The sequence below is a fragment of the Niveispirillum sp. genome, assembly GCF_052437035.1.
GTDB lineage: Bacteria > Pseudomonadota > Alphaproteobacteria > Azospirillales > Azospirillaceae > Niveispirillum.
The window spans coordinates 1-57,671 of the sequence record NZ_JBQVOH010000011.1; the positions used below are offsets into that span (position 1 = coordinate 1).

Annotated in this window: 38 protein-coding genes (1 of these 38 running past the window's edge); 14 read left to right on the forward strand and 24 right to left on the reverse strand. The window is 65.7% G+C overall.

Annotated features, from left to right (window positions below):
• Positions 1 to 181 precede the first annotated feature (181 nt).
• Positions 182 to 1,078, reverse strand: coding sequence for an aromatic amino acid exporter YddG (gene yddG, locus ACT6Q8_RS21370; RefSeq protein WP_444734436.1), 897 nt, complete (start codon positions 1,076 to 1,078; stop codon positions 182 to 184).
• Positions 1,075 to 1,545: an Lrp/AsnC family transcriptional regulator gene (locus ACT6Q8_RS21375; RefSeq protein WP_054170449.1), complete on the reverse strand. Its 471-nt coding sequence runs from the start codon at positions 1,543 to 1,545 to the stop codon at positions 1,075 to 1,077. The genes yddG and ACT6Q8_RS21375 overlap by 4 nt, the downstream gene beginning before the upstream one ends.
• A gap of 65 nt (positions 1,546 to 1,610) precedes the next feature.
• On the opposite strand from ACT6Q8_RS21375, the gene ACT6Q8_RS21380 reads away from it, so the two are divergent.
• Positions 1,611 to 2,225: a LysE family transporter gene (locus tag ACT6Q8_RS21380; protein WP_054170453.1), complete on the forward strand. Its 615-nt coding sequence runs from the start codon at positions 1,611 to 1,613 to the stop codon at positions 2,223 to 2,225.
• Position 2,226: 1 nt separating this feature from the next.
• Here the strand turns inward: ACT6Q8_RS21380 and ACT6Q8_RS21385 are convergent, their stop codons facing one another.
• From ACT6Q8_RS21385 to ACT6Q8_RS21395, 3 genes are all read right to left on the reverse strand, one after another.
• A complete protein-coding gene (locus ACT6Q8_RS21385; protein ID WP_444734437.1) occupies positions 2,227 to 5,592 on the reverse strand; it encodes a DEAD/DEAH box helicase in 3,366 nt (1,121 codons plus the stop codon).
• A 68-nt stretch (positions 5,593 to 5,660) separates the two neighbouring features.
• Positions 5,661 to 7,241: an MBL fold metallo-hydrolase gene (locus ACT6Q8_RS21390; RefSeq protein ID WP_444734438.1), complete on the reverse strand. Its 1,581-nt coding sequence runs from the start codon at positions 7,239 to 7,241 to the stop codon at positions 5,661 to 5,663.
• Complete coding sequence (locus ACT6Q8_RS21395) at positions 7,241 to 8,749, reverse strand: thymidine phosphorylase family protein (protein ID WP_444734439.1); 1,509 nt, start codon at positions 8,747 to 8,749, stop codon at positions 7,241 to 7,243. The genes ACT6Q8_RS21390 and ACT6Q8_RS21395 overlap by 1 nt, the downstream gene beginning before the upstream one ends.
• A 330-nt stretch (positions 8,750 to 9,079) precedes the next feature.
• On the opposite strand from ACT6Q8_RS21395, the gene ACT6Q8_RS21400 reads away from it, so the two are divergent.
• Positions 9,080 to 12,172, forward strand: coding sequence for a ligand-binding sensor domain-containing diguanylate cyclase (locus ACT6Q8_RS21400; RefSeq protein WP_054170446.1), 3,093 nt, complete (start codon positions 9,080 to 9,082; stop codon positions 12,170 to 12,172).
• A gap of 340 nt (positions 12,173 to 12,512) precedes the next feature.
• Here the strand turns inward: ACT6Q8_RS21400 and ACT6Q8_RS21405 are convergent, their stop codons facing one another.
• Positions 12,513 to 14,891, reverse strand: coding sequence for a YbcC family protein (locus ACT6Q8_RS21405; protein ID WP_444734440.1), 2,379 nt, complete (start codon positions 14,889 to 14,891; stop codon positions 12,513 to 12,515).
• Positions 14,892 to 14,906: 15 nt separating this feature from the next.
• Positions 14,907 to 16,424 carry a proton-conducting transporter transmembrane domain-containing protein gene (locus ACT6Q8_RS21410; protein WP_444734441.1) on the reverse strand — a complete coding sequence of 506 codons (1,518 nt, stop codon included), beginning with the start codon at positions 16,422 to 16,424 and terminating at the stop codon, positions 14,907 to 14,909.
• Positions 16,425 to 16,531: 107 nt separating this feature from the next.
• On the opposite strand from ACT6Q8_RS21410, the gene ACT6Q8_RS21415 reads away from it, so the two are divergent.
• On the forward strand, positions 16,532 to 17,410 hold the full coding sequence (locus tag ACT6Q8_RS21415) for a LysR family transcriptional regulator (protein ID WP_444734442.1): 879 nt from the start codon (positions 16,532 to 16,534) through the stop codon (positions 17,408 to 17,410).
• On the opposite strand, the gene ACT6Q8_RS21420 is transcribed toward ACT6Q8_RS21415, so the two are convergent.
• Genes ACT6Q8_RS21420 through ACT6Q8_RS21435 form a run of 4 tightly spaced genes read right to left on the reverse strand, consistent with a single transcriptional unit; the run spans position 17,407 to position 21,138 of the window.
• The gene (locus ACT6Q8_RS21420) at positions 17,407 to 18,552 is read right to left on the reverse strand and encodes an ABC transporter permease (RefSeq protein WP_444734443.1); all 1,146 of its coding nucleotides are present in this window, start codon (positions 18,550 to 18,552) and stop codon (positions 17,407 to 17,409) included. The two genes, ACT6Q8_RS21415 and ACT6Q8_RS21420, sit on opposite strands and share 4 nt — an antisense overlap.
• Positions 18,549 to 19,520, reverse strand: a complete 972-nt coding sequence (locus tag ACT6Q8_RS21425) for an ABC transporter ATP-binding protein (RefSeq protein ID WP_444734444.1) — start codon at positions 19,518 to 19,520, stop codon at positions 18,549 to 18,551. Before ACT6Q8_RS21425 ends, ACT6Q8_RS21420 begins: the two co-directional genes overlap by 4 nt.
• The gene (locus ACT6Q8_RS21430; RefSeq protein ID WP_444734445.1) at positions 19,517 to 20,467 is read right to left on the reverse strand and encodes an HlyD family secretion protein; all 951 of its coding nucleotides are present in this window, start codon (positions 20,465 to 20,467) and stop codon (positions 19,517 to 19,519) included. The genes ACT6Q8_RS21425 and ACT6Q8_RS21430 overlap by 4 nt, the downstream gene beginning before the upstream one ends.
• Complete coding sequence (locus tag ACT6Q8_RS21435) at positions 20,464 to 21,138, reverse strand: TetR/AcrR family transcriptional regulator (protein ID WP_054170439.1); 675 nt, start codon at positions 21,136 to 21,138, stop codon at positions 20,464 to 20,466. Before ACT6Q8_RS21435 ends, ACT6Q8_RS21430 begins: the two co-directional genes overlap by 4 nt.
• A gap of 280 nt (positions 21,139 to 21,418) precedes the next feature.
• Here ACT6Q8_RS21435 and ACT6Q8_RS21440 point away from each other — a divergent pair, with 280 nt between their 5' ends.
• The 3 genes from ACT6Q8_RS21440 (at position 21,419) to ACT6Q8_RS21450 (ending at position 26,317) form a co-directional block, all read left to right on the forward strand.
• The gene (locus tag ACT6Q8_RS21440) at positions 21,419 to 22,774 is read left to right on the forward strand and encodes a globin-coupled sensor protein (protein ID WP_054170438.1); all 1,356 of its coding nucleotides are present in this window, start codon (positions 21,419 to 21,421) and stop codon (positions 22,772 to 22,774) included.
• 137 nt (positions 22,775 to 22,911) lie between these two features.
• Entirely contained in the window at positions 22,912 to 23,874 is a 963-nt protein-coding gene (locus ACT6Q8_RS21445) for an ABC transporter substrate-binding protein (protein ID WP_444734446.1), read from the forward strand.
• Between the two features lie 10 nt (positions 23,875 to 23,884).
• Complete coding sequence (locus tag ACT6Q8_RS21450; RefSeq protein WP_444734447.1) at positions 23,885 to 26,317, forward strand: EAL domain-containing protein; 2,433 nt, start codon at positions 23,885 to 23,887, stop codon at positions 26,315 to 26,317.
• Positions 26,318 to 26,324: 7 nt separating this feature from the next.
• On the opposite strand, the gene ACT6Q8_RS21455 is transcribed toward ACT6Q8_RS21450, so the two are convergent.
• The 9 genes from ACT6Q8_RS21455 to ACT6Q8_RS21495 all read right to left on the reverse strand — a co-directional run bounded on the left by ACT6Q8_RS21455 (position 26,325) and on the right by ACT6Q8_RS21495 (position 40,826).
• Positions 26,325 to 27,374: a LacI family DNA-binding transcriptional regulator gene (locus ACT6Q8_RS21455; protein WP_054170435.1), complete on the reverse strand. Its 1,050-nt coding sequence runs from the start codon at positions 27,372 to 27,374 to the stop codon at positions 26,325 to 26,327.
• A 226-nt stretch (positions 27,375 to 27,600) separates the two neighbouring features.
• Complete coding sequence (locus tag ACT6Q8_RS21460; RefSeq protein WP_054170434.1) at positions 27,601 to 29,010, reverse strand: sugar porter family MFS transporter; 1,410 nt, start codon at positions 29,008 to 29,010, stop codon at positions 27,601 to 27,603.
• Between the two features lie 230 nt (positions 29,011 to 29,240).
• Positions 29,241 to 31,028, reverse strand: a complete 1,788-nt coding sequence (locus tag ACT6Q8_RS21465) for an IlvD/Edd family dehydratase (RefSeq protein WP_444734448.1) — start codon at positions 31,026 to 31,028, stop codon at positions 29,241 to 29,243.
• The gene (locus ACT6Q8_RS21470; protein WP_054170432.1) at positions 31,025 to 31,906 is read right to left on the reverse strand and encodes an SMP-30/gluconolactonase/LRE family protein; all 882 of its coding nucleotides are present in this window, start codon (positions 31,904 to 31,906) and stop codon (positions 31,025 to 31,027) included. The genes ACT6Q8_RS21465 and ACT6Q8_RS21470 overlap by 4 nt, the downstream gene beginning before the upstream one ends.
• Positions 31,903 to 32,664, reverse strand: coding sequence for an SDR family NAD(P)-dependent oxidoreductase (locus ACT6Q8_RS21475; RefSeq protein WP_444734449.1), 762 nt, complete (start codon positions 32,662 to 32,664; stop codon positions 31,903 to 31,905). Before ACT6Q8_RS21475 ends, ACT6Q8_RS21470 begins: the two co-directional genes overlap by 4 nt.
• Positions 32,665 to 32,737: 73 nt before the next feature.
• Positions 32,738 to 33,916, reverse strand: a complete 1,179-nt coding sequence (locus ACT6Q8_RS21480) for a fumarylacetoacetate hydrolase family protein (protein WP_444734450.1) — start codon at positions 33,914 to 33,916, stop codon at positions 32,738 to 32,740.
• Between the two features lie 177 nt (positions 33,917 to 34,093).
• A complete protein-coding gene (locus ACT6Q8_RS21485) occupies positions 34,094 to 36,496 on the reverse strand; it encodes a glycoside hydrolase family 3 N-terminal domain-containing protein (protein WP_444734451.1) in 2,403 nt (800 codons plus the stop codon).
• A gap of 263 nt (positions 36,497 to 36,759) precedes the next feature.
• On the reverse strand, positions 36,760 to 38,706 hold the full coding sequence (locus ACT6Q8_RS21490) for a sialate O-acetylesterase (RefSeq protein ID WP_444734452.1): 1,947 nt from the start codon (positions 38,704 to 38,706) through the stop codon (positions 36,760 to 36,762).
• Positions 38,703 to 40,826 (reverse strand): alpha-glucuronidase family glycosyl hydrolase, encoded by a 2,124-nt coding sequence (locus ACT6Q8_RS21495; RefSeq protein ID WP_444734453.1) that lies wholly within the window; start codon positions 40,824 to 40,826, stop codon positions 38,703 to 38,705. Before ACT6Q8_RS21495 ends, ACT6Q8_RS21490 begins: the two co-directional genes overlap by 4 nt.
• Before the next feature lie 503 nt (positions 40,827 to 41,329).
• Here ACT6Q8_RS21495 and ACT6Q8_RS21500 point away from each other — a divergent pair.
• The 5 genes from ACT6Q8_RS21500 (at position 41,330) to ACT6Q8_RS21520 (ending at position 49,380) form a co-directional block, all read left to right on the forward strand.
• Positions 41,330 to 42,055 carry a GntR family transcriptional regulator gene (locus ACT6Q8_RS21500; protein ID WP_444734454.1) on the forward strand — a complete coding sequence of 242 codons (726 nt, stop codon included), beginning with the start codon at positions 41,330 to 41,332 and terminating at the stop codon, positions 42,053 to 42,055.
• A gap of 25 nt (positions 42,056 to 42,080) precedes the next feature.
• On the forward strand, positions 42,081 to 43,289 hold the full coding sequence (gene manD / locus ACT6Q8_RS21505) for a D-mannonate dehydratase ManD (protein WP_054170040.1): 1,209 nt from the start codon (positions 42,081 to 42,083) through the stop codon (positions 43,287 to 43,289).
• A gap of 146 nt (positions 43,290 to 43,435) precedes the next feature.
• Positions 43,436 to 44,707: an MFS transporter gene (locus ACT6Q8_RS21510; RefSeq protein ID WP_444734455.1), complete on the forward strand. Its 1,272-nt coding sequence runs from the start codon at positions 43,436 to 43,438 to the stop codon at positions 44,705 to 44,707.
• A gap of 122 nt (positions 44,708 to 44,829) precedes the next feature.
• Complete coding sequence (locus ACT6Q8_RS21515; protein ID WP_444734456.1) at positions 44,830 to 47,916, forward strand: TonB-dependent receptor; 3,087 nt, start codon at positions 44,830 to 44,832, stop codon at positions 47,914 to 47,916.
• A gap of 330 nt (positions 47,917 to 48,246) precedes the next feature.
• Positions 48,247 to 49,380 (forward strand): endo-1,4-beta-xylanase, encoded by a 1,134-nt coding sequence (locus ACT6Q8_RS21520; protein WP_444734457.1) that lies wholly within the window; start codon positions 48,247 to 48,249, stop codon positions 49,378 to 49,380.
• A gap of 3 nt (positions 49,381 to 49,383) precedes the next feature.
• On the opposite strand, the gene ACT6Q8_RS21525 is transcribed toward ACT6Q8_RS21520, so the two are convergent.
• The gene (locus tag ACT6Q8_RS21525; RefSeq protein WP_444734458.1) at positions 49,384 to 50,277 is read right to left on the reverse strand and encodes a LysR family transcriptional regulator; all 894 of its coding nucleotides are present in this window, start codon (positions 50,275 to 50,277) and stop codon (positions 49,384 to 49,386) included.
• A gap of 169 nt (positions 50,278 to 50,446) precedes the next feature.
• Here ACT6Q8_RS21525 and ACT6Q8_RS21530 point away from each other — a divergent pair, with 169 nt between their 5' ends.
• The 3 genes from ACT6Q8_RS21530 (at position 50,447) to ACT6Q8_RS21540 (ending at position 53,812) form a co-directional block, all read left to right on the forward strand.
• Entirely contained in the window at positions 50,447 to 51,634 is a 1,188-nt protein-coding gene (locus tag ACT6Q8_RS21530) for an acyl-CoA dehydrogenase (RefSeq protein WP_444734459.1), read from the forward strand.
• Positions 51,635 to 51,741: 107 nt separating this feature from the next.
• Positions 51,742 to 52,944, forward strand: coding sequence for a CaiB/BaiF CoA transferase family protein (locus ACT6Q8_RS21535; protein WP_444734460.1), 1,203 nt, complete (start codon positions 51,742 to 51,744; stop codon positions 52,942 to 52,944).
• An 85-nt stretch (positions 52,945 to 53,029) separates the two neighbouring features.
• Positions 53,030 to 53,812: a hypothetical protein gene (locus ACT6Q8_RS21540; RefSeq protein WP_054170033.1), complete on the forward strand. Its 783-nt coding sequence runs from the start codon at positions 53,030 to 53,032 to the stop codon at positions 53,810 to 53,812.
• A gap of 8 nt (positions 53,813 to 53,820) precedes the next feature.
• Here the strand turns inward: ACT6Q8_RS21540 and ACT6Q8_RS21545 are convergent, their stop codons facing one another.
• The 3 genes from ACT6Q8_RS21545 to ACT6Q8_RS21555 form a co-directional block, all read right to left on the reverse strand.
• Positions 53,821 to 54,810, reverse strand: a complete 990-nt coding sequence (locus tag ACT6Q8_RS21545) for an asparaginase (RefSeq protein ID WP_444734461.1) — start codon at positions 54,808 to 54,810, stop codon at positions 53,821 to 53,823.
• An 88-nt stretch (positions 54,811 to 54,898) separates the two neighbouring features.
• Positions 54,899 to 55,831, reverse strand: coding sequence for a diguanylate cyclase domain-containing protein (locus tag ACT6Q8_RS21550; RefSeq protein WP_444734462.1), 933 nt, complete (start codon positions 55,829 to 55,831; stop codon positions 54,899 to 54,901).
• Between the two features lie 8 nt (positions 55,832 to 55,839).
• Positions 55,840 to 57,671, reverse strand: the 3' portion of a protein-coding gene (locus tag ACT6Q8_RS21555) for a PAS domain S-box protein (RefSeq protein WP_156344849.1). The gene runs 688 nt beyond the window's last position; only the last 1,832 of its 2,520 coding nucleotides appear in the window; its start codon lies beyond the right edge, outside the window; the stop codon is at positions 55,840 to 55,842.

Here is a 57,671-nt window from a genome sequence, read left to right on the forward strand (position 1 = left end):
GGGGGGGGGATATTGTGTTCGTGGTTCCCTCACCCTCCCAAGCCTTCAGGCTTGGGCCCCTCCCTCTCCCACGTTCGCGGGCGAGGGGTGAAATTTAAGCCCCTCGCCCGCTTGGCGGGAGAGGGAGGGGCCCGAACGCGTCAGCGTTTGGGAGGGTGAGGGAGCAACACCCCCCGCAAACTCACTTCCCCAACCCCCGGCTGGCCACCACTGCCCCACCGACGATCAGCAGGCAGGCCCCCACCACGGGCCAGGTAAACCCCGCCCGTCCCGCCGCGATCAGCAGGCCGGTCGACAGCAACGGCGTGGTGTAGGACAGCGCCCCCAGGGTCTGGATATCCCCGCGCTTCACCCCGTGATCCCAGACGAAGAAGGCCAGTCCAACGGGGCCGATGCCCATGGCGGCAATGATGGACCAGCCCCAGACGCCTTGCGGCCACACCGTCTGCTCAAACAGCAGATGGCAGGGCACGGCCAGCAGCGCTGTGGCCAGACAGAAGAAGGCCACGATCTCCGTCGGGACCGACCCGAACCGCCGCGACAGCACCGAATAGCCGGCCCAGGTCACGGACGCGGCCAGTGCGGCCAGATATCCGGGCAGATAATCCGCCTCGATCGCCACACCCTTGCCGCCCGTGACCAGCAGCAGGGTCCCCGCCAGCCCTGCTGCCGTTCCCGCCAGCTGCGCCCGGCCCAGCTTTTCCCCCGGTAGCAGGCCGGCAAACAGCACGATCAGCAACGGCCACAGATAATTGATCAGGTTGGCTTCCGCCGCCGGTGCCGTCTGCAGGGCCAGGAAATACAGGAAATGGTAGCCGAACAGCCCCCCGATCCCCAGCAGCCAGACCGGCAGCGGTTGCCGCACCACGGCCAGCAGGGGCCGGCCCGTCGCCGCGATGATGCCAAGGCTGACCAGCCCGCCCAGGCCGAAGGACAGGGCGACCAGCAGGAAGGGCGGCACCGGCCCTGCCAGGGCCGTCAGCAGGGCAAGCGTCGACCACATCAGGATGGCGGTGCCCCCCACCAGGGTGGCGCGGCGGATGGCACCGGGCGTGGCGGCGGCGGCAACATTACTCATGCAAACGGCTCCAGCACGCGGGACGCTATCTTGGTGGTCAGGACCATGGTGGAATGGGTGGCACCAAACCCGGAAATGGTGGTCAGCAGCCGGTCCAGATGCTGCACATCGGTGGCCGCCACCTTCAGCAGATAGCTTTCCTCCCCCGCCACCTCATGGCATTCCAGAACCTCGCGCTGTTCGGCGGCGAACCGTTCCAGGTCGCCGTCGCGGCCAGGGTGGGTGCGCAGACGGATGAAGGCGGTCAGTTTCAGGCCCAGGGCGGCGCGGTTGACCTCGGCCCGGTAGCCCTGTATCAGGCCCATGGCTTCCATCCGGCGCACGCGCTCGGCGACGGCGGGGGGTGTCAGCCCGACCTGTCGGGCCAGATCGGCGAAGGAAAGCCGCGCATCGCGCTGCAATTCACGCAGCAGATGCAGGCCGATATCGTCAAGCAGGTCGAGGGGGGAGGGGGCGCGGTCGGGCATGATGACGCCATCCTAAACGGATGTCGGCGCCCGCGCCAACGGGTTCACGCTGGAAGGTACTGGATTTGCTGGACGATATCGGGATTTTCTGGCGCGGTGTGGTGCTGGGCGTGATCATCGCCGCACCGGTGGGCCCCATCGGCCTGCTCTGTATCCGCCGCTCGCTGGAACGCGGGCTGGCCACGGGTCTGGCCACCGGCCTGGGCGCGGCCCTGGCCGACGCGTTTTTCAGCGGCATCGCCGCCTTCGGCATCACCGCCATTTTGAATGTGATCACCCAGAATATGCCATTGCTGCAGGTGGTGGGTGGCCTGTTCCTGCTGGTCGTCGCGGGTCACAGTCTGACACGTGAACCCAAGCCCCTGGCCGCTGAACCCGTGGCCGGCAATCTGCCGGCGGCGGTCTTCTCCGGCCTGTTCCTGACCGCCACCAACCCCGTCACCATTTTGGGGATGAGCACGCTGGTCGTGGGCTTCAGCAATACCAGGGGACCGGTGGAGGATGGCACGCTGGTGGCGGGTATCTTCGTTGGTTCCCTGCTGTGGTGGATGTTCCTGTGCGGCGGCGTCACCCTGCTGCGCAGCCGCGTCACGGGCCGGACCGTCCACTGGATCAATATCGGCACCGGCCTGATCCTGGGCGCGCTGGGGCTTTATACGCTGGGCAGTGCGCTGCTGTAGCTCACCCCTTTGCCAGCTCCGTGATCGGTGCGAACAGCCGTTCGATATCATCCTCGGTCAGCGCCCCCGGACTGTCGCCGCCGCCATCGTGCAATGCTTCGGCAAGCTGGCGTTTGCGGGCTTGCAGGTCCAGCATGCGGTCTTCGACCGTGCCATCGGCGACCAGGCGATAGACGAAGACGGGCTTGTCCTGGCCGATGCGGTGGGCGCGGTCAGTGGCCTGGTCCTCCACGGCGGGGTTCCACCAGGGATCGTAATGGATCACGGTATCCGCCGCTGTCAGGGTCAGGCCCGTACCGCCGGCCTTCAGGCTGATCAGGAAGACATCCGCCTCGCCCGCCTGGAACCGGTCCACGGGCGTGGTGCGGTCCTTGGTGTCGCCGGTCAGGCTTACATGGCGCAGGCCTGCTGCGTCCAGATCGGCGCGGATCAGGTCCAGCATGGAGGTGAATTGCGAGAATAGCAGGATGCGCCGCCCCTCCTGCACCAGTTCGGGCAGCATCTGCATCAGATGCGCACGCTTGGCGCTGGACACCGCCTTGGTCAGTGCCGTGGCGGGCAGCAGGGCGGGATCACAGCAGGCCTGACGCAGGCGCAGCAGCGCTTCCAGGATCAGGATATGTGAGCGGCCCAGGCCCATATCGGCAATGGCCTTGCGCACCTTGGCATCCATGGCCAGACGCAGCGTCTCATACAGGTCGCGCTGATCATCGGGCAGGGTGATGCGCTCAACGATCTCCGTTTTGGGTGGCAGGTCGGCCGCCACCTCCGCCTTGTTCCGGCGCAGGATGAAGGGGCGCAACCGGCCCGTCAGAAGCTGCTGACGCTCCCCGTCGCCGCGCTTCTCGATGGGGCTGCGGAACAGGCGGGTGAAGCTGCGGCTGTCGGACAGCAGGCCCGGCATGGCAAAATCCATCTGCGTCCACAACTCGCCCAGATGGTTTTCCAGCGGCGTGCCCGTGACGCACAGCCGGTGTTCGGCGGGCAGGTCGCGGACCAGCGCCGCCAGCTTGCCCGCCTGGTTCTTCACCATTTGCGCCTCGTCCAGGATCAGGACGGACCAGGGTTTCTGCTTCAGGAGATCATGGTCGCGGTGCAGCAGCGGGTAGGAGGTGACGACGATATCCGCCTTCTGCGCCGCCGCCCAGCCATCGGCCCGGTCCGGCCCGTGATGCAGATGTACCGTCAGGCCCGGTGCGTGCCGCGCCGCCTCACGCGGCCAGTTGGGCGCCACACTGGTCGGCGCCACCACCAGGGCGGGGCGCAGCAGCCTTCCCTGTTGTTTCAGGGCCAGGATGAAGGCGATGACCTGCAACGTCTTGCCCAGGCCCATATCGTCGGCCAGGATGCCGCCGGCCCCCGCCTCTGCCAGGGCCAGCAGCCAGCCCAGCCCCTGGCGCTGATAGGGGCGCAGCGTGGTGGACAGGCCCGCCGGCTCCGCCACCTCCGCCGCCGGTTCCAAAAGCCGGCGCAGCTTGTCCCGTTGTCCGGGGCGCAGCAGGTCGGGCATGCCGCGCATGCCGTCCAGCAGGGCCGCCCGCCCCAGGTCGATCCGCACGCGCCCGGCCCCGTCCAGCCCGCCCGCCCCCTCGAACAGGTCCAGCAGCACCTTTGTCAGCGGTGCGACCCGCGCCACCGGCAGGGCCACATGCCCGCCGCCGGGCAGTGGGGCATAGAGCATGGCGTCAGGATCTGCGGCCAGCAGCGCTTGCGGATCGCCATTCTTGCCCAACCGTTTCAGCACGGCCAGCAGCAGCGGCAGCAACGGCACGCGCCGCCCATCGATACGGATGCCCAGATCCAGGTCGAACCAGCCGCCGCCCGCCGCCTCCACCGCCCCTTCCCATTCCTCGATCCGGGTCAGGTGCCAGCGGAAATCCGGGCTGATCTCCACCTGCCAGCCATCGGCGCGCAGGCCCGGCACCACCCGGTCCAGGAAGGTCAGCCACGCCGCCTCGGGCGGGCCATGCAGGGTGAAGGCGGTGCCTGGCGGCACGGGTGGGGCCTTCTTGCCCCCGAACGATCCCGACAGGGCATAGGCGGGCAGCAGGTTGGCATCGGCCAGCCGCTGCCGCGCCAGCCGTTCCACATCGCGGCGGCGCTGGCGGATGGTGACCTTGGCCCCATGCACCTGCCGGAACTCGTCCGGCCCGCTCTGGTCGGTCACGATGGTGCCGCCATAATCGAAGGTCAGATAGGCCCGGTCTGTCGGTTCCATCACGGGTTGCCAGCGGCTGGCCTGCACCGTGGGCTGATGGGTGGCCAGGACCAGACGGACCAGGGGCGGGCTGTCATCACCCGCCACAGTGGCGGTCGATTGCGGCAGGGCTACCGCACCACCGGCCAGGGCGGTCGGCGGCAACAGGGCCGGCAATTGCCGCGCCACCTTCGTGGCGGCCATGGGGTCCAGCGGCGGCGCGCGCAGCAATTGCAGCATGAGGGGTCGTGCAGCGGGAAGCTCCAGCGGACCCAGCAGCCATTGATCGGTGTCCAGATACCAGAGCGCCGCCGCCGCAGGACCCAGCGCCTCACCCCCACCCTTTGGCCGTGTCACGGGCACCTGCCGCCCATGTGCGTCCAGCGCCCAGTCGATGCTGGCGGCCCGTGTCGGCCCCAGTCGCAGGGGTGGGGTGTCGAACGACAGGAAATGCAGCCGCTCCGTCGCCAGGAAACGTGGCAGCAGTTCGGCCAGCAATCCATCATCATCCGGCAGGTTGTTATCAACCCCCATGACGGTGCCGAACATATGGGCCAGCCGCCTGTCCTCCTCCGTCGCACCCGCCGCCGTGGGTGATTGCAGCCCGAAGAAGGCCAGCGTGCGGCCCTTGCCCGGCACGCCCTTCTGCGTCAGGCGCGACAGATGCGGCGTCAGGGTGGGCGGTTGCTGTCCATCCCTGGAGAGGGCCAGCAGATAGCGGACATGGTCGGACTTTGCCGCCGTCCCGGACGCTTTCGGCCCGTCGCGCAGCCCGATCAGGCTGGATATCCAGGCATCCAGATTGCGTTGATCGGTCGGCGGGATGGCGGGCTTTAGCGAAAGCGACGGCTGTCCCGCCGCTGCCTTGTGCCCCTGCTGGTCGCGCACGGCGTAAAGGACGGCGGCGACATGCTTGCAGTCATGGCCGACGGGGCAGGTGCAATCGCTTTCCAGCCTGTACCCAAAACGATTCCGGCTGAAGGTGATACAGACATCGTAGGGGTCCGCCTCCGATCCCTGCACCTGCCCGTAGATGGACTCCAGCTCGGGTTCCAGCTCCACCCCGCTCACGCGGCCATTGCGGAAATAGGCCGCCCCCCGCTGTACGTACTGGTCATCGAGTTGTTCGATACCGACCGCCGCCAGCTCGATCAGGTCCTTTTCCCGCATGCCGCCCGTGGTCCCCGCCCTTTATCCTTGGCGCACCATGGACCAGCCGGGGCAGGGGATGCAACCTGTTACCCCATGCCTAGGGCCGCCCGTACCTTGGCCAGAAGGGCTGCGCGGGCGGCGTCATCCTTCTCGCCCCGCACCTTTTCCGACAGGGCCAGCATGGTGGCGGCGTAATCATTGTGCCAGTCCTTGGCCACGGTGACGGCGCGCGGGGCCGTTGTGGCCTTCACCTCCCGCGCGCCCAGGCCCGTCAGGGTCCATTGGCTGTCCAGGGCGGGGATATGGATCTTGCCCCCGTCGATCCCCGCCTCCGTCAGCCCACCTTTCATTGTCTGGCGCTCCTGCTCCTCCCCATGCACGACAAAGATACCGCCCGATACCGGCAGCCGGTCCAGCGTCCAGCGCAGCAGGTGGGAACGGTCGGCATGGCCGGAATAGGTGTCCAGCGTGCGGATCTGTGCGCGGACCTCCACCTCCTCCCCATGGATACGCACGCGTTTGACCCCTTCCTGCAACAGACGGCCCATGGTGGCCGGTGCCTGATATCCCACCAGCAGCACCGTGGCCGATTGCCGCCAGAGATTGTTCTTCAGGTGGTGGCGGATGCGCCCGGCCTCGCACATGCCGCTTGCGGCGATGATGATGGCATCGCCATTGACGCGGTTCAGGCGCTTGCTGGCCTCCGCATCCTCTGTCAGGTGCAGGTTGCGGCGGGTGAAGGGTGGGGGTGTGCCGGCCTGGTTGATGCCGGGCAGATGGCGGTCGAAGACCTGGGTGACATGGATGGCCAGCGGACTGTCCAGGAAGACATTGACGGGCGGTAGCGCCCCCTCATCGAACAGCCGGTCCAGGTCATAGAGCAGTTCCTGCGTGCGCTCCACGGCAAAGGCCGGGATCAGGACCGGCCCGCCCCGCGCCAACGCCGCCTTCAACTCTGCCCCCAGCACCGCACGCCGTTCATCCGCCGTCACCAGGGGCCGGTCCCGCCCGCCATATGTCGATTCCACCACCAGCCAGTCTGGCCGTTGCGGCCCGTGCGGATCGGGGTGGAACGGCTTGTCACCGGGACCCAGATCACCGGAGAACAGGATGCGCAGGGGGCCATCCTCGCCGGGCAGTTCCAGCTCGATCGAGGATGATCCCAAGATATGGCCCGCATCCCAGAACCGGGCACGCACACCCGGTTCGATATCGATCCAGACATCGCGGTCCACGGGATGGATGCGGGACAGCACGCGTTGCGCGTCGGCCTGGGTATAAATCGGTTCCACCTCCTTACCCCCGCGCTGCCGGTTTCGGCGGTTCAGGCGGCGCACCTCGCTTTCCTGAATAAAGCCGCTGTCGGGCAGCATGAAGGTCAGAAGGTCGGCGGTGCCATGGGTGGTGATGATCCGTCCGCCAAACCCATGCCGGTACAGTTTGGGGATCAGGCCGCTATGGTCGATATGGGCATGGGTCAGCAGCAGGACCGACGGCTCCGTCACATCAAACGGAAAGTCGCGGTAATTCAGTTCCTGGACACTCTTGGACCCCTGGAACATGCCGCAATCGACCAGCAGCGCCCCGCCGGCATGGCGGACCAGGAAGCAGGAGCCGGTGACACCGCCGGCGGCCCCGTGAAAGGTGATGGTGGGGTTCATGCTCATCAGATGCAGTCCTTCCCGTTACCGTTGATGGCGTATCCCGACGCTTCCGCCGCCAGACCGCAGGCAAAGCGGAACTCCACCTCGCGCTCGGCATGGATACGGTAGAGCGGTTCGCCCGCCTGTACCCCATCGCCCACCTTCTTCAGAAGGTCGATACCGGCACCGGGATCAAAGGGTGCGCCGGCCAGCCGCGCAATGCGGGCGATGCGGTAGCAATCGATGCTGATCACCCGCCCGTCATGATCGGCCACAACCTCCCGCGACAGGGTGCCCAGCCGGGCGACACGCGGCGGCTTGCCTTGCAGTTCCATGATCCGGTGCATCTGGCGCAGCGCCGCCCCGCTGTCCAACAACTCCTGCGCCCGCGCCATCCCGGCACCGCCGCGCAAGGTCGGGTCGAATTCCAGGATACGGCCCGCCAGTGCCAGGGAACGTTCGCGCAGGTCGGGCGGCGCGTCCGGCTGGTTTTCCAGCACGGCCATGACGTCGCGCGCCTCCAGCACGGGGCCGATGCCCCGGCCCACGGGCTGCGACCCGTCACTGATGGTGACACGCAGGGTCAGGCCGATGGCGTCGCCCACATATTCGAACAGCTTGCGCAGACGCGCCGCATCCTCGGCACTGCGCACCTTGGCGCTGGGTCCGACGGGCATGTCGATGACCAGATGCGTGGACCCCGCCGCCTTCTTCTTGGACAGGATGGAGGCGACCATCTGTTCGCGCGTGTCGAGGTTCAATGGCCGTTCGACGGAGATCAGGACGTCATCGGCGGGCGACAATTTCACATGCCCGCCCCAGACCAGACAGCCCTTGGCCTCTGCCACGATCTCCCGCATGCGGTCCAGATCGACCTCGACATTGGCCAGCACCTCCATCGTATCGGCGGTACCGGCGGGCGACGTGATGGCGCGCGATGATGTCTTGGGCATGGGCAGGCCATGGGCCGCCACGATGGGCACCACGATCATGGAGGTGCGGTTGCCCGGAATGCCGCCGATACAATGCTTGTCCACCACCAGCGGCGCGTCTGGCCAGTGCAGCGCTTCGCCCGCCGCCGCCATGGCGCGGGTCAGGGCCAGCGTCTCTGCCGTCGTCATGAAGGACCCGCAGGCCACCAGAAAGGCCGCGACCTCCACCTTGGCGTATCGGTGATGGGCGATATCGTCGATGATGGCGCGAAAACAGGCCTCGTCCAGTTCGCGCCCCGCGATCTTGGCATGCAGGGCGTCGCGGCTTTTCGGCGGGTGGGGATGGTCCAGGCGGGTTTCGCTGCCGTCAAGCTGTCCGAAACGGTCGAACGTTTCCTCCGACAGGCCCAGACAGTCCGGCGGCAGGATGGCCGGATCATCGACAATATCCAGCGTCGCCACCAGCCGTTTGGCCCCGGCCAGCACCTCCACCTTGCCCTGCCCCTCGAACGCAGCGGCGCGATAGGTGGGGCAGGCCCGCGACAGGAAGGCCACATTCTCACGGCCCGTCGAAATGCCGATCCGTTTCAACCGCAGCATGGGTTTCCTCGATACCGGGCCCGTTTGCCGGGTCCGCGTTGTTTGCCTGGAAAACCATGATAGGGCCGCACCAAACCGACACCATGACATGGATCAAGAAACAGGCCCCTGCCGGGGACAACCGTTAGGAGGCGCCGGCGGGTGTGGCGACTGATTGTTATTCTGCATCCGAAACATTTGCGCCGCCCTGAATGACGGCGCGAACCATTATTGCAGATACGGCATTCAACCTGTCCTTGAGAACTACCCCGGCAGTTGTGATACGATCATATGTCATGTGATCTCGGGAGGCATGGACGCGTGCGGAACAGCCGTCGCGGCAGGGGGCCGATGGCCGGTTTGACTTCCCTTTTCCTGGTGGCGGGCCACCGGGCGGGGTTGCTTCTGCTTGCGCTGATCTTCGTGGTAACTGCCGTTCCTGCCGGGGCCGGTGGTCCATCCGTCACTCTGATGGACCGGGCGGAGGTGGGGTTCGAGTCGCTGTCCAACATCAACGGCCTCTCGAACAACACGGTTATGACCCTGGCCCAGGATGCCACGGGCTTTATCTGGATCGGCACGCTTGGCGGCTTGAACCGGTTCGACGGCTATACGGTTCGCACCTTCGAACATGATCCCCACGATCCCGGCTCCCTGCCCAACGGTTTTGTGCGCGCCCTGCATCCGGCGCGCGATGGCGGCATGTGGTTGGGCACGCACACGGCTGGTGTCGCCTATTATGACCCGCGCTTTGACCGGTTCACGACCCTGGGGGCCGGTCCCGACGGGTTGGGCCATGTGCAGGTCTATGGTCTGGCCGATGATGGCGGTGACGGCATCTGGGTGGCCACATTGGCGGGCCTGGACCATGTCAGCCGCGATCTGAAGGTGATGGAGCGGGTGCGGGCCGGACCGGGTGGGTTTCCCGATGGGCACGTCTTTGCCGTCTTTCGCGACAGTATGGGCACCCTCTGGGCCGGCACGGAAACAGCGGTGGCCCGTCGTGCGGCAGGCGCATCGGAATGGCAGACCCTGGCTGGGGCCGATGCCGACAGCGCCTATGCCCTGTCCACAGGCACCTGGAGCTTTTTTGAAGATGCGCAGGGCCGCGTCTGGATCGGCAGCAATGGTGGCGGCATCGTCTCCGTCGGCAAGGGCGAGGCGACGGCCGTGTCGCATCCACGCCTGACGGGCCGCGACACCTCCCTGGGCCGCGCCACCGTCCGTGGCATTGTGGAGGAACGGCCCGGCGTGCTGTGGATCGCGCTGTTTGGCGGTGGGGTGGTCGAATATGACATCGGTCAGGACCGGCTGCGCCTGTTCCGGGCCGACCCCAATGTGCCGGGCGCCCTGAAAGGCAATTTCACGCGCGGTATCCTGAAGGATCGCGGCGGTGTCGTCTGGGTGGCCACCAATATGGGTCTGGCCTGGCATGACAGCGTGCCGTCGGGTGTCGCCAGCATCGCCCTGGGTCAATCGCGCGGCTTTTCGGGCCGCGACGCGTGGAGCCTGTGGACCGATCCGCAGGAAGGGTTGTGGATCGGGCTGGATGATGGCGGCCTGGACCGGCTGGACCTGTCCAACGGCCATATCGCCCCCTTCGGACGCAGCATTGGCGGCGGCGCGTTGGAGGGTACGCCCGTTTATGCCATCCGGGGCGACACGAAAGGCAGCATCTGGATCGGTTCCGCCGGTCTGTCCCGCCTGCGCCCCGGCATGGGGGAGCGTACACCCCTGGCCACCCCCATTCAGACGACCCAGGGCCGTGACGTCACCACCCTGCGCGTGACCGATACCGACCTGTGGATCGCTTCTTATTATGGTCTGGTGCGGCAATCGCTGGCCGATGGCACATCCACCCTCTACATCGCCGATCCGGGACAGCCGGGCAGCCTGTCCAATAATGAGGTCTGGGCCATCCTGCCGCGTCCAGACGGGCTTGTCTGGGTGGGTACGGCCAATGGCCTGAACCTGCTGGGTCCTGATGGGCGCTTCCGGCACTTCCACCGCGATGCCGACCGGCCCGACACCCTGCCGCATGATTATGTTTCCGCCCTGGTCTATGACCGGCAGGGGCGGTTATGGCTGGGCACGGTTGGTGGCGGGGTTGCCATGATGCGCGACGGTGCCGACCCGGACGGACAGCCCACCTTCCATACGGTGTCGCGCCAGCATGGCATGCCGTCCAATACCATCGCCAGCCTGACACTGGGGTCCGACGGGCGTATCTGGGCCTCCACCGACAATGGGCTGGCGGCCATTGATCCCGCTGATTTCAGCGTGTCGCGGGTTGAACGCGCGGTGGCGGGCAGCGTTTCCTCCTATCTGCCGGGGGCGGTGACGACATTGCCCGATGGCGGGCTGGTGTTTGGCGGTACCAATGGCATGACCCTGGTACAGCCCTCGCAGATCCGGCCCCATGCCTATCTGGATGCGCTGGCGGTGACGCGGGTTCTGGCCGGTGGGCAGGATGGGATTGCCAGTGCCTTGAACCTGCCGGGCGGTACCCGCACCATCCGGTTGCCGCCCGGCAACCGCCGCCTGACCGTGGAATTCGCCCTGCTGGATTATGCGGTCACGGCGGGCGTGAATTATGCCTATCGCCTGGATGGGTTCGATACGGATTGGGTGGAGGCGGGGAATGGCCGCCGTGCCGCCGCCTATACCAACCTGCCGCCGGGTCAATATACGCTGCGTCTGCGCGCCCTTGATCCTAATGGCACGGTGGTCGCCGAACGTGGTCTGATCGTGGCCGTTCCCCATATCTGGTATGAATGGGCCTGGGTCCGTTTCCTGGCCGTCGTTCTGGCCCTGTCGGCAGGGGCCGGCATCGTCATGATGATGGAACGCGCGCGCATCGATAAGCTGAGCATGGCCAAGCGCGAGCTGGAGGCCAAGGTGGTGGAGCGTACCGCCAGCCTGCGTGAGGCGAATGACCGGCTGGCCGAACTGGCGACGCGCGACCCGCTGACCGGCATCCATAACCGCCGCGCCTTCATGGACCGGCTGGATCAGGAATGGACGGCGGCCCTTCGCCATGGCCATCCATTCTGCGTCCTGATGATGGATCTGGACCATTTCAAGGAGGTGAACGACACCTACGGCCATCTGGTCGGCGACACCGTCCTGCGCGAGGTGGCGCGCCGTGCCGCCGAGGCGCTGCGCGAGGTGGATTTCCTGGCCCGCTATGGCGGGGAGGAATTCGTGGTCCTGACCTCCCACACCGAGGCGCCGCAGGCCCTGATCGCCGCCGACCGTATCCGTCAGGCCGTGGGCGGCTCACCCATCGCCCTGGAAGGCGTGTCGATCCGCGTCACCCTATCCATCGGTCTGGCCCAGGCCGAGCCGCAGCGCGAAACCCAGACCAGCCTGTTCAACCGCACCGACGCCGCGCTCTACGCCGCCAAGGCCGGCGGGCGCAACAAGGTGGTGGTGGCGGGGTAATATCAATGGTCATATTTATGACCGTTGATACGGCGGCGACTGCCGCCGCGCCGCACGTGCGGCGTAGCCAAGCCAGCGGATGCTGGCGCCGGCGATTGAGGGGCAGGAAAGATTGACCAAAGGTCAAGATTTCATGCCGCTTGCATAAGGCAAGCCCGCAACCATTCCTTTATCGTCGCGATTTTGATAGAGTGATCGTCTTCAACGCCCAACCCACGCCTGCCCCAATTCGCAGCCTTCGGCTGTCGAACGGGGAAAGGCGTGGATGGTGAAACACCCCCTTATTTTATGTTTCATCTGGTTGCATATGGCCGGAGGGGGCCGTATGTCCCCTCCGAATTCACGCCGCTCTGGCGACGCCGTTGCTGTCCCACCCCGCACCGGGGCGCCAGCGGGATTTCACACGGCCCTGGTCCAGCGTGAACAGTGACAGCCAGCCATTGTCGAACAGGGCCTTCACGCCGGGATGGCGGTCCAGGATGTCGGCAATGGCCTGCTCCGGCGCTTCCACCATCACCGACAGGCGCAGGGGGGCATGGGCCAGCCCCTCGCCATCATGCACCGCCTGCCAGGGCAGGCCGGCGCGCAGCCGCCCGCCATTGCCCTCCACCACGCCGATCCCGGACGTGACATTGTGGATCAGCTTGTCGCCGCCGCCAAACAGGGTCGGTGCGACGGCGGACCCGTAATACTGAAGGCTGATCCAACTGGCCACGACGACCGGGGCCGTCAGGATCAGTTCCAGCGTCCCGAAACCAGCATCATCCTGCCAGTCATAGGAATGCAGGAAGGCGCGGCCCTTCAGGTCGCTCTGCGCTGTGACGGCGCGGGGGGCGGCGATGAAGGCGGCACAGCCGGCCAGACCCCATTCGGGCCGCACCTCGGCCCAGTTGCGCGCACGGGCGGCCAGATTGGCCCCCGTGGCACCGGGCAGGCGGGCCGCCCGCTCGATCCGGTTCTGGCGGGCGGCGCGGTCCAGCATGTCGCGCGCCTTGGCGATATCCGCGTCATGGCTGCGGCGGGGTGCGTCATTATACAGGGTCACATTGTCGGTGACGGTATCATGCAGGCCCGCCAGGAACAGCGTATCGGCGGGCAGATCAATGCCATGGTCGGCCAGCCCGGCCCGCGCCTCGGCATCGTTCAGCAAGGCCGCCAGCAGCCGGGCTGAGACATCGCCCTTATGCCCGCCGCAGGCCCCGCAATGATAGGCACTTTCATGCGGGTTGTTGGTGACATTGGCGCCATGACCCAGCAGCAGCACCAGCCGCCCATGCCCCCTGGTCAGTGACATGGCCTTCAGGACGGTGGCCGCCGTCGCCACCTTATCCGCCGCCGACAGGCCCGGCGTCAGGACGGGGGCGGCATCGGGGCTATCGGTGCGGCCCAGACCCAGGGCATCGCGCAGCAGCTTGGCGCCATAGAAGGGGCCGGCGGCCTCCACAAACGCAAAGGACGAGACGGCGGCCTGCCGGAACCGGCCAAAGGCGCGCACGGCGCGTGCCGCGATGCGCTGCTTCGTGTCCTTATGCGGGGCGGTGCAGCTATGGGAATGGACGCGCGGCGACAGCAGGACCGGCAACCGCGCCTCGATAAGGTCGGATGCCGTGCACTTATGCGCCACGGGCAGGCCGAAAAAGCCGGCAAAGCCCAGGGTGGCGATGCCGGGGTCCAGGCTTTCCAGTGCGCGGCGGAACGGTTCGGAGCGTACATCGATGCAGAAGGCCGCCTGCAGCCGGGGTCGCGCGGCCTCCGCCCTGGGCTGGATGCCGGGCAGCAGGGCTGCCAGCCGCCGCTGATGCGCCCGCTCGGCGGCCTGCTGCAGGATGCTGTCGATCACCATGTCGGCATCGGGTTCCACGGGCCGGGCATGGTCGGCGACCACCGCCTCCCATTCCGCCTTCACCTCTGGCACATGGGCCAGCAGCGCCTCTTCCCAGATCAGGCGGACGGCCAGAAGGTCGGTTACGGTGCCGTCGCTATTGCCCGCCAATTCGGCCTGCCACAACAGCCAGCGCGCATGCTGGGCCCAGCCGCCCAGGTCAATCAGCAGCCGGTGGAACGCGGTTCCGGCGGCTGCGCCATCCAGGCCCAGATTGCTGGCGGCCCGAAGCAGGGCGCGTTCGGGCGTGTCCGGGCTGGCCGCGACATGCCGGCAGAAGCCGGACAGGCCCGCCAGTTCCGGCGTCAGGTCATGCGTCGCCCATTCCCGCCAGGCCGTGAAGGCCGTGGCACCGGGCGCCGGCGTCCACAGCGCCAGACCCCGATCGAAATAGCCGGCAGCCCACAGGCCGATACAGCGGGCGATGATGGCGGGCCAGTCGATGCCCGTGGCTCGCGCCGCCAGATCGGCCACCGTGGAGGCCGCAGACGGAACCGGCGCCGGCTGATAAAGGGCAACAGTCAGAGCCGCCAGACTGGCCGGCTTGGCCGGGTGGGCGCACTCCTCCAGGGCGGCCAGAAGATCGGCCTCAATGATCTCGCCTCTCTCCACCATATCGGCATAGGCGTCCCGTTCCTGGGTCACCCTCACGCCGCCGACGCGGGCCAGCCGGGCGCCAGCATGGGCCAGATCCTCCCCCGTCTGGCCCAGGAAGGGATTGACGGCGACAGTGGCATCCAGGGGGAAGGAAGGCGGGATGGCGCGCACCGCCCCATTGGCCGCCGCAAACAGCGCCTTAGCGGGCGCGGGGGAGATGTCGGGCAGGTTCTGGAACATGGCTCTTCTCCGGGGTCAGGCGCGGAACCCGCCGATCAGGCGGTCAAAGGCGGCATTGAGGTAGAAGCCATTGGCGACATGTACGCGCAGGCCAGCGGCGGCCGGGTGGTGGGCCCAGTGCGGGAACAGGGCCTGCGCCACCGCCACCACGCCGAAGGACAGTACCGTCAGGGCGATCAGCGCCCATTCCAGGGGGCCGGCGTCGGGCACGCCGGGCAGGGCACCATTGACCACCAGGATGGCCAGCGACTGGAACCCGAAATAGGCCAGTGTGGCGGCGGCCGATGCCGTCATGGTGCGCCGGGTCAGGGCGCGCGGGGCGGCATCGGCCAGCCCCTGCGCCACCAGATAGGCCACGCCGAACACTAGGATCGCGCCCAAAGCCAGGGCCTGCGGCGACTTCGGACCCCAGATCAGGGTGAAGCCAACAGCAACCACGGCATAAAGCGCCAACGCCAGCAGGAAGGCCCGCGCCACCGCCGCCAGGCCGGGCGTGGCGACGGCACCGGGCCGCCGGACAGCCTTCACCGCCGCCACCGCCCCACCCGACGACAGGAAGGCATGTGCTTTGTAAAGGGAGTGGGCCACGATATGCAGCAGGGCCAGCGGCCACAGGCCCAACCCGCATTGCAGCAGCATGAAGCCCATCTGCGCCACTGTGGACCAGGCCAGCGCCGTCTTCACCGCACTCTGCGTCAGCATGACCAGTGCACCGAACAGCGCGGTCAGGCCACCCAGCAGCACCAGGGCCGCCATAGATGCCGTGCTGCCCTGCACCACCCAGGCAAAGGTGATCAGCAAGAACCCGCCCGAATTGATGATGCCGGCATGCAGCAGGGCCGACACCGGCGTCGGCGCCTCCATCACCTCTGTCAGCCAGCCATGCAGCGGGAAGGCCGCCGTCTTCAGCAGGGCCGCCAGCACCAGAAAGCCGACGGCGACACCGGCCAGGGCCGGGGCGCTACCTGCCTTCGCTGCTGCATTGATGGCCGTGATGTCAGCGGTCCCGAACGCGGTCCACAGCAGGCTCGCCGCTACGACCAGGGCCACATCACCCGCCGCCCACACCCGCGTGAACTTCGTCGCCGCCCGCTGTGCCGGGGCGCGGTCGGGATAGAACAGGAGGAGTTGGCGCAGGACCAGACCGATGGCAATCATGCTGCCGGCCAGCAGCCAAAGGCTTCCCGCCTGCACCAGTAGCAGCACCAGTGCCAGGACCAGCAGCATCAAACCATGGAAACGCCCCTCGCGCTCGGCCCCGTCCAGGTACGTGCGGCTGTAGCGCAGGACGATCCAGCCGATGAAACCCACCAGCGGCGCCATCACCGCCCCGATCATCGACAGGCGCAGCGGCCCCTCGCTGACCGGGCCGTCCAGGGCGAATTGCACCGTGCCCCCAATGGTCAGGGCAAATGCCAGCAAGGAAGTGATCTCGGCCAGGGCGGGGATGGGTTTCGGGCGGCGGCCAGGGCGCAACAAGGCAGCAGCCGCCACGACCGCCAACGCAGCCGGGGCAAGGCTCGACAGGATCATCGACCTCTCCAGGGGGTATGTGAATTTCCCGATGGTGATAGCCGCTTCGTAACTTCCAGAAAATTACATCTTTTGACAGTTAACGTTCGATTTTATAGAAATACCTCATGGCTATCCTGAACCTTCATCACCTGCGCCTGTTCCGGGCGGTGGCGCGCGACGGCACCCTGACGGGGGCAGCGCGGCAGTTGAACCTGTCGCCATCGGCCCTGTCGACACAGCTGCGCACGCTGGAGGAACAGCTGGGTCATGACCTGTTCGAACGGCAGGGGCGGGGCCTGATCCTGACAGAGGCGGGGCGCATCGCGCTGGACCATGCCGAGGCGATTTTCCGCACGGCGGAGGATTTGAGCGCAACCCTGCGCAATGCCGCCGGCGGCCGCCGCGCCCTGCGCATCGGGGCGCTGGCCACGCTGTCCCGAAACTTCCAGATCGGGTTCCTGCGCCCGCTCCTGACCCGCCCGGATGTGGAGATTGTCCTGCGGTCGGGATCGCAGGGGGAGTTGCTGCGCGGTCTGGACGCGCTGGCGCTGGATGTGGTGCTGACCAACCTTGCCCCGCCGCGCGATGCCGCCAGCCCCTATCTGATCCATCCGCTGGATGAACAGCCGGTCAGCCTGATCGGCACGCCGGCCCGGCTGGGTCCGGGGCGGGTGGCGCTGGCCGATCTGTTGACCAGCCACCCGCTGATCCTGCCCACGCCGGAAACGGCATTGCGGGCCGCCTTTGACGGGCTGGTGGCGCGGCTGGGTGTGTCGGTGCGCATCGCGGCGGAGGTGGATGATATGGCCATGATCCGTCTGATGGTGCGTGAAGATGCCGGCATCGCCGTCATTCCCGCCATCGTTGTGCAGGATGAGCTGAGCAGCGGCCTGCTGCGCGAGGCGGCGACCCTGTCCGGCATGGCCGAAAGCTTCCTGGCCGTCACACTCGACCGCCGCTTCCCCAACCCGCTGCTGCGGGAACTGCTGGCGCAGCGACGTTAATCCAGCGTCTGCCGATACCGCTTCACCGCCAGCACCGATACCGCCAGCAGGAACACCAGCATGGGCCACAGGTCGGGCCAGACCTGGGGGAAGCCGCTGGCCTTCAGCATCACGCCGCGCACCACGCGCAGGAAATGCGTCAGGGGCAGTATCTCCCCGATCACCTGCGCCCAGGTGGGCATGCCCCGGAAGGGGAACATGAAGCCCGACATCAGGATCGATGGCAGGAAGAAGAAGAAACTCATCTGCATGGCCTGCAATTGATTGCGGGCGAGCGTGGAGAACAGGAAGCCAACAGCCAGATTGGCGGTGATGAAGATGATCATGCCGCAGATCAGGGCCAGCGGATTGCCCAGCATGGGCACCCCGAACAGCAGGCGCGCCGCCCCCATGATCACGATCACCTGCACCGCCCCAACCAGGATAAAGGGGGCCAGCTTGCCCAGCATCACCTCTGTCGGGCGCACGGGCATGGCCAGCAGGTTCTCCATGGTCCCGCGCTCCCGCTCCCGCGTCACGGCCAGGGCGGTCATGATGATCATGGTCATGGTCAGAATGGTGCCCATCAGGCCCGGCACGATATTATGCTGCGTCAACCCCTCCGGGTTGTAGCGGCGATGCACGCGCAGTTCCACCGGCCCCGGTGTGGGGGCCAGGGCCGCCAGCGGCCCCGTCAGGGTGCCAGCCATCACGCTGTCCAGGATGCGCTGAAGCGCACCGACGGCATTGCCCGTGGCGGCGGGGTCGGTGGCGTCGGCCATGACCAGCAGGGCCGGGCGCTCGCCGCGCATCAGGTCGGTGCCAAAGCCCGTAGGGATTTCCACCGCGAACTGCACCCTGCCCTGATCCAGCATCAGGTCCAGCTGTTCGGGGCTGTCGGCGGTCAGGGCCAGTTCGAAGTAGTTGCTGGTTTGCAGGGCGCTGACGATGGCGCGGCTGAACTCGCTATTGTCATGGCTCAGCACGGCGGTGGGCAGATGCTTGGGATCGGCATTGATAGCAAAGCCGAACAGCATCAGCTGGATCAAGGGAATGCCGACCATCATGGCGAAGGTCAGGCGGTCGCGCTTCATCTGGATAAATTCCTTGATGATGATCGCGACCAGCCGGGCGGGGGAGAAGCGGGGGGCGTGTGTGGTCATGCCGCACGCCCTCCCGCACCCGCCGGCTTCTGGAAATTGTCGGGCACCGATCCCATCAGATGGATGAAGGCATCCTCCAGCGTCGGATCACCGCGCCGCCAGTCGAGCCCCGCCTGACCCTGGAACCCCGCCACGCTGGCATCCAGGGTGGCAGCGTTCGGCCCGCTGACATGCAGGGTATTGCCGAATGGGGCGATCATGCTGACGCCCTTCTGTCCGCGCAGCGCCCGGTCCAGGGTGGCGATGCGGTCGGGCGGGCCGGAGACATGCCAAGTGGACAGGCCGGATCCGGCCACCACCTCCTCCACGGTGCCATCGGCCAGCAGGCGGCCATAGGCCAGATAGGCGATGCGGTGGCACCGCTCCGCTTCGTCCATGTAATGGGTGCTGACCAGGACGGTCATGCCATCGGCGGCCAGCGCATGAATCTCGTCCCAGAATTCGCGCCGCGCCTTGGGGTCCACGCCCGCCGTCGGTTCATCCAGCAGCAGCAGCGATGGTTCGTGCAGGATGCAGGCGGCCAGGGCCAGCCGCTGTTTCCAGCCACCTGACAGGGTGCCCGCCAACTGATCCCTGCGGTGCGACAGGCCCAGCCGGTCCAATGCTGCCCCCACCCGCCGGGGCCGGTCGGCCAGGGCGTAGAGGCGGGCCACGAATTCCAGATTCTCCTTGATGGTCAGGTCTTCATAGAGGCTGAATTTCTGGGTCATGTAGCCGACCCGCTGCTTGATGGCCCAGGCATCGCGGCGGATATCGAACCCCAGACATGTGCCTTCCCCGGCATCGGGCACTAGCAGGCCGCACAGCATGCGGATGGTGGTGGTCTTGCCGCTGCCATTGGGTCCCAGGAAGCCGTGGATGCGGCCCCTGCCCACGCGCAGATCGACATTATCGACCACCGCCCTGTCGCCAAACCGCTTGGTCAGGCCGCGCACATCAATGGCAATGGCGGGATCGCTTCCGGTCATGGCGCCGGCTCCGCCGAAACCGGCTGTCCGGGCGACAGGGCGGCGGGATCGGGGGTCAGCGCTGCCTCAACCCGATAGACCAGCTTGGCGCGGGTTTCACGGCTGTAGATGACGGGCGGGGTATATTCCGCCTCCGTGGCGATACGGGTGATGCGCGCCGACAGGCCGGGCTTGCAGCCATCGCAGCTGACGGAGAGCGTGCCGCCTGGCGTCAGGGCGGATCGTCGCTTTTCAGGCACGAACAGCACCAGCTTCACCTGGCCCGGTGGCAGCAGGCTGACCACGACACCGCCGGCGGGGGCCCATTCGCCGGGCCGGCGCACGATATCGTCGACCAAGGCGTCGGCAGGGCTGTCGATATGGCGCTGCGACAGACGCCATTCGGCTTGCGTCAGGGCGGCGCGCGCGGCGGCCACGGCGGCCTCTGCCGCTGCCACCTGATCGGGCCGGGCGGGCAGACGGGCCGTGGCAAGGGCGGCACTGGCCTGTTCCAGGCGGGCGGCGGCTTGGGTCGCCGTCGATTGCGCCTGCTCCAGCCGGGCCTTCGCCGCGACATTGTCGGCGGCCAGGGATTTCTGTCGTTCCAGGTCCTGACGCGCCAGTTTAAGGGCGGCATCGGCCTGCCGCCGCTGCGCCTCCAGGCCCGCAATCTCCTCCGCCCGCGCGCCCAGGCGCCGGTCGGCCAGGGCTGCTTCGACCTGGGCCAGCCCGGCCTTCGCCTCGGCCAACGCGGCCTGTGCGGCGGTATCGTCCAGGATGAACAGGGGCTGGCCCTTCCTGACCATCGTCCCCTCCGTCACCGGCACCGTGCCGATCCAGGCGGCCTCCGGTGCGGCGATGCGCAGGTAGTCACCCTCGACATAGCCCTGCAACGGTCCCGTGTCGGCGGAAGGGCCGCAGGCGGTGAGGGGAAGCAGGACGGCGAAGGCAAGCAGGCGGCGGATCATGGGGCACCTCCGGTGCGCAGTCCCGTGGCACCTCTGGTGCCGGTTGGGGCCTTGATGGCGTTCAAGAACAGGTCGGCATGGGTGGAGAGCACGCGGTCGATGGGCATCGGCGTCTCTTCCACAGGTGCAAAGGTGGTCTGCCACAGGGCGGTCAGCACTATGGGCCCCATGAACAGTCGTGCCATGATGTCCAGGTCTGGCAGGGGCCGGAACTCCCCCTTTTCCACCCCCTCGCGGAACAGGCCGGTCAGCAGCGCCTGGCCGCGCGCAATCACCTCCCGCTGGTAAAAGCGGGCCATGTCGGGGAAATTCCCGGCCTCCGCCAGCACCAGTTTCGGGATGGCCACCAGCTTGGGATCGGCCAGCACCTGGCCCAGCATGGACAGGATGGCCCGCAGCTTTGCCTCCGCCCCTAGGTCGGCCATGTTGGCGGACAGCTCAAGCGTGGAGATGCGGGGCAGCAGCGTTTCGCGCACCAGCGCCTCAAACACGGCTTCCTTGGAGGGGAAGTACAGATAGAAGGTGCCCTTCGCCACGCCGGCACGGCGTGCAATATCTTCCATCCGCGTGGCGGCGAACCCCTTTTCCACGAAGCAATCAAGTGCCGCGCCCAGCAATTCTGCGGGCCGTGCCTGTTTGCGCCGGGTGCGGGGCGGGGGGGAATCGTTCATTCACAAACCTAATTACTGACCGGTCAGTCAGTATTGTGAGCCAATCTGGCCCCGAGTCAACCCCGTCCGCTGGCTGGATATGGGTTTTGAACCTGCGGCATGCGGGCGCACGGATGTGATTGAATGCTATCGATAACGCCGAAAAATCACACTTGAATGTTCCGGTATGGCCCGTGTATGCCACAATTCGTTGACGCAATGATTTGCATTTAAAGTATTTACAGCGTCTTCTTAAGTTTCGCCTGGTGAACGAATAACACATCAACCAATGGGGCGCCCGATGCAGAACACGACCACCGAACGCGAGGAACGCCTGGCTTTTGTGGGTATCGATGCCGATGTGCGTGCCGCCCTGGCCGATGCCCGGCCCCGGATCGCGGCGGCACTGCCGGGTATCATCGACGCCTTCTATGCCGATCTGCGGCGCTGGCCGGAGATGATGAAGATGTTCCGCAATGACGGGGTCATGCGCCATGCGCGCGACCGGCAGCTGGAACATTGGCTGAACCTGTTCACGGGCCGCTTTGACGAGGCTTATTTCAGCAGCGTCAAGGCCATTGGGCGCGTGCATTCAGTGCTCGGGCTGGAGCCGCGCTGGTATCTGGGCGCCTATGCCACCACCCTGTCGCGCCTGTACAAGGCGCTGGTGACGGGGTCCAGCAGCCGCTGGCAGCCGGCACGGGCGGAGGCGAAGCTGGCCGAGACCATGCGCGCCATCAATCTGGCGGTCATGCTTGACATGGATATGGTCATCTCCGTCTATCTTGATGAGAACGCGGCCCGCCACGCCCGGCAGTTGGATGAAATCTCCGGCCGTCTGGATGCCCATGTCCGACACATGGTGGATGGGGTGGCGCAGGCCGCCACGCAGCTGGATGGCAGCGCCCGGCAGATGCGGCAATCGGTGGCGGAAACTACCGATCTCGCCCATTCCGCGCAGAAGGCCGCCGACCGCGCCACCGACAATGTCAGCACGGTCGCCTCGGCCTCCGAAGAACTGTCCGCCTCCATCGGGGAGATCGTTACCCAGGTCTCGCGGTCCACCAACGTGGCGCGCGAGGCGGTGGTGGAGGTCGGCAATGCCGATACCACCATCAGCGCCCTGGCCGAAGCGGCGGGCCGTATCAATCAGGTCGTGGACCTGATCGCCGACATCGCCGAACAGACCAACCTGCTGGCCCTCAATGCCACGATTGAGGCGGCGCGCGCCGGAGAGGCCGGCAAGGGCTTTGCCGTCGTCGCGGGCGAGGTCAAGCAGTTGGCCAGTCAGACGGCCCGTGCCACGGAAGATATCGCGCGGCAGGTGGCGGAGATGCAGGGCCGCATGGGCAAGGCGGTGGATGCCATCGCCACCATCGATCGTACCATCCGCGAAATGGACCAGATTTCCGGCGCCATCGCCGCTGCCATGGAACAGCAGGGTGCCGCCACCAAGGAAATCGCCCGCAATGTGCAGATGGCCGCCATGGCCACCGCCGAGGTGGGGGAGAATGTGTCCGGCGTATCGGGTGCCGCCGACGCCGTCAGCACGGCTGTGGGCGATGTCGGCCACGCATCGGCGGCCCTGTCGAAGGAAGCTGAGGGGCTGCGCCATGGCTTCGACAGTTTCATCGCGGAACTGCGCGCTGCAAAATAAGAGAAATCTGATATTCTAACCCCCTGTCAGAAACGGATAATATCCCATAGCCAGCGCGATGCCGCTTCTGGATTCTCACCTCCAGCTGTATAGTCGGACGCAGAAGCGGTTGCCGGATATGGCAACAGGAGGATCGGATGGAGCGGCAGGCCCGTACCGGCTATGGCGTGGCGGCTTTGCTGCTGCTGTCGGGCTGTGCCCTGCTGGCCGGTGGCATCTTCAAGGTTGTTCCGGAGCCGGAACGGCCCCTTCTGGTCGGCACCAACCTTTGGCTGGGCTATGAGCCGTTCCATCTGGCCCGCGCCGCCGGCCATCTGCCGGAGGATGTGACGCTGGTAGAGGCGCGGTCATCACCCGCCCTGATGGAGGCCGTATCCGCCGGCAGCCTGGATGGCGCCGCCCTGACCATGGATGAGGTGATGCGGCTGGAGGCGGCGGGGCGTCCCATGGCGGTGCTGGCTGTCCTGGATATCTCCCACGGGGCCGATGCCGTGCTGGCCCGCTCCCCCGATGTGACACGGGCCCCGCTGATCGGAAAGCGCATCGGCGTGGAAATGGAAGGCGTCGGTGCCTTTGTCCTGCACCGTTTTCTGGAACGGCAGGGTGTGCTGCCGTCTCAGGTGCAGGTGGTGCCTGTCGCGGCGGGCGACCATCAGGACGCCTTTGCCAAACATGATCTGGACTATCTGGTCAGTTATGAACCGCTGGTCGGGCGGCTGGAAGGGCAGGGGGCCGTGCGCGTGTTCGACAGCGCGGCCATGGCGCGCGAGGTTGTCGATGTGCTGGCCGTGCGCCGTGACCGTCTGCCGGGGCGCGACGATACGCTGCGCCGCCTGTTGTCCGCCTGGTACCATGGTGTGGGCCTGTTGAAGGAAGGCAGCCCGGATGCGTGGGACCGGGTGACGCGGCGTCAGGGCATCACCCCGGAACAACTGGCCCGCGTCCTGTCCGGTCTGGAATTCCCCAACAGTGCGGGCAGCAGGGATATGCTGGTTCCTGGCACGCCGGCCCTGGAACCGGTGCGGCGCTGGCTGCACGCGACGGGGGAGGTGGCGGGCCCTGTCGATCCCCTGCTCGACCCCTCCTATCTGCCGCGATAAGGGGGACGGGATGATACAGCCCACCTTGTTGCGCCTGATGCTGTTCCCGCCGCTGCTGGGCGTGGTCATGATCGGCTTCGCCGTCTGGCTGCTGGCCTATCCCGCCATGATCCATGATGTGGTGGAACGGGAATGGCAGGCCTTTGCCCAGGCCGGGGCCGCCGCTGCGTCGGAAATGTCCCATCATATCGATGGGCCGGACGGGTTCGATGTCGATGCCGTTGACCGCATCGCCCTGCGAACCCATGCCGATCATGTCTTCCTGGCCGGCAGGGCGGACCGTCTGGACTTTGCCAACGACATCCTGTTTCAGGGCACCACACTGTCCTCGCTGGATATCGTGCCGGCCCCGCTGCGCAAGGCGGTGGCGGAGCGGGCCTGCGGGCGCGGTCTGGTGGTGGGTGACGGGGAGAAATGGGTGGCCGGCTGCTGGCCCATCACGGATGGGGTGCGCCTGTCCGGCGCGTCCAGCCCCCTGGCCGGGCATCTGGTGCTGGTGCGGCGCATCGACTGGGTCATGGCGCAGGCCCGTTCCGACCTGCTGAACCAGAGCATGCGGCTGGGCGGTGTGCTGCTGGTGCTGGTCGGGCTGCTGCTGTTCTTGTCGGTGCGGCTGATCATCGTGCCGGTGGCCAGCATGGCCACCCGTCTGGCGCGTGTGGGGGATGAGGATGAACCGGTCCGCCTCGCCACATCCCGCACCGGCATCCGGGAGTTGCGTGATTTCACGTTGGTGCTGAACCATGCCCTGTCCGCCCTGCGCCGGCGGGAGCGGGAATTGCAGTCGATCCTGGACACGGCGGTCGATGGGATCATCACCATCGACGGATCGGGCACCATCCTGCAGGCCAACCGCGCCGTGGCACAGCTGTTCGGTCATCCGGTCGAGACGCTGGTGGGCCGCAACATCACCGTGCTGATGACGGATAATGACGTTGACCGGCACGACAATTATATCCGCTCCTACATGGATACCGGCCATGCCCGTGTCATCGGCAAGGGGCGGGAGGTGGTGGCAAAGCGGGCCGATGGCTCCACCTTCCTGGCCTGGCTGTCGGTGGGGCGGCTGGAACTGGCCAGCGGTCTGCATTTCACCGCCGTGATGCGCGACGTGACGGCAGAGCGGCAGGCGGAGATCGCCATGCACCGGCTGGCACATCGCGATCTGGATCTGGATATCCTGAACCGCCGTTCCTGGACCAACGAACTGTCAGGCCTGCTGGAACAGGGGGCGGCTGGCGAGGGGTTCTGGGTGTTGCTGGCCCATGTCCGCAATCTTGACGATCTGGTGGTGACCTTCGGTCCGCAGGTGGAAACGTCCGTGATGGGCGCCATCAACCGCCGCATCCTGGAACTGCTCAGCCATTGCGAATTATCGGCGCGCCTGACCCGGACCCAGCTGGCCTATGCCGTGGCGGCATCAGGGGGAGAGGCCGATCCCTATCTGACGGCGGCCCTGTCGGCGGCCTTCCGCGACGGGGTGGATCTGGGCGGCCTTTCCATGCTGCCCGACGTGCATTTCGTCGTCCTGCCCCGTGCCCAGGCCTATGAAAACCGCGAAGCCCTGCTGCTGGCCCAGGATGCGGGCGCCAGCTGGGCGGCGCAGACGGCGGATCAGCGCGCCAGCCCCGTCGTCACCTATGATGATCAGGTGGCAGGCGCCATCCGCGAACGCACCGCCGTGGCCGCCGACCTGCCCGCCGCCATGGCCGCCGGCCTGCTCTATCCCGTGTTCCAGCCGCAGGTGCGCCTGCGCGATGGCAGCGTGCGCGGGGTGGAGACGCTGGTGCGCTGGCGCCGCGCGGATGGCAAGCCGGGACCCGGCCCCGCCTTGTTTATTCCGGTTGCCGAACGGATCGGGCTGGTGGGGGATATCGACCGGCTGGTGGCCAAGCGGACCCTGGAACATCTGTCGTCGGGCCGGTTGGGCCTGCCGCGCGATGCCGTGATCTCCATCAACGCATCGGTCAAGGAACTGGCTGATCCCATATGGCTGGACGGGTTGATGGACATCGTGCATCAGGCCGGTGTGTTCCCAGGCCGGCTGGAGATTGAGGTTACCGAAACGGCGGTGATGGAGAATCTGGACCGGACGGCGGGCGTGCTGGCCCGCCTGCGTGCGGCGGGGGTGAAGGTGGCGATCGATGATTTCGGCGCCGGCTACGCCTCGCTCTCCTACCTGAAGCATCTGCCCGCCGACCTGATCAAGATCGATCAGGGCTTCATCCGCGATCTGGCCGACAGCCGCCGGTCGCGCCACATCGTGGGCTCCGTCATCACGCTGGCCCATGATCTGGGCATGGAGGTGGTGGCCGAAGGCGTGGAGAATGCGGAGACGGCGGCGATATTGACCGAACTTGGCTGCGACATCGGCCAGGGCTGGCATTTCGGTCGCCCGATGGAGGCCGAGGCGCTGGCGGGGTTTGTGGCGGGACGGGTTTGATCCGGTTTTATTCGACCGGGATCGTGCTTTCCCGCTTCACCAGCTTGTAAGCCAGCAGCTTCTGTTCCGGCCCGTCGCCACTGCGGCCCGGCTGCCATTTGTTGCGCATGGCATTGGCCAGGGCGGCCACGGCGGCCTTGCCCATGGCGGCGATGGGCTGGCGGATGGTGGTCAGCGGCGGCCAGACGGTGGTGGCGATCAGCGTATCGTCGAAACCGGCCACCGACAGATCGTTCGGCACATCCAGATGCAGCCGGTGCGCGACAGAGATGGTCGCGGCGGCCATGTCATCATTGGCCGCGAAGATGGCGGTCGGTCGCGGGTCGGCGGCCAGCAGCTTTTCCGCCGCCTCCAGGCCCGATGCGTAATCATACTGGCCCTGTTCGACCAGGATGTCGGCGGGTTTCAGCCCCGCCTCGGTGCAGGCATCCATGAAACCATGATAGCGCATGTCCGACGCCGACTGGTTCTTGTTGCCTTTGATATAGCCGATGCGGGTATGGCCAAGACCGATCAGATGCTCCGTCATCTGCTTGGAGGCCGCGTAATTGTCGATGCGGATGGTGGGCAGATGCGGGTTGGGCCGGCCCGTGGCCACGGCCACCGCCAGCACATTCGCCTCTTCCAGCATGGTCAGGATCGGCTTGGACTCACACAGCGGCGGCGGCAGGATGAAGGCATTGACGCCACCGGCCAGCAGACGCGTCACCGACGCCGTCGCCTTGGCCGTGCCGGCGCATTTTTCCACCACCAGCTGATGGCCTTCCCGGCTGCTTTCATCCAGGGCGCCCACCAGGAATTCCGACAGATAGGCGCTGGACGGGTTGGAATAAAGCAGGCCGATGCGCAGCACCTCAGAGCCTGCCAGACGGCGGGCGGCAGGGTTGGGGGTGTAGTTCAGTTCCTTGATCGCCACTTCGACCAGGGCGCGGGTATTCTCGTTGACCTTGTCATCCTTGTTGATGACGCGGGACACCGTCATGGATGAAACACCGGCACGGGCCGCCACCTCACGGATGGTCACCGCCTGGGTACCGCGCCGCCGTTGTCTTTCCATGATCACCCCTGGATTTGAAACCGCCCCTTTATTGGCCTTGTCGGCCTCGCGCGCAACCGTTTCCGGTATGCGTCGCTCCCTCACCCTCCCATCGGCTGGTGCCGACGGGCCCCTCCCTGTCCCGCAGACGGGCGAGGGGCGAAATTTCCACCCCTCGCCCACGTAGGTGGGAGAGGGAGGGGCCCAAGTCGGAAGGCTTGGGAGGGTGAGGGAGCCACGCCTGCAATCAGCCTTCCATCTTCTCCAGCTCCCGACCCTTCGTCTCATGCACCATGGCGCGCACGAAGAAGAAGGAGATGAGCGCGAAGAAGGCGTAGAAGCCATAGGCACCCGTCAGGCCGATGGTCGTCAGCATGATGGGGAAGGTCATGGTGATGCCGAAATTGGCCGTCCACTGGGCAAAGCCCGACACGGCCAGACCGGAGCCACGGATCTGGTTGGGGAACATCTCACCCAGCATGACCCACATGACGGGGCCCCAGGAGAAATTGAACAGCACCGCATAGGCATTGGCGCTGATCAGGGCGATCACACCGACATTGTCGGACAGATGCAGCTTGCCATCGACGATGGAGCCGGACGCAAAGCAGGCGACCATGATGCCCAGCGTGATGGCCATGCCCGCCGACCCGATGGCCAGCAGCGGCTTGCGCCCCAGCTTGTCCACCAGCGCCATGGAGGCAAGGCAGCCCAGGATGGACAGTGCGCCCGACAGGATGTTGATGCGCAGCGCGTCGGCCTCGGAGAAACCCACCGCCTGCCACAGGACGGCGCCGTAATAGAACACGACATTGATGCCGACTAGCTGCTGGAACACGGCCAGACCGATACCGACCCAGACGATGGGACGGACCTTGCCCGTGGCCTTGTCCAGAAGGTCGGACAGCTTGGGCTTGTGCTGATCCTGGGCCAGGCTTTCGCGGATTTCCACGACCTTGGCGGCACCGGCAACGGGGCCGAACAGGCGGGTCAGGACGGCCTTCGCCTCTTCATCCCGGCCCTTCACCACCAGATAGCGCGGGCTTTCCGGGATGATCAGCAGGGCGCCTAGGAACAGGCTGGCCGGGATGATCTGCGCCCAGAACATCCAGCGCCAGGCCTCATAGCCCAGCCAGAACGGCTCCGTCGAGCCGCCGGCATAATGGGCGATCAGGTAATTGCCCAGGAAGGCGCCGGTCAGGCCGGAGATGATCATGATCTGCTGCACCGAGGACAGGCGGCCACGGATGGAGGCCGGCGTCACTTCGGAGATGTAGGCAGGCGACAGGACCGAGGCCGCGCCCACCGCCAGACCGCCGATCAGGCGGGCAATGACGAACACGGTGGAGCTGTGGGCTGCACCCGTGCCGATGGCGGACAGGATGAACAGCAGGGCTGCGATCATCATCACATTGCGGCGGCCCATGATATCGGCCAGCCGCGCTGCGCTGAACGCGCCAGCGGCACAGCCCAGCAGGATCGACGCGACATTGAAGCCGGTATCGATGCTGTTCGAATTGAAGGCCTTCTTCAGGCCTTCCACGGTGCCGTTGATGACGCCGCTGTCATAGCCGAACATGAAGCCGCCGATGGTCGCCACCGCCACGATGGCGGCGACATAGCCCATATTGACCTGTTCCTCCTGGGAACCGCTCATCACTGTCTCCTTGTTGTTGTTCGGCCGCGGTTGACCCCGGCCATCCCCCCGAAACGCACTCTCCGGATGTCGTTCCCTCACCCTCCCAAGCCTTTCGGCTTGGGCCCCTCCCTCTCCCACGTTCGTGGGCGAGGGGTTTTAATTTCGCCCCTCGCCCGCTTGGGCGGGAGAGGGAGGGGCCCGTTGGCGTCAGCCAATGGGAGGGTGAGGGAACAACGAAACCACCAGCCTCAATGATTGTGGCGCGGTGTTTCGTCCGCCACGCCACGGTACTTCAAGGCCATTTCCAGACAGCCGCCGCTGTCCAGCTGGCCCACATGATCGCGGTAAAGCTCCTGCCACGGCGTCTTGGAGGCCGGGATGGGCGGGGCGGGGTCTTCGGCCCGGCGCCGCGCCAGTTCCCCATCCTCGACCAGCATGTCGCAGGTGCCTTTGTTGATATCCAGGCGAATGATGTCGCCTGTGCGCAGCAGCGCCAGACCGCCGCCCGCCGCCGATTCCGGGCTGGCATTCAGGATGGACGGGCTGTCGGAGGTGCCCGACTGCCGCCCGTCGCCGATGGTGGGCAGGCTCTTGATGCCGCGCTTCAGCAGGGCATCGGGCGGCTGCATGTTCACCACCTCCGCCGAGCCGGGGAAGCCCAACGGGCCGGCCCCGCGCACCACCAGGATACAGTTCTCATCAATCCCCAGCGCCTCATCATTGATGCGCTCGTGATAATCGTCCGGCCCGTCAAAGACGATGGCCCGGCCTTCATAAACACCCTCATGACCGGGGCGCGACAAGTAGCGCTGACGGAAATCGTCAGAGATCACGCTGGTTTTCATGATGGCGAAATCGAACAGATTGCCCTTCAGCACCAGGAAGCCCGCCCGCGTCATCAGCGGCTTGTCATAGGCGAAGATGACCTCGCGGTCGTTCGTCTCCCGGCCCTGGATATTCTCGGCAACCGACTTGCCCGACACGGTCAGGCAGGTGGTGTCGATCTTGCCCGCGCCCGCCAGCTCGCACAGTACGGCGGGCACGCCACCGGCGCGGTGGAACCGTTCGCCCAGATATTTGCCAGCGGGCTGCAAATTCACCAGCAGCGGCACATCGTACCCGTACTGGCGCCAGTCATCATGGGTGATCTCGATGCCGGCATGGCGGGCCATGGCCACGATATGCGGCTGGGCATTGGTTGATCCGCCGATGGCGGCATTGGCGACGATGGCGTTGATGAAGGACTGGCGCGTCAGGATCTTGGACGGGCGCAGATCCTCATAGGCCATTTCCACGATGCGCCGGCCCGTCTCATACGCCATCTGCCCGCGTTCGCGGTAGGGTGCGGGGATGGCGGCACAGCCGGGCAGGGACAGGCCCAGCACCTCGGCAATGGCGTTCATGGTGCTGGCCGTGCCCATGGTGTTGCAGTGTCCGGCGGACGGCGCGCTGGCGGCGGCCAGTTCCAGGAATTCCTCTTCCGTGATCTCCCCGGCGGCCAGACGGCGGCGCCCGCGCCAGATGACGGTGCCGGACCCGACCAGATCGCCCTCGAACCAGCCATCCAGCATCGGCCCGCCCGACAGCACGATGGCCGGTATGTCCACCGTGCTGGCCGCCATCACGCCCGACGGCGTTGTCTTGTCGCAGCCCGTGGTCAGGACCACGGCATCAATGGGATAGCCGTGCAGAACCTCCACCAGACCCAGATAGGCCAGGTTGCGGTCCAGTGCCGCCGTCGGACGGCGGCAATTCTCAAAGATCGGATGGACGGGAAATTCGAACGGGATGCCGCCCGCATCGCGGATGCCGTCGCGCGTACGCTTAGCCAGTTCCACATGGATACGGTTGCAAGGGGACAGGTCGCTGCCCGTCTGCGCAATACCGATGATCGGCTTGCCGGAACGCAATTCCTTGGGCGTCAGGCCGTAATTCATGAAGCGTTCAAGATACAGCGCTGTCATGTCGGCGCGGCCCGGCGCATCGAACCATTCGCGCGACCGGAAACGGCGGGGGGCGTTGTTATCGCTGCTCATGCGCGCACCTTTGCGGGCGGAAGTCCGGCCACGGGGCTTTTGAATGTGAAAAGGCCGCCGGCCAGGGGCTGTGCCGCGCGCTGTTCATCATTGAGGTTCAAGGTGGCGGTGGTGGCATAGACCGTCTTCAGGTCCGGGCCGCCAAAGGCCAGCTTGGTGATATTGGAAACAGGGAAACGCACAAAGCCCAGCAGCGTACCATCGGGCGCATAGCGGCGGATACCCCAGCCGAAGAACAGCCCGACCCAGACGCAGCCCTCGCTGTCCACCGCCATCCCGTCGGGATAGCCTTCATCCTTGCCGATTCTGGCAAAGACACGGCGGTTAGCCAGGGAGCCGTCGGCCTGGATATCGGCGGCATAGATGGTCTGACCCAGCGTGTCGGTATGGTACAGAACCTTGCCATCCGGGCTGGTCGCGGGGCCGTTGGTGATGCAGATACCGTCCAGCACCCGCACCGGCTCCCCACCGGTCCAGTGATAGAAGGCACCGCTGTCGGCGCATTCACCATCGCTCATGCTGCCGAACCAGACGCGGCCCGTGGCATCGGTGAAACCGTCATTCAGGCGGTTGCCCACACGGTCGGCCTCAACACTGGTCAGCTTGGCAAAGCTGCCCGCCGCCGGATCGAAATGATACAGGCCGAAGGGCATGCCCACCACCAGCCCGCCGGACGCGCGGGGCAGGACAAAGCCCGGCTGGTCCGGGGCGGTCCAGCTGTCGCGCTTTCCCGTGGCCGGGTCCAGACGGTGGATCAGCCGCTTCTTGATATCGACGAACCAGAGCACGGATTTCTCCGCGTCCCAGCAGGCGCCTTCCAGAAGAATACCACCCAGTTCCCACAGAGGATCGGGCTTGATGGAGGAAAGATCGGTCATCGCCACCCCGCATCGACGAAGTAGTTGTGCGCCGTGCACAGCCGCGCATCGTCGGAGGCCAGGAATAGCACCATTGCCGCGATATCGCGCGGTTCAACACGCTGTTTCAGGCACTGCAGGCCCAGCATGCGGGCCTCTTCCTCCGGATTGTGCCAGAGGCGCATCTGGCGCGGGGTCTTCACCCCGCCCGGCACGACACAGGTGACGCGGATATTATCCTCACCCAGATCGCGGGCCAGCGCGCGGGTCATGCCCTCGATCGCGGCCTTGGCCGTCTGGTACAGGGCGATTTCCGGCAGGGCCAGATGCCAGGAGATGGAGCCGAGATTGATGATGGCCCCGCCGCCATTGGCCTTCATCGACTGGGCAACCGCCTGGGCCGCGAAGAACAGGTGGCGCAGGTTCACCGCCATGCGGTTGTCCCAGTATTCGGGCGTCACCTCTTCGACCTTGTGGCGGTCATCATTGGCGGCATTATTCACCAGGACATCGATACCACCCTCGGCCGCGATAATGCCGTTGATGGTGGATTTGACCGCGTCCAGATCGGTCAGGTCACAGCGCTGGAAGTGCGGCGGCACCTCCGCGACCGACAGGCTGGCCAGCAATTCCTCGCTGTCCTGGACCGCCACATCGACGAAATGGACGCGGGCCCCCTGTCGGACAAAGGCCTCCACCAGGCCGGCGCCGATGCCGGAACCGCCGCCGGTGATCAGCACCCGCTTTCCGCGCAGGCTGGGGTAAATCGCATGGGTCATGATGGGTAATCCAGGGTGGGGCGTTGCATTGACAGATTGGGGAAGGAGACAGATCAGGAAAGGGCGAAGGCGATCAGGCGCGCAGCAGGCCGCGGCGGGCCAGATTGCGCATCAGATCACCGATGCCGAAGTTCCATTCCGGCGCCTCATGGCAGCCGACAACCTTGTTGGACAAACTGCCAAGACGGGGGCTGGCGATCGTGACGATGTCGCCTCTCTTATGGGTGAAACCCTTGCCGGGCGCGTCGCGGTCATCGATGGGCGCGAACAGGGTGCCCATGAACAACACGAAACCGTCCGGGTACTGATGGTTCTTGGAAATGGTCTGGCCCACCAGATCCAGCGGATCGCGGCTGATGAAGGCCATGTTGGACTTGCCGTTCAGGACAAACCCATCCTCGCCCGTCACGCTCACCGTCACCTCGGCATTGCGGACATCATCGATGGTGAAATTGCCGTCGAACAGGCGGATGAAGGGTCCCAGCGCGCAGGACGCGTTATTGTCCTTGGCCTTGGACAGAAGCAGGGCCGACCGCCCCTCAAAATCCCGCAGGTTCACGTCATTGCCCAGTGTCGCGCCATGGACACGGCCCTTACCATCGACGGCCAGCGCCAGTTCCGGCTCCGGATTGTTCCAGTCGCTGTCCGACCGCACACCGATATGGGTACCCCAGCCGACGGACGACAGGGTCGGGCCTTTGGTGAAAATCTCCGCATCCGGGCCGATGGCAACTTCCAGATATTGCGACCACAGGCCATCAGCGATCAGCGCCTGCTTCAGCGAGGCGGCTTCGGGCGAACCCGGTTTGACCGCGCGCAGGTCGGTGCCGATGCGGGCCGACAGGTCGGCGCGGATTTCATTGGCCTTGGCATAATCGCCCCGTGCCCGCTCCTCGATCACGCGTTCCAGGGCGGATACGGCAAAGGTGACGCCGGCGGCCTTGATGCAGTGCAGGTCGATGGGGGGCAGCAAGGCCGGCGCGCCGGGAAGCGGTTCCCCCCAGGCGAGCGCCACCTTGATACCGCCGGCATCGCCCAGATCCTTGCCACCATCGGGCAGGGCACCGTCCGGCAGGCCGTTCAGCAGGTCCGCCACCGTCGGCGCCTGTTCGGACAGGTCATAAAGCCGCCCGCCCTTGATCAGCACCGGCGATGGCCCCTGTCCGAAATCCATGCGGCCCAGCAATTGCGCATCGCGCCAATCGGCGGGCAGGAAATCGGTCAGCAGGGCGGGGGCGGGGCAGGCGGACATCGTCAAGAAACTCCCTGGATGGGGCGTAGAGTTTAGCGGTTACGCGAAGGAATTGATAGCGGTAACAGAGAGATCGTAGGTCAGGTCGGGGGCAAAGCCCTCGCCCTGACAGAAAAGGCTGAAATTTTTGCTGTCAGGGCGAGCCTCCGGCTCGACCTGACCTACGCCGTCTCTTTCTCAAACCACTTTCAACTGCACCGACTTCAACTCAACGGAGTCGAATCCGGCGCTGATGGTGAAGACACCCGGTTCCACCACCCGCTTCATGTCGATATTCCAGATCGACAGATCTTCGGGCGTCAGGGTGAAGCGGACCGTCGTGCTGGCCCCGGCGGCGAGGGTCACGCGCTGGAACCGCTTCAGCTCTTTGATGGGCCTTGTGACCGACGCCTCTTCATCGCGCAGATAGATCTGCACTACCTGATCGGCGGTGCGCGCCCCGGTATTGCGGATGGTCACGGAGATATCGACGCTGTCGGCCACCCCGATCTGGCCGCGCGACAGGGTCGGCGCATCCATTTCAAAGGTCGAATAGGTGAGGCCGAACCCGAACGGGAACAAAGGCGTCACATCATCGAACAAGTAACCACGGCGCGCCGACGGCTTGGCGTTGTAATAGACGGGCAGCTGCCCGACGCTGCGCGGAATGGTGATGGGCAACTTGCCGCCCGGCGACACCTTGCCGAACACGACATCAGCCACGCCGTTGCCTGTCTCCTGGCCCAGATACCAGCCTTCGATCAGGGCATCGGCTTTTTCCACCAGCCGGTTGACGGTCAGCGGACGGCCATTCAGCAGCAGGATGATGACCTTCTTGCCGGTCTTGAACATGGCCTCGGCCAGATCGGACTGACGGCCATAGAGTTCCAGGCTGGCGCGGTCGCCCAGATGGGTCTTGGCCCAGGCCTCGCGGCTCAACTGCTCATTCTCGCCCAGCACCATCAGGATCGTGTCGGCCTTGGCCGCCTTGGCCACGGCCTCGGCGATCAGGGCGTCGTTTTCGGCATCGGGGATCGGCTCGACCTTGTCCTCTTCCCAGACACGCTGACGCGTCAGGCGCACGCCTTCAGCGTACTCGACCTTCAGACCCTTGCCGGCGGCGGCGGTCAGACCCTCGACCACCGACACGACCTTGCGCGGCACTTCGGAATAGCCGCCGATGGGCGTGTCCTTAGCGTGGGTGCCGACCACCAGCAATGTGCCGGCGGCGTTGGGGTTCAGCGGCAGGGCGTTGTTGGCATTCTTCAGCAGCACCATGGACCGGGCCGCCGCCTCACGCGCCAGGGCAATGGCATCGGGTGTCGCCGTCAGCTTGTCCGCCACCTTGGCATCGACATAGGGGTTTTCGAACAGGCCCGCCTCGAACTTCATGCGCAGGACGCGGCGCACGGCGGTATCGATCTTGTCGACCGAAACCTTGCCCTCCTTCACCAGACCGGGCAGCAGGGGATAGGCCTCGCCATCCGGCAGTTCGATATCCACACCGGCATTCAGCGCGCGCACCGCGCCGTCGGCCAGATCGCGGGTCATGTGATGCACGGTGTTCAATTCGCGCACCGCGAAATAATCGCTGACTAGCGCACCCTTATAGCCCCACTCCTTGCGCAGGACCGTGTCCAGCAGCCAATGGTTGGCATGGCTGGGAACTCCGTCCACCTCGTTATAGGAGGGCATGATGGAACGGATGGGCAGGTTCTTGACGGCCCGTTCGAACGGCACCAGGAAATTCTCGCGCAGGGTGCGCTCAGAAATCGGGGCCGGACCGACATTGGTGCCGCTTTCCGGCTGGCCATGGCCCGTCATGTGCTTCAGCGTGACGAGGACCTTGTCCTTGGCCAGCGGCAGGGTCGTGCCCTGGAAACCCTTCATGGCGGCCAAGCCCATTTCGGAGACCAGCCACGGGTCTTCGCCATAGGTTTCCTCCGTCCGGCCCCAGCGCGGGTCGCGGACGATATCGACCACAGGGGCCAGCGCCAGATGCACGCCGCGCAGGCGCATTTCGCGCGCGGCCACGCCGAAGATACGCTCCACGAGGCCCGTATCCCAGGAACTGGCCAGCGCCATGGATTGCGGGAAGCTGGTGGCCCCGCGCGCCACGAAGCCATGCAGCGCTTCTTCGTGGAAAATCAGCGGGATGCCCAGGCGCGTCTGTTCAACGGCCCATTTCTGGGCATCGTTGACGTAAGTTGCGGCCTCCAGCCCCTCCCGGTTGATGATATTGGCCTTGGCGCCGGCGGCGATGGGCGCGCCATCCTTGTCCACGGCACCCACCCGGTCACCGGGGCGGGAGATTTGGCCCAGCCCGTTGGGGAAGGCCTTGGCGGCGCGCTTGGCGTCGAAACCGCCCTTGTCATTATTGACCAGCTTCTTGTCCTGCCAGATGCCGATCATCTGGGCCACCTTCTCTTCCAGCGTCATGCGCGAAAGAAGGTCCTCGATCCGCTGATCGATGGGCAGGGCGGGATTGCGATAGGGTTCCTTGCCAGCGGCAAAGGCGATGGTGGCGGGTACGGCCGCGGCGGAGGTAAGCGCCAGCAGGCTGGCGCCGAACAGTCGGCGTGACAGCTTGGGTGTCGTCACTGAATTTTCCTCCCGGTGTCTTTGCTCTATCGTCGCCCTCTGTCGGGGCGATGGTAGCGCTATCATTGGGTACATTGGCGGTGATGTCAATGCGGGTGTTGGGGTGGCGTCGCTCCCTCACCCTCCCAAGCCTTGGCAGGCTTGGGCCCCTCCCTCTCCCGCAGGCGGGCGAGGGAGGAACTTTTCGCCCCTCGCCCACGAAAGTGGGAGAGGGAGGGGGCCGTTGGCGCCAGCCAATGGGAGGGTGAGGGAACCACGCTCCCTCATTTCACTACCGCCTCAAACGGCCCCGGCGGCTGCCGGGCGCTGTCCTGCAGGTTGCAGATGGGGCTCTCGGCCCAGCAATAGCGCACGCGAACCGCCGGTCCGCCGCCCACAGGCAACACAACAGTATCGCCCTTCAGGTCGGCATCGACGAAGCGGCAGGTGCCCGGCCCCTCGCCACACAGCTCAAACCCCAGCGGGCGGTGATAGGACAGGGCCTTCAGGCTGCCATCGATATCGGTGAAGCGCACCGATACGGTGTCGCCGGTCCGGGTAACGGCGGCGGGCAGCGGGCCGGAGGGGGCAATATTCTCCCCTCGCACCACCTTGCGCGCCGCACGGACCAGGCGTTTGGCCACGATCTGCTTGTTGGCGGGGTGGATGTCGTACCAGTCGCCCACGCCCAACGCCACGGCCAGCCCCGCCTTGGCATCGGCGGCCACCGCCGCCCGCTGGCTTTCGCGCAAACTGGCCCAGCCGCTTTCCATGGGCTTTTCCTGCGGATAGCCCCATTCCGGCAGTTGCACCACCAGGAACGGCAGGTCGGCGCCCAATTGCCGCCGCCAGCCCGCCATCAGGCCGGCCAGCAGGGATTTATACTGCGTCGGCTTAGCCGTGTTGCTTTCCCCCTGGTACCAGAGAGCGGCACGCACGCCATAGGGGCCAATGGGGGCCAGCATAGCATTGTGGATGGTGGACAGGCCGTCCACCGTGCCCCAGGGCGCATGCGGCGTGTTGCTGGTATCCACGGGCGCTGGCCGGTACTGCCAGGGTGTGGGCAGGGTCAGCAGGCTGCCGTCGGCCAGCTCGATGGCCTGCGCTTCTGCCGAACCGTATAGCCCGCCATCGCCATAGCCATCCAGGATGGCCACCGTGATGGTGTTGACCCCGGGTTTCAGCGTGCCGGGCTGAAGCGGGTAGCGGCGGGGATCGCCGGGGCCGTACAGGCTGCCGACCGGGGTGCCGTTCACCCAGGTGACATCCAGATCATCGACGGGACCCAGGTGCAGCGCCACGCCGGCCTTCGCCTGTTCCGCCGTCAGGGTGATGCTGGCGCGCATCCAGACAAGGCCGTTATAGGCGGCCAGTTCCGGTACACCCCAGGTTTCCCAGGCGCGGAAGCTGGCGGGCGCATCGCGCCAGCCCTCGCCCTGGCCCGGCGCCTCGGTCCAGGGCGTGCCCTTGCCCACCCCTTTCCACCAGTTCTGCCAGCTGTCGGTGAAGCCGCGCACGCCCTCTGTCCGGTTGCTGTCATATTTGGCCAGGAAGGTCAGGTCGTCCTGATATTCCGTCTGCAGGCGCAGGTCCTCTGCCGGCATCCAGGCCTCGATGGTGGACCCGCCCCAGGCGGTGTTGATCAGGCCGACGGGCACATCCTCCAGCTTGCGCATCTCGCGTCCGAAGAAATAGCAGACGGCCGACATGTCGCCGACGCTTTGCGGGGAAATCACTTGCCAGCGCACGGGCTTGGCAAAGTCGCGCTTGGGTGCCGTGGCGGTGTCGCGCTCCACATTCAGATAGCGCATCAACGGCTGGTTGGCGCGCTGCCCCGTCTCGTTATAGGCGTCGAGCGAGCGGCGGACCTGCATCTCCATGTTCGACTGGCCGGAACAGAGATAGACATCGCCGACCAGCACATCATTTGCCGCCTGTTCGGCGCTGGGGCTCTTGGCCTTCAAGGTGAAAGGCCCGCCGGCCTGCAGCGCCGGCAAGGTTGCCTGCCATCGCCCATCCTTGCCGGCCTTCGCGGTGATCTGCGCATTGCCCAGGGTGACGGTCACCGGTTCCCCCGGCTTGGCCGTCCCCCAGACGGCAATCGGCTTGTCCCGTTGCAGCACACCATGATCCTGAAACATCGGGTGCAGCAGGGGCGCATCGGCAGCCAGCGCGGGCAGGGGGGAAAGCGTCAGAAGCGCCGCCCCCAGCAACAGGGATCGTTTGGTCATTTGCCATCTCCCGGCGCGAAGGGGAAGGACAGGGACTGGTAAGTAGACAGGCTTTCCGGCGGTGCCTTCTCGCCCGGCGGCAGGGGCAGGCCGTTGATCGATTGCCAATAGGCGACGCTGGCATCGCGCCACCATTGGGCTTCCTTCTGCTGGATCGACAGGAAGGCGGCGGTCTGCTGCCAGCGTGCGTCATCGACCTTGCCACGCAAACCCTCCCAGGTGCGGCGCATGGTGGCGACGCTGCCGATACCCTGACCATAGCGGTACAGAAGCTCGGCCCACAGCGTGCGGCCCGTGGACAGCTTCTCCTGCCAGCCGACATGGTGGAACCAGAGCAGGAATTCCGGCGGCGTAGTCTTCACCTTGTCGAACCGGTCGGCCCAGTATTTCGCGTACTGATCCACGGCCCCCGTGCCCCGGCGGGTGCGGTCGAAGCCGATCCCGTCCTTGGTGGCGCGGTGATAATAGACGGAGGTCCAGTCGGCGCGCGGGCCGCCTTCGACCCAGGGAGCGGGGCCATAATGATGCCCGCGTCCCATCAAATGGTGCAGGCCGATGGGCGTCATGTAATCCACCACGGCCTGATGCGACGGCATCATCATGGACAGGATCGGGTTGATAATGGCCGGATCGGGGCCAAAGGTGGCGGCGGCCCATTCGCGCGCGATGGCGTCGGACGTCAGGTCATGGTTCCAGGCCAGACGGCCATAGGCGTACCAGTTGGCCTGATCGAAGGTGGAACCGGACCAGTTGCGGTCGCTGCCGATATTGGCCACGCCGGCCATGGCCGACAGTCTGTGCCCGTCCAGGCTACCATCCACCACCTTGGCAACCGTCGAGCCCTTTTTCGGGCGGAACGTGTCGGCGTCCAGCACCTCCTTCCACATCGGCGCCAGATAGGCCAGATGGGTGGCAAAGCCCAGATATTCCTTGGTGATCTGGAATTCCATCATCAGCGGCGTCTTCGGCATGGCGCCGAACAGCGGATGGAATGGCTCACGCGGCTGGAAATCGATGGCGCCGTTCTTCACCTGCACCAGGACATTGTCGCGGAATTTGCCGTCCAGCGGCACAAACTCCGTATAGGCCTGTTTGGCGCGGTCGTCGGGCGTCTCGTGGCTGTAGACGAAGGCCCGCCACATGACGATGCCACCATGGGGGCTGACCGCATCGGCCAGCATGTTGGCCCCGTCGGCATGGGTGCGGCCATAATCCTGCGGCCCCGGCTGACCTTCCGAATTGGCCTTCACCAGGAAGCCACCGAAATCGGGGATGATGGAATAGATCTCATCCGCCTTGGCCTTCCACCAGGCCGCCACGGCGGGGTCGGCCGGGTCGGCATGGGGCAGGCCGCCGATTTCCTTGGGCGCGGAGAATCTGGCCGTCAGGTAGATCTTGATGCCATAGGGCCGGAACACCGCCGCCAGGGCCGCGACCTTTTCCAGATAGGGCCGGGTCAGGATGGTGGCATTGGCATTCACATTGTTCAGCACGGTGCCATTGATGCCGACCGACGCATTGGCGCGGGCATAGTCGGTATAGCGCGGGTCCTTCCAGTCCGGCAGCTTGTGCCAGTCCCAGATCGATTCGCCCGCGTACCCCCGCTCCACATACCGGTCCATATTGTCCCAGTGGTTCAGGATGCGGCGGTCGATCTTCGGCACTTCCCGCACATTCAGCGCGGCCAGTGGGGCCGTTTCCTGCGCCAGACGCAGCAGGTGGAAAACGCCATAGAGCAGGCCCGTGCGCGACCCGCCGGCAATCACGGTGCGGTCGCCGACACTGCGGATGATGTAGCCGTCGGGGCCAAGCCCGCCCATGTCCAGGCCCAGTGCCTTAATGGCGGGATCATTGACGGTGCCCAGCAGCACCTTGCCCCCCATGGCGACCGGCACAGGCTTGCCCAGCAGGCCTGACAGGCCGCGCGACAGCTCCATCACAGCGGTGTCGTTGGCATCCGCCGCTTCGATGCTGCCCAGGCGGGTTTCCGTCTGGGAGAGGGCGGCACCGGTCAGCGGCCGGAATCGCAGCCACAGATCATAGCCGTCTTCCGCATGGGCGGAACCCAGCAAGCCGGCGGCCAGCAGCAGTCCTGCCAGCAGGCGTGCAATCACTCGCATTTTTCCTCCCTGCCGCCGGCCCCGTTTGAGGGGTGGGACCGGTCGTTTTCTCTGTTCTGCGGGGTGGTTCACTCACTCTCCCAAGCCTTTGCAGGCTTGGCCCCTCTCTCCCGCCCAACGGGCGAGGAAGGGGGCCACTGGCGCCAGCCGATGGCAGGGGGAGGGAACCGCGCCGTCTTTCACGAGACTATGGTAGCGCTATCAAAATTCCGCAAGAGAGCGCCCCGATCAGCTGGTATGGTAGTATGGATGTCGAAGAACGGCAACGGCCTTGTCGGCCATGGATCGCGATATTCGACGGATCATTGTCTCCCATGGTCCGGGTCGGACGCGAACTGCCGGCGCAGCGGCGGAATCATTTTACCGCTAACATTCGCGCTTGACCCTTTCTGGTATGGTAGTATACATGAATGGTAACGGCAACGACGACGCTATGATTGCCGCCGACGCTCTACCCGGTGACGGGTGCAGAGTTCGGGAATGAATGACAGGGAGTGGAACGGGTGGAACGGGACCAGGAAAGGCCCGGCCTGTGGCCGATCGACATGGACAGCAATGAGCCGGTGGCGCGCCGCGTCTTCCGGGAGTTGCGCCGTGCCATTGTCCGCATGGTGTTCCTGCCGGGACAGGCCCTTTCGGAACAGGAAATCGCTGACCAGCTGGGCGTTAGCCGTCAGCCGGTGCGGGAGGCCTTCATCAAGCTGGCGGATGCCGGCCTGTTGCAGATCAAGCCGCAGCGCGGTTCTTTCATCGTGAAGATCTCCGTCAAACAGGTCTTCGATGCCCGGTTCGTGCGCGAGGCGGTGGAAGTGGCGGTTGCGGCCCGTGCCGCGGCAGAGGCCAGCCCCCGCCATATCGAGGAATTTCGCGCCAACCTGAAGCAGCAGGCGATTGCCATCGAGGATCGTGACAATGGCCGCTTCATGGAGTTGGACGAGGCATTGCACCGGTCCATCGCCATGTCCGTCGGCTGTGACTATGCCTGGCGCGTGGTGGAGGAAACCAAGGCACAGATGGACCGCGTGCGGTACCTGTCCATGCCTGACGCGACACCGCTGCCGCGCCTGATCGCGCAGCATGCATCCATTGTGGATGCCATTGCCGCCCATGATTCCGACGCGGCGCAGGCGGCCATGCGTCTGCACCTGCGGGAAATCCTGGCCTCTCTGCCGGAGCTGGAGAAGCGGTTCCCCGCCCTGTTCAACCATGACATTCCGGACGCGCCATAGGGCGTTTCGTCCGCCGGAGCCGCTGATGCGCATTACCAACGCCTATTGCATCGTCACCTCGCCGGGACGCAACTTCGTGACGCTGAAGATCGTCACGGATGAGGGTGTGTACGGTATCGGTGACGCGACCCTGAACGGGCGCGAGCTGGCGGTGGAATCCTATCTGACCAATCATGTCATTCCCTGCCTGATCGGTCGTGACCCGCACCAGATCGAGGATATCTGGCAGTATCTCTATAAGGGCGCCTATTGGCGGCGCGGGCCGGTCACCATGTCGGCCATCGCGGCGGTCGATACCGCGCTGTGGGACATCAAGGCCAAGGCGGCGGGCATGCCGCTCTATCAGCTTCTGGGCGGGAAAAGCCGTGACGGCGTCATGGTCTACAGCCATGCCAATGGCCGCGACATCGAAGAGGCGATGGACCGTGTGGCCCAGTACAAGGAGAAGGGCTTCAAGGCCATCCGCGTACAGGCCGGCGTACCGGGCCTGGACAAGGTCTATGGCGTGCCCAAGGGCGGTTCGTACGAACCCGCCATCCGCGCCACCGTGCCGGACGAAAGCCTGTGGGCCACCGAACCCTATCTGGATTTCGCGCCCAAGCTGTTCGCAGCGGCGCGCGACCGGTTCGGCTGGGATCTGCATCTGCTGCATGATGTGCATCACCGCCTGACCCCGATTGAGGCCGCAAGGCTGGGCAAGTCGCTGGAACCCTATCGCCTGTTCTGGATGGAGGACCCGACGCCGGCGGAAAACCAGGAGGCGTTCCGCCTGATACGCCAGCATACGGTGACACCGGTGGCCGTTGGGGAGGTGTTCAACTCCATCCATGATTGCCGTGACCTGATCCAGAATCAGCTGATCGACTATATCCGCGCCACCATCGTGCATGCTGGCGGCATCACGCATCTGCGCCGCATCGCGGCGCTGGCCGAACTGTATCAGGTGCGCACCGGCTTCCATGGCGCCACCGACCTGTCGCCCGTCTGCATGGGCACGGCCCTGCACTTTGATACCTGGGTCCCGAATTTCGGCATCCAGGAATACATGATCCACGCGCCGGAAACCGACGCGGTCTTCCCCCATGCCTACAGCTTCAAGGATGGCTACCTGCATCCCGGCGAAGCCCCCGGCCATGGGGTGGATATCGATGAGGAACTGGCGAAGAAGTACCCCTACACGCAAGCCTACCTGCCGGTCGCCAGACTGCGGGATGGCAGCATGTGGGATTGGTGAGTTAGGACCGCTCGTCCGCTTACTTTCCGTCATCCCGGCGAAAGTTAAGGAGAGGCGGGGATTTTTTGGCTGTTGCACCCGTTTCCCCACCGTCGCGTCCCCGCGTCGGTGAACGCTCTTGCTTTGCCTGAAGGAACCGACCATTCATGCCCACCACCACCCGCCTTGGCCGACGTTGGATTGTCGTGGCGCTGCTGTTCGCGGCCACGGTGATCAACTATGTCGACCGGCAGATGCTGGGCCTGCTGAAGCCGACCTTGTCGGTGGAGTTTGGGTGGACGGAGACGGATTACGCCGACATCGTCTTTGTGTTCCAGGCCGCCTACGCCGTCTGTTATCTGCTGTTCGGGCGGTTCATCGATGTGATCGGGGCCCGCTGGGGCTATGCGCTGGCCTTCACGGTCTGGAACCTGGCCCATATCGCCCATGCCGCCGCGACCACCCTGGCGCAGTTCATGGCGGCGCGCCTGTTTCTGGGCGCTGGTGAGGCGGGGAACTTCCCGGCCGGCCTGAAGGCTGTGGCCGACTGGTTCCCCAAGCAGGAACGGGCGCTGGCGGTTGGTGTGTTCAATGCCGGGGCCAATATCGGGGCCATCATTACGCCGCTGATCGTGCCGGTCATCACCATCACCTGGGGCTGGCAGGCGGCTTTTGTGGTGACGGGTCTGCTGTCCTTCGTCTGGCTTGCCGCCTGGCTCGCCTTCTACCGCACGCCCGATCAGCATAAGGGCGTGACGGCGGAAGAACTGGCCCATATCCGCTCCGACCCCGCCGATCCGTCGGGCAAGGTCGGCTGGGGCGTGCTGGTCACGCGGCGGGAGACCTGGGCCTATGCCTTGGCCAAGTTCCTGACCGATCCGGTCTGGTGGCTGTTTCTGTTCTGGCTGCCCGACTTCCTGCACCGCACCTATGGGCTGGACCTGAAAGGGTTCGGGCCACCGCTGGTCGCCATTTACATCCTGTCGGATGTGGGGTCGGTGGCGGGCGGCTGGCTGTCCTCACGCATGATGCGGGGCGGGGTGCCGCTGAACCGGGCGCGCAAAACGGCCATGCTGGTCTGTGCCGCCTGCGTCCTGCCGGTCGTCTTTGCCACATCGGCTGCCGAACTGTGGGTGGCGGTGCTGATCCTGGGGCTGGCGACCGCCGGGCACCAGGGCTTCTCCGCCAACCTGCTGACCCTGCCGTCCGACCTGTTTCCCCGTGCCGCCGTCGCGTCCGTGGTGGGGATCGGCGGCATGGCCGGGGCCGTGGGCGGCATGCTGATGTCCAAGTTCACGGGATGGGTGCTGGATAGCACGGGCAGCTACACGCCCATCCTGCTGGTGGCCGCAGGTGCCTATCCGCTGGCCTTGTTGTTCCTGCATCTGCTGTCGCCGCGCCTGACACCGGCGGTGATCGGCGACGGCAGCGGGCCGTAACCCGCCCGGCTTCACCGGATGCATGGCCACCCGAAGGGGGGACCTGCATCTAAAGATGGTAGCGGTATCAGTATCAAACCAAGGCCGCCTGTGAGCGGCCAACTCTGAGGGAGGGAGTGATCATGAGTTCGAAGAATGCGCGTCTCAACCAATTGTCCAACAAGGCCCTGCTGCTGATGGCAACCTGCCTGACGGCGGGTGCCTTCCTGCCGGCACAGGCGCAGACCGTCACCGGTGGCGGTGCCGGCGACACGCTGGAAGAGATTGTGGTGACCGGCTTCCGGTCCAGCCTTGCCAACTCCACCAATGACAAGCGCAACGCCACCGGCTTCCAGGACAGCATCTTTGCCGAGGATATCGGCAAGTTCCCGGACACCAACATCGCCGAAAGCTTCAACCGCGTTCCCGGCATCACCATCAACCGCGAAGTGTCGGGCGAAGGCATCTCCGTCGCCATTCGCGGTCTGGGTACCAATTTCACCAAGGTGCTGCTGAATGGCGCGCCCGTTGCCGTGGCCTCCACGGGCCGCACGGACGCGCAGAGCACCAACCGCGAGGTCGATCTGGACATGTTCCCCACGGAACTGTTCACGCAGCTGACCGTGTCGAAAAGCCCGAACGCCGGCATGGTTGAAGGCGGTGCCGCCGGCACCGTGAACATGCGCAGCGCCCGTCCCTTCGACAGCGACGGCCCGCGCGTCAGCTATTCCTTGCAGACCACCAAGAACAGCGAGGCCGACAAGTGGGGTGGCCGCGCCTCTGCCCTGGCCAGCAATACCTGGGGCAATTTCGGCGCCCTGATCGGTGTCGCCGGGGTGCGCAATCAGGTCAGCACGCCGGGCTTTGAGACCATCGGCTGGACCAATGCCAACCTGTCGGCGGCCCAGTGCGGCGCCACGACTGGCTGTAACAGCACGGGCGGCGGCAACTGGACCATTCCGGCCACCGTTCCGGCCAATGCTGGCAATGGCCTGGTCGCCGGCTCCACGCTGGACCGCGCCGCCCTGCTGGCACTCAACCCCGGCCTGACCATCCAACAGCTGGACAATGCCATCATCCCGCGGCTGGGCCGTCCGGCAGAGATTTTCGGTACCCGTGACCGCGTCAGCGCCGTCGCGGCGTTCGAACTGCACGCCACCGAGGATCTGCATTTCTATGTCGACAGCCTGTACGGCAAGAAGAAGAACGACCTGGAACGCGTGGATATGAACTGGGTCGGCCGTAACGGCGCGGCGATCCCGATCAACATGAAGGTTGACCGTACCGACTGCTCCGCCGGCTGCGTGGTGACCGAGGGCACCTTCGCCAACGCCCAGTTCTTCCTGGAATACCGTCCCTTCTTTGAGGACACGGAATTCTACGGCGTCAATCCCGGCTTCGATTATCAGATCACCGATAATCTGAAGTTCGACATGCAGGCGAACTACACCAAGTCCACCTTCCACCGTGAATCGCCCACCGTCGGCCCGCTGACGCCCGCCAGCTCCGGCGTGACCGTCACCTACAAGAACAATGGCGGTGTCCCCGACATCTCCAGCAATATCGACCTGAACGATCCCAAGCAGTTCGGCTGGCCCGGTGGCCGCGTCAACATGCAGGATGAACGCCGCACGACCGAAACCAAGGGCGCGCGCGCCAATGTCACCTGGGGTGATGAAAGCCTGAACCTGAAGGTCGGCGGCGCCTGGGACGATGTCTCCCGCCGCATCCGCGCCTATGACAACAGCCAGGCCTGGCAGAATGCCGTCTGCGGCAACAACCCGTCGGTCTTCCTGCCCAGCCCCAACACCCAGCCGCCCTGCAATGGCCTGAACCAGCCGGGTGCGGCGCCTGCCGGCTATCCCACTTATCCGGGCTATGGCACGGGTTATACGGCGGGCAAGACCGGTGGCGTCACCTATGCCGGCTCGCTGATCCCCAACGCGTCCTTCGCCAACTATCTGAAGCCGGGCAAGTTCGGCTTCCTGACGGTCGATTGGGACAAGTTCAAGACCGACAGCAAGTATGATCAGTTCCATGATGCAACGCCGGAGGCCGGTTCGTCGAACACCGGTGCATCGGGCGGCTTCATCGGTGAAGAGACGCTCGGCGCCTATGGCGAGGTCAACGGCATCCAGCAGATCGACGGCCAGGATCTGCGCTTCAATATCGGTATGCGTTGGGTTCAGACCGACCAGAAGGTGGGCGGTCGCGTCAGCCTGCCTGATCCGCGCAACACTACGGCAGCGGGCACCCAGATCGCCGACGGCTCGCGTTATCCCAACGTGACGAACTTCGTCTATATCAAGAACAAGTACGACAACTGGCTGCCCTCGGCGTCCGCCGCCTATAACGTGGCTGACAATGCCGTGGTCCGTGCCGCCCTGTCGCGCACCATGACCCGTCCGGACCCGAATGCACAGCTGCCGGGCCTGAACTTCTCCGGCCCGTCCGCCGATGTCGGCTCGGTCGGCAACTCCGCCCTGGCTCCGTACATCTCCGAGAATATCGACCTGGGCTTTGAATATTATACGGGCCGTGAGGGTTATGTCGGTGTCGCCGCCTTCCGCAAGGCGATCACCGGCTTCACCGTGAACGGGTCCAATACAGTGCCGTTCGCGGCCCTGGCGGCCTATGGCGTCACCTATGACACCCTGTCGCCGACGCAGCAGGCCGCCATCAATTCCCGTGGCGGTCCCGGCACGGCAACCGTCGTGTTGCAGCAGCAGGTGAATGCCGAAGGCCGCCTGACCGTCAATGGTCTGGAATTCAACTGGGTACAGCCGCTGGACTTCCTGCTGGAAGATGTGGTGCCCGGCCTTGGCTTCATCGCTAACGCCACCATCATCGACCAGAAAGGCAAGGGTGCCGCCCCGGCGGTCGCCATCGGCGTGGCCGAGTACACCTACAACGTCACCGGCTATTATGAGCATGGCGGCGTTTCGGCCCGCATCTCGCAGACCTTCACCAAGGGTTCGCAGACCAGCGGTCTGAACCAGAACGGCATCCCCGCCGCCGCCTTGTACAGCGACGATTACCGGCAGTGGGACTTCTCCTCCAGCCTGGATCTGAATGAGATCACGGGTTCCACCGGCCTGCCGCAGTTGACCTTTGACGTGACCAACCTGGCGAACGCGAAGCAGCGCAGCTACTTCCAGTTCGACAATGCCACCTTCACCTCCTACACGCCCGGTCGCACCTTCATGATCGGCCTGCGTGGTCGCCTGTAAGCTTCTTCTTCCCTAGTAAAAGGTCGGAAATCTCCCCGATGCCGACCCAACTGGCGGCCCGCTCCGGCGGGCCGCTTTCTTTTTGGGCGGGTGTCGCTCCCTCACCCTCCCAAACGCTGGCGCGTTCGGGCCCCTCCCTCTCCCGCCAGCGGGCGAGGGGCGAAAATTTCTTCCCTCGCTCACGAACGTGGGAGAGGGAGGGGGCCAAGCCTGCAAAGGCTTGGGGAGGGTGAGGGAACCACGCAGAAAAGCCCCAACAACCCCGTTTCCCCCCGCATCTCACCCTGCTATGATACCGCTAACAATAATCAAAGCCCTGGGAGATGACCGATGAACCCCCACCTGTCCCGGCGTCAGGTCCTGACGACCGCACTGGCCGCGTCCGCTGCGGCCGCATTGCCCGCCTTCGCCGCCGCCCCCGGCCCCTCTCTGAACGATCTGGCCATGGCGACGGGCCGGCGGTTCGGGTCCTGTGTGGGGACGGGGCGGCCCGGCACCCTGACCGGATCCTTCGCCGATCCTGCCTATCGCGATCTGCTGGTGGCCGAATGCGGGCTGCTGGTGCCGGAGAATGAGCTGAAATGGGGTGCACTGCGCCCGGCGGCGGATGTCTTCACCTTTGACCGGGCCGAGAAGCTGCTGGCCTTTGCCAAGGATAAGGGCCTGGCCTTCCGGGGCCATACCCTGCTCTGGCACCATGTGAAATGGCTGCCTGACTGGCTGAACAGCCATAATTTCGGGTCCGACCCTGTGAAGGGGGTGGAAAAGATGCTGACCGACCATGTCGCCATGGTGGCCGGGTCCTACAAGGATCGCATCACCTCCTGGGATGTGGTGAATGAGGCGGTGGACGCCGATACCGGCCTGATGCGCGAAACCGCCTTCACCCGCCATGTGCCGGCGGAAAAGGTGCTGGACATCACCTTCCACAAGGCGCGCGAGGTTCTTCCCAAGGGCCAGCTTGTCTATAATGACTACATGAGTTGGGAACCCGGCCATGCCAAGCACCGCGACGGCGTGCTGCGCCTGCTGGAAGGGTTCCGCAAGCGTGGCACGCCCGTCGATGCCCTGGGCGTGCAGTCGCATATCATGGTGGTCGATGGCGGCCCCAAATATGAGGAGGCGGCCTGGAAGCGCTTCATCGATGAGGTGGTGGGCATGGGCTATGATCTGCTGATCACCGAGTTCGACGTGAATGACAAGGGCCTGCCTGCGGACATCGCGGCCCGCGACAAGGGGGTGGCCGACTATGCCCGCGCCTATCTGGACATGATGCTGTCCTATAAACAGACGGGCGATATCCTGGCCTGGGGCATGGTCAATAAATATTCCTGGCTGCAGGGTTTCACCCCCCGCGCCGACAAGCAGAAGCAGCGCTGCTGCCCCTATGATGACGCGTTCCAGCCGACGCCCCTGCGTGAGGCGATTGCGGCGTCAATTCGGGGTGCGGTGAAACACGGGTAACCCTTACGCGGCTGCCGCCGCCAGCAACCATTCACGAAAGGCGACCAGGGGGCCATAGCCCTCGCGGTCGGCGGGGTAGACGAGGTGGTAACCGCCATCGGTTGCCATCTCCCCGCCCGGCAGACGCAGCAGTTCGCCCGCCGCCAGTTCATCGCGCACCAGGAAATCCGGCACCAACGCCGCCCCCAGTCCCGCCACGGCGGCGCGGATGACCAGCAGGAACTGTTCAAACACCAGCACAGGCTGATCGCCCTTGCGGCGGACCCCGTGCGAGGCGAACCAACAATCCCAGCCATCGGGCCGCGTTTCCTGCTGCAACAGCGGCAGGGTGGCGACATCCGCCGGCCCCGCCACGGCCCGCCCGCGCAGCAGGGCAGGGGACGCCACGGCCAGCAGCACCTCCCCCATGAAACGATGGCCCATCAGGCCGGGTGCCGTCGGTGGGCTGGCCAGGATGGCGGCGTCAATTCCTTCTGCCCGTGGATCAAAGGGCCGGACGCGGGTGGAGAAATTGATGGTTACATCGCGGTGCCGGGCGAAAAAATCACCCATGCGCGGGATCAGCCAGCGCGCGCCGAAGGTGGGCAGGATGGCTAGATCCAGGGTGCCGCCATCCCCGTCAAAGGCGATGGTGCGCGCCGCCGCATGGCCCAGCCGGCCCAGGATATCCCGCGCCTGATCCGCGAAATAACGTCCCGCCGGCGTCAGCACCACCCGTTGCCGCACCCGCGTGAACAGGGTGACGCCCAGCATCGCTTCCAACTGCGCCACCTGCCGGCTGACGGCACCCTGTGTCTGGTTGAGTTCCTGCGCCGCCGCCGTGAACCCGCCGAGGCGCGATGCAGCCTCAAACGCGATCAGGGCAGCGGTGCTGGGGATCAGGCGGCGGGCATACATGGGCGGGGCCGGTCATGCGTCATTCTATGGATATCATGCCCGCTTTATTGATTTGCCGCCACACTTGATGATGATTGCTCATCAACTTGGTGATGAAACATGGTTTGCGCAGGGTCCGGTTCCGGCGTATCGCTGTTGTCCTCCGACCTTTCGACAATGGGGTTCCGCCATGGCTGGCACGGCCGCGTTCCACTGGGATGACGCTTTCCTTCTGAATGAACAGCTGACGGAAGAGGAGCGGATGATCCGGGACAGCGCCCATGCCTATGCCCAGGAAAAGCTGCGCCCCCGTGTGCGTCAGGCGTTTGAGAAGGAACAGACCGACCCCGCCATCTTCAAGGAGATGGGCGATATGGGCCTGCTGGGCGTGACCGTTTCGCCCGAATATGGCGGTGCCGGTGTCGGCTATGTCGCCTATGGCCTTGTCGCGCGCGAGGTGGAGCGGGTGGATAGCGGCTACCGCTCTATGATGAGCGTGCAATCCTCGCTGGTCATGTACCCGATCGAGGCCTATGGCAGCGAGGCGCAGAAGCGCAAGTATCTGCCCAAGCTGGCGTCGGGCGAATGGATCGGCTGCTTCGGCCTGACCGAACCCGACGCCGGGTCCGACCCTGCCGGCATGCGCACCCGCGCGGAAAAGGTGGCCGATGGCTACCGTCTGACCGGGTCCAAGATGTGGATCACCAATTCGCCCTTCGCCGATGTCTTCGTGGTCTGGGCCAAGTCCGACGCCCATGACGGCGCCATCCGCGGCTTCATCCTGGAAAAGGGCATGAAAGGCCTGTCCGCGCCCAAGATTGAGGGCAAGCTGTCGCTGCGTGCCTCCCTGACGGGCGAGATCGTGATGGATGGGGTGGTGGTGCCGGAAGATGCCATCCTGCCCCATGTGTCGGGCCTGAAGGGTCCCTTCGGGTGCCTGAACCGCGCGCGGTACGGCATCTCATGGGGCGCGATGGGTGCGGCGGAGGCGTGCTTCCATGCCGCCCGCACCTACACGCTGGACCGCAAGCAGTTCGGCAAGCCGCTGGCCGCTACGCAGCTGGTACAGAAGAAGCTGGCCGACATGTTGACCGACATCACGCTGGGCCTGCAGGGGTCGTTGCGTCTGGGCCGTCTTTTCGAAGCCGGACAGATGGCGCCGGAAATGATTTCGATCATGAAACGAAACAATTGCGGCAAGGCCCTGGACATTGCCCGTCAGGCCCGCGACATGCATGGCGGCAACGGCATCTCCGGCGAGTTTGATGTGATCCGCCACATGGTGAACCTGGAAACCGTCAACACCTATGAAGGTACGCATGACGTCCACGCCCTGATCCTGGGCCGGGCGATCACTGGTATTCAGGCGTTTTTCTAATCGTTCCCTCAAGCGCCGGGCGGGCGCATCTGCGCCCTTGGCTTACGCGACCACGTGGTCGCGGGCCGGCGGTCGCCGGCCTGGGTGTCAATTCTGGAGCCTTGATCATGCTCGCCGCCCTTGACGGTATCCGCGTCCTTGACCTGTCCCGCATCCTGGCTGGTCCCTGGGCCACACAGATGTTGGGTGATTTTGGGGCCGAAATTATCAAGGTGGAACGACCGGGGGAGGGGGATGACACCCGCCGCTGGGGGCCCCCCTTCGTGGATGGCCCCGACAGCCCGTCCGCCTATTTCCTGACCGCCAACCGCAACAAGCGCTCCATCGCGGTGGATTTCACCACGCCCGACGGGCAGGCGATCATCCGCGATCTGGCCCGCAGCGCCGATGTGCTGGTGGAGAATTACAAGGTAGGGGGCTTGGCCAAGTATGGGTTGGATTATGAAAGCCTGTCGGTCCTCAACCCTCGTCTGATTTATTGCTCCATCACCGGCTTCGGTCAGGATGGCCCTTATGCGCAACGTCTGGGTTATGACTTCCTGATCCAGGGGATGAGCGGGCTGATGAGTGTCACCGGCAGCCCCGATGGCGGTCCGGCCAAGGCCGGCGTGGCGCTGGCCGATATCATCACCGGCCTTTATGCCGGCAATGCCATTCTGGCCGCCCTGCATCATCGCGACCGCACAGGCCAGGGGCAGCGGATCGACGTGGCCCTGCTGGATTGCATGCTGGCCGCCATGGCCAATCAGGCGCTGAACGTGCTGGTTTCGGGTCGCGATCCAAGGCGGATGGGCAATGGCCATCCCTCCATCGTGCCCTATGACATGTTCGCCGTGGCCGATGGCCATATCAATCTGGCCGTTGGCAATGACCGGCAGTTTCAGCGCCTGTGCGAGGTGCTGGGCGTGGCGGACCTGGGCACGGATGACCGGTTCGCCACAAACCGCGCCCGTGTCGCCAACCGTGTGGAACTGACAGCACTGCTCACCGGCCGCCTGACGACGCGACCGGGGGCGGAATGGCTGCTGGCACTGGAGGCGGCGGACGTGCCCGCTGGCCCCATCAACAGCCTGTCCACCGCCTTCGCCGACCCGCAGGTGCGCCATCGCGGTATGGCGCTGACCATGCAGCATCCCACCGCCGGCCCCGTGCCGGGCGTTGCCAGCCCCGTGAAGTTCGGCACCTCCCCCGTGGTGGAAAGCCAGGCGCCGCCGGACCTGGGCGCTGATACGGACCGGGTGCTGTCGGGCCTGCTGGGTCTGGATGCCGGTCGCATCACCCTGCTGCGGGCGGCGGGGGTTGTCGGTTAGGTCATATGATCCCTCGCCAGTCTGATCCGGAAATGTTACCCGTAATGGGTGCCGACATCCGGTAGACGACAACAGCAGGGTGCAAATGACTGACCAGTCCGCCTTTGCCGACCCGTTCCAGGGCATGGCCTCCTATCAGACTGACCTGTTCATTCCACGCTATACCTTGTCGTCCCAGGGGCGCTGGAGTTTGCGGACGGCGCCGTTCAGCATCAGCTCCGGCTACTGGACCCCCGCCATGCCGGTGCACGACATGGTGGCCCTTATCCGCGACGGCAACACCTGGATGTCGACGGCACCTCTGGAACTGGAAAGTCAGGAGATCGGCATCCGCCATGCCGGCGGCCATGTGCTGATCTATGGCATGGGCATGGGCTGGTGTGCCGTCAATTGCGCTCTGCTGCCGGCTGTCACGCGGGTGACGGTGGTGGAACTGGACCCCGACATTTTGGAACTGCACCGGGAACTCGATCTGGCCTCCCAATTGCCGGCGGATGCACGCGCCAAACTGCATATCGTGCAGGGTGATGCCTACAAATATGTGCCCGACCTGCCCGTCGATCTGTTGATGCCCGATATCTGGCTGCCGCTGATGAATGACACCAGGGTGGAAGAGGTGCAGCGGATGCAGGAAAAGGTGAAGGCTGCCCGCGTCTATTTCTGGGGGCAGGAACTGGAACTGGCCCGTCATGCGGTCGCGGCGGGACGGGCGCTGGATGATGCCGGCATTGCCGCCACGGCGGTCGATTTCGGCCTGCCCCTGCTGGGACCGGAACTGCCGGATTACACGGCCCGGCTGCGCTCCGCCGCGCGTCAGCATATGCGGGACCGCTGGCTGCCCGGCCCGCCGCCGCCCGCCGATCTTTAAGGGCGGCCTTACACCAGCCCCATTCCCGCCCAGCCGGCCATCTCTGCCCGGACATCCCGGTTTGCGGCCAGCAGGGTAGTCAGCAGCAGGCGGGCCTTGCGCCCGTCCAGGCTGCCGGCATCGATCAGACCGTTGGCGATCAGCCAGGCTGCCGTGCCTTCACCCTGATAGGTGCCATGGCCGTCCGTGTCACCCTGCGGGCAGCGGCTGACCAGCAGCACCGGCTTGGTGGCGGCGATGGCGGCCAGGGGGGCGGCCAGGGCCTGGGGCACATGGCCCGATCCCATCGCCTCCACCACCAGTCCGTCCCAGGCGGCATCGGCATAGGGCAGGACGGACAGCGGGTCGGCATCCATGGCAATTGTCAGCAGGCCGACACGGCCCCCCGCCTTTTCCACCGGCCAGTCATAAGGGCCTGGGGCGGGCAGCGGCGTCATGGCCAGACGCACGCGGCCGGTAATGATGCTGCCGACAGGGCCCCAACCGGGGCTGCCAAAGGCGGCGATACGCCCGCTATCCATCTTGCGCACCAGCCGCGCATCGTGCAGTTCACCGGCAATGGCAACCAGAACGCCGGGCCGTTTCCCGGCCAGGGCGCGGGCGGCGATCAGGGCGTCGCGCAGATTGCCCGGCCCCTCGGCCCCCGGCGCATCGGCGGTGCGCATCGATCCCGTCATGATGATGGTGGCATCGGCAGGCGCCAGCAGCGACAGCAGGAAGGAGGTTTCCTCCATCGTGTCCGTGCCCTGCGCCACCACAAAGGCATGCACGCCGTCGGCATGGCGGGCCTGGATTTCGCGGGCCAGCAGGCGGATATCGTCGATGCGCAGGTTTTGGCTGCCCACGCTCATCAGGGGGCGTACCGTCACGGGCCCGCCCGTGCTGATCCCGGCGGCGCGCAACAGGGCTGCGCTGTCGGCGGCATCGGACTTGCCGGCCAGGGCCAGGATGGTGCCGCCCAGCAGATAAAGGAAGGTCGTCTCTGAAAGCCCGGCCATGGTCGCGCCCGTTACAGGAGGGAATGCTGCCATATGGCGTGGGGCGCACCGTAACGCCAATGCCGATTTGGCGACCCCGTCCCGTCAGTCAGGCCGCATCATCGGCATGAAGCACCCGGTTGCGTCCGGCTGCCTTGGCCCGGTACAGGGCCTGATCGGCGGCCTCGATCAGCGCTGCCCCTTCACCTTGTTGTGCCGGACCCAGGGTGGCGGCCCCGGCGCTGATCGTGACATGGGCGCCGTCGGGACGGGCGGCATGGGCCAGACGCAGGCCCGCGATGCAGCTGCGCATCTTTTCCGCCAGGCCGATGGCGGCATTCATGTCGCTGCCGGGCAGCAGGATGGCGAATTCCTCTCCCCCGTACCGCGCCGCCAGTTCGCCGGCCCGTCGCACCGATCCGGCCAGGGCGGCGGCCACGGCGCGCAGACAATCATCGCCCGCCGGATGGCCGTAGAAATCATTATAGCGCTTGAAATGATCGACATCGATCAGCACCAGTGACAAGGGACCCGTCCCCCGGCCCAGCCGCCGCAGTTCCTGCGCCAGCGACTGATCAAAGGCGCGGCGGTTGGGAATCCCCGTCAGCCCGTCCATCGTGGCCAGCCGCGTCAGCGCGTCCGTACGCCGTTTCAGGGTCAGGTGCGTGCGGACCCTTGCCTGCACGATATGGGGATGGAACGGCTTGTTGATGAAATCCACCGCGCCGGCGGCCAGGGCCTTCAACTCGATCTCCACCCCGCGATGCGAGGTGATGAACAGGATGGGCACATTCTCCATTCCGGACATCGCGTGCAGGGCGGCACAGGTGGCAAACCCGTCCATCCCCTCCATCTCTGCATCCAGCAGCACCAGATCGGGCAGTTCCGTCCGCGCCATGGCGACGGCTTCCATACCGTTGGTGGCAAAGGTCACATCGCCCATCTCCCGCACCACCTGTGCCAGGATGCGGATCGTGCTGACATCATCATCGACGATCAGGATGCGCAGGGGCGGAAGGGCCGCACCAAGCGCGAGGGGCATGCTCACGGTCAACCGGTCAACTCCGCATCCAACAACGCCAGCGCCTCGTCATAGCGCAGGCTATCCACCAATCGCGACAGTTCCATGAACTTGGATTTGCCCAGCCGCCGGGTCAACCCGTCCGCCATGCTGGCCACCACATCGGGCGCCGTCATGCGTCGTGCCCGCAGCGCGTCGCGCAGGGTGTTCAGGTCCAACGGTGCGCCGGCGGTGCCAGTCGCGGTGCGGGTGTCGGGAACCGTTGCCCGGATGGCGGCGCAAAGACTGGTCACCATGCCGTCCAGCCGGTCGATCTCCGCCGTCTGATCCTGGGCGGGATCGTCGCGCAGACGCTCTTCCACCTGTGTGGCCAGTTCCATGGCCTCACGCGCAGCGACATTGCCGGCGGCCCCCCGGAATTCGTGCAGTTTGCGCATCGCGGTAAGGCTGTCGCCGGCGGCAATCATGCGGCGCAGGGCGCTGCCCATGCCATCGAACCGTTCCACGAACTGTTCCAGCACACTGTTCAGCAGGGCACGGTCGCCCATGACCCGGTTCATGGCATCCGCCATGTCGATACCGGGGATGCCATCGTTGCGGGCCGCCACCGGCACGAAAGCTGCGGGCACGATCGGTTCCGGTGGTGGTGCGGGCCGGTGCAGCGGGATGGCGACGATCAGGCAACTGGTGGCGCCGTCGCGGTTGGCCGGTGCGGTGATGGCGGTCAGCACGGGCTGGCGGCTGCCGTCCCGGCGGATGAAGGTCCATTCCCGTATATCGGGCTGCCCGGCCCCGGCATCCGCCGTCAGGATATCCAATGTGGACAGGGGCCTGTCCCCCTGTTCGGACGTGACGGCCTGGGCCCTCGCCGCCAGTTCTGCCGGGTCCAGGAACTTTGCCGGCGTGGCCTTGCCCACCATTTCATGCGGGCTGTGGCCCAGCACGGCCTCTGCCGCGGGGTTGAACAGGGTGATGGTGCCCGACGGGTCACAGGCGATGATGGCGGCACCGGTGCCATCCATGATGGCGTGGCGTTGTGCCGCCAGCGCCTCGATCTCCATGGTGCGCTCGCGCACCTGCTGTTCCAGCCGGGCCGTCATGCCGCGCAGGCTGATTTCTGCGGCCATCTGCTCTGTGATGTCGCGGATGACCAGGGCCGATCCGACGATGAGGTTGCCGGCCCGCACGGGCGTGGCCGTGATCGAGACATCCAGCAGGCGTCCATCGCGTCCCCGGCGGCGGGTGCGCATGTTCACGACGCTGTCGCCGTTGCTGACACGGCTCAACAGGTCCTGTTCCTGGATGTCCAGGCCCGGCGGTACGATCAGGGACAGGGTTGTGCGCCCGATGGCCTCTGCCGCATCCACACCGAAAAGCCGTGTGGCGGCTTCGTTCCAGCTGCTGACATGACCGTTGGGGTCCAGGCCGATGATGGCGTCGCGGGCGCTGTGGATCAGGGCGACCAGCCAGGCATCGCGCGACCGGATGGCCCGGTCCCGGCGCCGTGCCTGATGGCCCAGCAGCAGCAACAGCGCCACCAGACCCGTCAGGGGCAGACCCAGGCCCAGCACCCAGAACCGGACGCTGTCGGCATTGGCGGCGATGACACGATCACTGACCATGGTGGAGATGGTCAGCTGCCGCCCCGCTGTGCCGTCCAGCGCCACGCGCTGCCGCACGGCGTGGACACGGCCATTATTGCTGTCATATGCCTTGGACGACCCGCGCCCCTCCTGCGCCGGTACCAGCCTGAACTCATCCTGCCAGCGCCAGGGATGGTCATGTGTCATGCCAAAACTGCGGGTGGGATCGGGATGCATCAGGAAATTCTCCTGCGCATCGGTCAGATAGACGCGAAAGA

What these genes read in the sequence shown, in the direction of transcription:
- ACT6Q8_RS21475 (WP_444734449.1), bottom strand. Translation starts at nt 32,664, where the DNA reads ATGACCCATGCGATTTACCCCAGCCTGCGCGGAAAGCGGGTGCTGATC.
- ACT6Q8_RS21515 (WP_444734456.1), top strand. Translation starts at nt 44,830, where the DNA reads ATGAGTTCGAAGAATGCGCGTCTCAACCAATTGTCCAACAAGGCCCTG.
- ACT6Q8_RS21530 (WP_444734459.1), top strand. Translation starts at nt 50,447, where the DNA reads ATGGCTGGCACGGCCGCGTTCCACTGGGATGACGCTTTCCTTCTGAAT.
- ACT6Q8_RS21390 (WP_444734438.1), bottom strand. Translation starts at nt 7,241, where the DNA reads ATGAGCATGAACCCCACCATCACCTTTCACGGGGCCGCCGGCGGTGTC.
- ACT6Q8_RS21540 (WP_054170033.1), top strand. Translation starts at nt 53,030, where the DNA reads ATGACTGACCAGTCCGCCTTTGCCGACCCGTTCCAGGGCATGGCCTCC.
- yddG (WP_444734436.1), bottom strand. Translation starts at nt 1,078, where the DNA reads ATGAGTAATGTTGCCGCCGCCGCCACGCCCGGTGCCATCCGCCGCGCC.
- ACT6Q8_RS21535 (WP_444734460.1), top strand. Translation starts at nt 51,742, where the DNA reads ATGCTCGCCGCCCTTGACGGTATCCGCGTCCTTGACCTGTCCCGCATC.
- ACT6Q8_RS21405 (WP_444734440.1), bottom strand. Translation starts at nt 14,891, where the DNA reads ATGTTCCAGAACCTGCCCGACATCTCCCCCGCGCCCGCTAAGGCGCTG.
- ACT6Q8_RS21440 (WP_054170438.1), top strand. Translation starts at nt 21,419, where the DNA reads ATGCAGAACACGACCACCGAACGCGAGGAACGCCTGGCTTTTGTGGGT.
- ACT6Q8_RS21445 (WP_444734446.1), top strand. Translation starts at nt 22,912, where the DNA reads ATGGAGCGGCAGGCCCGTACCGGCTATGGCGTGGCGGCTTTGCTGCTG.
- ACT6Q8_RS21435 (WP_054170439.1), bottom strand. Translation starts at nt 21,138, where the DNA reads ATGAACGATTCCCCCCCGCCCCGCACCCGGCGCAAACAGGCACGGCCC.
- ACT6Q8_RS21410 (WP_444734441.1), bottom strand. Translation starts at nt 16,424, where the DNA reads ATGATCCTGTCGAGCCTTGCCCCGGCTGCGTTGGCGGTCGTGGCGGCT.
- ACT6Q8_RS21460 (WP_054170434.1), bottom strand. Translation starts at nt 29,010, where the DNA reads ATGAGCGGTTCCCAGGAGGAACAGGTCAATATGGGCTATGTCGCCGCC.
- ACT6Q8_RS21425 (WP_444734444.1), bottom strand. Translation starts at nt 19,520, where the DNA reads ATGACCGGAAGCGATCCCGCCATTGCCATTGATGTGCGCGGCCTGACC.
- ACT6Q8_RS21395 (WP_444734439.1), bottom strand. Translation starts at nt 8,749, where the DNA reads ATGCTGCGGTTGAAACGGATCGGCATTTCGACGGGCCGTGAGAATGTG.
- manD (WP_054170040.1), top strand. Translation starts at nt 42,081, where the DNA reads ATGCGCATTACCAACGCCTATTGCATCGTCACCTCGCCGGGACGCAAC.
- ACT6Q8_RS21450 (WP_444734447.1), top strand. Translation starts at nt 23,885, where the DNA reads ATGATACAGCCCACCTTGTTGCGCCTGATGCTGTTCCCGCCGCTGCTG.
- ACT6Q8_RS21420 (WP_444734443.1), bottom strand. Translation starts at nt 18,552, where the DNA reads ATGACCACACACGCCCCCCGCTTCTCCCCCGCCCGGCTGGTCGCGATC.
- ACT6Q8_RS21400 (WP_054170446.1), top strand. Translation starts at nt 9,080, where the DNA reads ATGGCCGGTTTGACTTCCCTTTTCCTGGTGGCGGGCCACCGGGCGGGG.
- ACT6Q8_RS21455 (WP_054170435.1), bottom strand. Translation starts at nt 27,374, where the DNA reads ATGGAAAGACAACGGCGGCGCGGTACCCAGGCGGTGACCATCCGTGAG.
- ACT6Q8_RS21520 (WP_444734457.1), top strand. Translation starts at nt 48,247, where the DNA reads ATGAACCCCCACCTGTCCCGGCGTCAGGTCCTGACGACCGCACTGGCC.
- ACT6Q8_RS21525 (WP_444734458.1), bottom strand. Translation starts at nt 50,277, where the DNA reads ATGTATGCCCGCCGCCTGATCCCCAGCACCGCTGCCCTGATCGCGTTT.
- ACT6Q8_RS21495 (WP_444734453.1), bottom strand. Translation starts at nt 40,826, where the DNA reads ATGCGAGTGATTGCACGCCTGCTGGCAGGACTGCTGCTGGCCGCCGGC.
- ACT6Q8_RS21510 (WP_444734455.1), top strand. Translation starts at nt 43,436, where the DNA reads ATGCCCACCACCACCCGCCTTGGCCGACGTTGGATTGTCGTGGCGCTG.
- ACT6Q8_RS21385 (WP_444734437.1), bottom strand. Translation starts at nt 5,592, where the DNA reads ATGCGGGAAAAGGACCTGATCGAGCTGGCGGCGGTCGGTATCGAACAA.
- ACT6Q8_RS21550 (WP_444734462.1), bottom strand. Translation starts at nt 55,831, where the DNA reads ATGCCCCTCGCGCTTGGTGCGGCCCTTCCGCCCCTGCGCATCCTGATC.
- ACT6Q8_RS21490 (WP_444734452.1), bottom strand. Translation starts at nt 38,706, where the DNA reads ATGACCAAACGATCCCTGTTGCTGGGGGCGGCGCTTCTGACGCTTTCC.
- ACT6Q8_RS21430 (WP_444734445.1), bottom strand. Translation starts at nt 20,467, where the DNA reads ATGATCCGCCGCCTGCTTGCCTTCGCCGTCCTGCTTCCCCTCACCGCC.
- ACT6Q8_RS21415 (WP_444734442.1), top strand. Translation starts at nt 16,532, where the DNA reads ATGGCTATCCTGAACCTTCATCACCTGCGCCTGTTCCGGGCGGTGGCG.
- ACT6Q8_RS21480 (WP_444734450.1), bottom strand. Translation starts at nt 33,916, where the DNA reads ATGTCCGCCTGCCCCGCCCCCGCCCTGCTGACCGATTTCCTGCCCGCC.
- ACT6Q8_RS21470 (WP_054170432.1), bottom strand. Translation starts at nt 31,906, where the DNA reads ATGACCGATCTTTCCTCCATCAAGCCCGATCCTCTGTGGGAACTGGGT.
- ACT6Q8_RS21545 (WP_444734461.1), bottom strand. Translation starts at nt 54,810, where the DNA reads ATGGCCGGGCTTTCAGAGACGACCTTCCTTTATCTGCTGGGCGGCACC.
- ACT6Q8_RS21375 (WP_054170449.1), bottom strand. Translation starts at nt 1,545, where the DNA reads ATGCCCGACCGCGCCCCCTCCCCCCTCGACCTGCTTGACGATATCGGC.
- ACT6Q8_RS21465 (WP_444734448.1), bottom strand. Translation starts at nt 31,028, where the DNA reads ATGAGCAGCGATAACAACGCCCCCCGCCGTTTCCGGTCGCGCGAATGG.